Source organism: Halobacillus sp. K22, assembly GCF_052246795.1.
In the GTDB taxonomy this organism is placed as follows: Bacteria; Bacillota; Bacilli; order Bacillales; family Halobacillaceae; genus Halobacillus.
Map to the genome: position 1 here is coordinate 1 of NZ_JBQQCN010000024.1, position 57,671 is coordinate 57,671.

Genomic DNA, 57,671 nt, shown 5'->3' on the forward strand with positions numbered 1-57,671 from the left:
TCAGAGAGGAAATGATTGAAGACAAAACGAGCGCAACCGATTGTCTTAGCGATGAGCAATTCTTGGGTTTTATTTGGATAGATACGAAAGTTATACGCTTTATGCCTCAACCTTTCCACCTCCTAATAAGGAACATACGTTCTTACTTTAAGATATCACGGAAGGGAGAATATTCAAAGGCATTCGCCTTACGGCGACGGCATTCATCTCCCCCTTACCACCGGTCTTCGACACGGCGCTTGAAGAGGGAGTCTTCTGCCGATGAATGATAAAAACCCTGATAAATTCCCTGGCGTGAATTCTTGATCTGACTTTCAGACATCTGCTTGAAAAATATGCCCACTTCTCCGCCTCCTTTTATAAGATCCCGAAATCGAACGTTTCAAGAGCCTCCTGCAAGGAAATCAACCACTCTTTTTAAAAGTCGAATGAATTACTTCTTCATTAAATAAGGCTCTAGAGTCTTTAGATAGGCTTCACTCTCCGCTATATGCTCCTGGTACTTCGTTATTAGAAAGATGACTGCCGCTACATAAATACATAATCCTACTATGCTTAAGACAACGTGCCAGAAGCGATTAATATACGGACGCGATCGCGGGAAAAATCTTTCTCCTATGACCTCATAAGCAATTTGAAATGGTATGAGCGCAATCAGGACCATGCCTGCAAAAGCTTGTTTAAAGCGTTGGGGAAGCACATGCGGTTTAATCGAGTCGTCTAAATGAGAAGAAGCAATTGTGTATTGGCTGGAAACTTCCCCCTTCCAGTCATACTCTTCCACTATCGTTTTCTCGCCCTGTATTTCAAAGCCCGTGCCCAGTGGCACGTGATAATCTCCAACTGATAAATAGAAAAATAACGAGTAGATTCCTATGATGAGAAGGACTTTAGAAATCCGGAACCAGATTTTTTTCATGATCAAACTCCTCTAAGATGATTGTAACCGCCGTTCTATTATAAATATCCGTGGTATTTCATGAGATCTCTAGGTAATTTCAAGGTGGTTTCCCATTTACTATAATGACTTTCCGCCTCTTAAGAGCTATGGTTTAAAAGCCGTTTAACCGCTCTTATCTGCCCGCGGTGATTGATTTCGTCTTCCATCACATGAAACCACAGGTAGTATTGATTATAAGGAACGCCGTGGCTCCATTTTCCTTCTTCCAACAGCCACTGATCATCTTTATCGGCTAACATGGCTAGTGTGTTGGCCCGGGTTTGATTCAATTGTTCTATGTAATAGTCTAAAGGCTGATGGTGGATCGTTTTTCTCGCCTGATCTCCAAGCTCTAAAGGAATTTTCCAGCCAGCATATTCCTGTTCTGTTAAATCTCTTTTTTCAAAAGATACTACTTGATGCACAAATTCGATGGATGTGATGTGCATTAACAGTGCACCAATTGTGTTCGATGACTGATGCGGAAGAGCATCTAAATCTGCCTGGCTCAGATAAGCAATCTCTTGTAAAGTAACCTCCCGGGTGTGCTCCAGCATCGATACAAGCTCCCCTATTTTTTCCGTATAACCGCTTATTGATTTAATTCGATAATCCACCTTCACGATCCCCTCCTATTCATATATTTCCAGATTAGCAGAGTTTAGGAAAAATCCTAGTCTAGTATTTTTCCTCGTTACGTTATATGCTTAAGATGGCATAAAAAGAGGGATGCGAGAAAAAGCAGCCCTCTTTTCTAATCATCATTTTCCTGTTTATTACGGAAATACTCCACCGCTTCCCGCAATCGTTTATTTTCCTGTTTTAAATCCTCTACATCTTCTTCGTGGATCCATTTGCAAAGTAGCAAACCGCTGACTGTTAATAGAGAAATCCACCATCCGATCAAAGAGAACCATTCCGGTTCATGCCGATACTCATAATAAAATTGGCTAACATGAAAGTCGGTAAAGAAAATAAGGGCTGCAAATGGTACATATATCCCTCGCCACCAGGCCCCTTCTTTTTTTCCACTGGTCTTTTTATATTTAATAGACCATGCCCAGTAGCCGATCACCAGAACAATAAACCAGATAAAGACGACCCATGATGTTGAACCAAAGAACATATGATCCTCTCCCGACTCTGTTTTCATAATTATTTTTAATGGTCGAAGTTCTGAACCTTTTCTAAAAACCGTATAGTTCGAATTCACTTTAACATATATATCCAGTCATCTTTAAAGTACATTCTATGCCCGCTCATGGATAACAGCATAATTCATTCGTCATTCCTCCATATCGTATTACGCTGTCTTCTTTCTTACGCTATGACTGACATATATAATGAATACTAAAATGAAGGGATACATAAACACCCCGCCGATAAGGACTAAACCAAGTACTGGAGCTGGATCGTCTGCCGGATGGTTGATGGGAAAGAGGGAAACAAATATGTAGGTCATTAAAATAAAATAAGGAAACCAGAGTACCACTGTGAGGTAATCTGATTTCCGCTTCTCTATCCACCGGCTGATAATCAGGTAACAAACAATAGCTCCCCCCACCACCCAAATTCCGAGAAGGAGCATTGACAGATTGACTACCACGCTTAACTCCATGTTTAACAGCCTGCTGAGCCGATACGTATTAACCATCAGCTCAGCCGCTGCAAAAAAGAGGAAAGCAACTAATATACTGACTGCATTTATTTTCCCAAAGTAAGCCATACATCCACCTCACGCGCTGCCGTCTGTTAGTCGTTCTTAAATTGTTTTGAATGCTGCTTAGCGAAATCGATAATTTTTTTATACGTTTTCGGATCTATTTCTTTTTTGGAAGGTACATAGAGTTTTGCCGTACCTTCGTCCAGTATTTTAATCATCTCTTTACCGCGAACATATAAGATTACATATAAAAAGGGATGGGTCATCTGGCTTTGAAATAGGAATTCCTTAGGGAAATCGGCTGTAATGAGAAGACGGTCTTCCACTTGCTTTAAGGATAGCTTGCTGTAACATTCAAGGTTTTCTATATCTGTAAGATACATATAAACCCCTCCTTTATTTTACTAGTCATTCGACGTCCCGCTACTTTTGAGTGCGAATGATTTAATCCTACTCATTGACTATTTTCTATATTCCCTAAAAACATGAATCCTTTGTAAATTTTCGAAGACATTTTTCTTAAGTTGATAGCTTATCTTATTCAGTGCTAAGTTTGCAACTATTATGTCAGAATTTTTACTAAATTTAATATTAAGTCCCTCTTAAACTTCCGTGTTGAAGTTAAAGTAAAGCTCCCGTTTCTGGAAGACTTGATTTCGAGATATATGTTGAGCGGAAGGTCCTTCGGGGGACGATTTCGCTTTCCGCGGGCATGTGGTGAGCTTCCTCGGGCTTAACAGCCCTGCGGGATCTCACCGATCATGTTCATCCCGCAGGAGTCTGCATCGTCCCCCTCCGGACCTGGCCGAATCAGAAACTCGAAACCACTAAATACACTGGTTGCTTGGTGAGAAAAAAGGATGGGATGAAGAGTGTATTTCATGCTAAAACGATGTGAAAAAGCTTGTCATAGAAGCATTTGGGACCTATTTAGGAGAAGATCATTTCCCTTTTCTGAAAGGGTCCGTTATTCTCCCTTGGCTGGATTGGTGAGGAAATGGCGAGACTCCCATGGGAGAAGGAATCAGGTGAGATCCCGCAGGGAGTGAAACGAGCGAGGAAGCTCACCGTTCCCCCATAGGAAAGCGAGTTATTTCCCCACCAGCCCTCTTCCAAATATAGTAACGGTCCCCATTTATCTCGAAACTGAGTCTTCAACTAACCGGCCCTATTGCTTAAATAAGCCTTTTTGAAAAATCCATAATATACCTAAAAGAACCAATAGATAAAAGACGCTTTTCATTTTGAAAAGCGCCTTCCAGATTAGATATTTATCCTTGTATATCACGGTTACGATAGCCGATAAATCCGCCAGTCATTAAGACTGCAGCTATTATGGTGAGCAGAATAAGCACGAACGTATTTACGTCTTCGATGGGAAGTTCAGGAACATGCCCGAACGGAGTCAAGTTTCCCACCCATTCATCAAATTGAAATACTCCTCCTAAATAAACTACAAAAAAGGAATAGCCAAGATACAACCATGTGATGGCAGTCAGTTTTGGCAGTAAGCCTGTTAAAAGAACCGCAAGCCCAATGAATATCGCAAGCGCCGGCAGGTAAACCATCGCTGCACCATAGATCGTGGCAAGTGAAGGTCCATCTTCAAGCACAGCCCCAGCCGCTGCCCCGAGACCAAGAGCTGCAAGGGATAACATGACAAAACCGACAATTAAGGAAATCAGCATGTAGCTTGCAAGCAGCCGGTTACGTGAAACGGCTCTTGCCAAAAGATGTTCCGTGCGCCCTTTTTTCTCTTCCCCTTTCAGTTTAAAGACCGCCATAAGAGCAGGTATTGTACAGATCATAGCTATAATCGACATCAGCTTCGCAATAAACTGCTCCGTTAGAGAGCCACCTTCCAGCCCACTCAATAAATCTTTCATAATTTCCATATCTTCAAAAAACGTATCCAAATCACCAAAGATTGAGCCATAAGAGGTTCCTATTAACAACACGCCGATAGCCCAGGCGATGATTCCGGTACGCTGCATACGAAGAGCAAGGCCGATCGGACTTTGCAGGGCAGCTGATGCTCTGGTTTTACCAGGTCTTGAAGGTAAAAATCCAGCATCCAGGTCGCGTATCGAATTGATATACAAAGAAGCCATAATGAAAATAAGAGACACACCAACAGTTAGCAGTATTGGCCACCAATAATCATTGACATACACTTCCGTACCTGTAATCCAGCCAAGAGGCGAGAACCAGGAAAGCGTCTCATTACTCACATCTCCAATAGCCCGAATAAAGTAAGCTGCTCCGAGTGTTGCAAACGAAAGTCCAATCGTTCCACGCGAGCTTTCGGACAACTGGGAGAAAAATGCGGTAATGGCTGCGAATATGATTCCTGACGCTCCTAAGGCTGCTCCGTATAAGAGAGACCCTTCTAAATCGATGCTTTCAATTCCTAATGCATACAATCCGGCGGCTGTCAGGAGTGCCAGCAAAATATTGGTTCCGACCACCACAATTAAAGTAGCATTCAGGCTGGCTAAGCGTCCGGCAGGCAGTGATCGAATCAACTCAAGACGTCCATCCTCCTCTTCAGCCCTTGTATGACGAGCTACAAGCAGTATGCTCATAATGGCTACAGTCACCGCAGTGAATAGAAGCATCTGATGGGCAAGCATAGCGCCGAATGTGTAATCCTCAAGTCCATAGCCTTTTCCAATCATTGCTGTCATCGCAGGATTAACCATGGTCTGAGCTATGGTCTGTCTATTTTCTTCAGTAGCGTACAACCCTGTAAAGGCCTGAGCAGTCAGCAAAGTAATTCCGGACAGCGACAGCAGCCAAATAGGAATGCGGAAGCGGTCCTGCCGCAGTAGAAAGCGGCTGAGCACCCCTGTTTTACTCGACATTTGCTTAAACATTACGCTTCACCTCCGTCTCCTGTGCCTCCGGATTCATAATGACGCATAAACAGGTCCTCTAATGTTGGCGGAGCGCTCTCAAGCTTCACAACCTCATAGGAGCTAATATGCTTGATCACCTTGTCAAGCTGTTCGGTATCAACTTGGAACGAAAGCGCACGCTCTTTTTCTTTCACATCGTGCACGCCAGGGAAATCTTCTAAAGAAGGAATTGGCTGCTTTGTTTCAATCAGAAGATGGGTTCTCGTTAAATGACGCAGCTCTTTTAAGGATCCGGTTTCAATCATCTGTCCCTGCCGGATAATACCGATCCGATCACACAGCTTTTCGACCTCCGATAGAATGTGGCTTGATAACAGAATACTTTTTCCTTCCTTCTTAAGCTCCGCTACACTTTCCTGGAACACTCGTTCCATAAGCGGATCAAGACCGGATGTAGGTTCATCGAGAATATAAAGATCCGCCTCGGATGCAAGGGCAGCTATCAGCGCCACTTTCTGACGATTTCCTTTCGAGTAGGTTCCGCATTTTTTCGAAGGATCCAGATCGAATTTTTCAATCAACTGATCTCTCCTATTAGATGGATTTCCGCCCCTCAGTTTTACAAAAAGGTCAATGACTTCTCCGCCTGTTAAATTCGGCCATAAATTCACGTCTCCCGGAACGTACGCTAGACGTTTATGGATCTCAACAGCATCTTTCCAAGCATTCAACCCGAAGATTTCAGCTTCTCCTTCTGTTGCTTTTAACATGCCCAGCAGAACACGAATGGTGGTGGATTTACCCGCTCCATTCGGGCCGATAAAACCATATACCTCTCCTTTATTCACCTCAATGTTCACTCCATCCAGAGCTTTGAAATCCCCGAATTTCTTAGTAAGCTGTTTAGTACGTAATACAGACATGATCCATCCTCCTTTATTGTAAAACCGTATTATTTATAAAAAGAATGCTTGAGAACTTCAATATAGCGATCAAGCTCCTGCAACATTTCTTCGAGATCCATCTCATTGATACTCAAGCCTTTAAATTTGGCCTGCTGTTTGTAAGCAAACCCTTCCATCGACCAGCTGATGATTTCGATGATCTTGGAAACGTCCATATCTTCTCTGAACTTTGACAAGTCTATATCCTGTAGCATTTCACGGTAATTGTGATTAATGAATTTTTCTCTTCGGCTGTCCAGTTCACTTTTAACCTCCCCGGAATTCTCGCTCATAGCCGCATTAAGAAAGTTAAATATATGCTCATACTGATGAAAAAGCTTGATTTTTAAAGCAGCGATCTGCCGGTGCCTGCTGAAAATATCTTTATCTTCCCAATCGACTTTCTGCTGCATTTCCTTTAGAAAAAGTTCAACAAAATAGTCATACAACGTTAAATATAATTCTCTTTTATTCGTAAAGTAATGGAATAAAAGGCCTTTTGAAATTCCGGCTTGTTTAACAATATTATTAGTAGAGGTGTTTTTATATCCATTTTGAGCAAATTCTTTCATAGCCGCATTTAAAATGCGGTCTTGCTTTTCTTGATCTAAAGCAAGGAATTTTGGTTCCATACCTTCCCTCCCACCTGTTGACCAATTTGGTCAACATCATCTTACCCCTATTGACCGGATTGGTCAATATTAATTTTCACTATACATTTTTCCCATAAGAAAACCTCTACTCATCGCTTTAGAGTAGAGGCTTTGGTTCAGGCGAATTGAGCTGCATGCAGGCGGCTGTAAAGGTCATCCAGAATCTGGATGACCTGAGGTGGAATTTTATTCCTTATTCCTCATCTCTTTTCCATCCTCCTACTTCTTTTAGGGAGCTTTGGCCATCGTGAGGTTTGTGCTTAATCACGGAAAACGTTCCATCAGTCTCGAGTACCACTGCTTCCACTTCTTCAACAGATGCCAGACCATCAGCCCTGATCGCCTGTCTGATTTCATCTTTCTTCACGCGCTCCTGCTTAAGGGCCTTCTCCATATAATGCCCTTGATACAAAAGCAGCTGCGGTTCTCCTTTAATCATAGAGGTAAAACCTTCGGACCGAACTTCCAGCCATGTCACCACAAATTGAAGTAAAATCAACATACCAAGACCCGTCAGACCCTCGGCAATCGTCATTTTGTCCGATAATATGATCGAGGCGACGACGGACCCAATCGCTACTGTAATTACCATATCGAACATATTCATTTTCGACAGAGTCCGCTTCCCGGATATCCTCAGCATAAAAATTAACGCAGGATAGACAGTCAGCGCCATAATGATAATTCTGAAAATGCCGCTCCATCCATTAAATAACATGTGATCCCCTCTTTTCTCCTCAAGCAATGTACATTAATTTCCACAAAAAACCAGACGAAAAACTTTCTCTCCATAAAAAAAGCCTCTGCTTGTCACAGAGACTCCTCAATCATTTATTGTTCGGCCATCATTTTATAGTATTTATAGAGTGCCTGTGTTCCATCATTGCTCCCGCCAGCTTTACTGAGCTCGTCATAAAGCGACTTCGCAAGCTTAAGGCCAGGAACCGGCAATTCCATTCGATCGGCTGATTGAATAGCAATTTCCATATCTTTTATAAAATGTTTCACATAAAAGCCAGGGTCAAAGTTATCATCGATCATTCGCGGTCCCAGGTTGGACAGAGACCAGCTTCCGGCCGCACCAAATTCAATCGACTGCAGAACCGTTTTCGGATCTAAACCGGCTTTTTCTGCGTAAGTGATCGCTTCGACCACTCCCATCATATTGGAAGCAATCGCAATTTGGTTGCACATTTTTGTATGCTGTCCTGCACCCGCAGGGCCTTGAAGCACGACGTTCTGCCCCATTATTTCGAATACAGGTACAATCTTTTCAAAATGCTCGGCTTCACCGCCCACCATAATCGTAAGCTTCCCTTGCTTTGCCCCTGTGTCTCCACCGGAAACCGGCGCATCATAAGCGTGAAGCTTCTTCTCTTTAGCTTTTTTATCAATCTCTTGAGCCAGCTGCGGCGAAGATGTTGTCATATCAATGACATACGCTCCTTCGCGCGCATTATGTAAAATTCCACTTTCACCATAATAAACCTCTTCGACATCACTCGGATAACCAACGATTGTAATAATAACCTCAGCATCTTGAGCAAGTTCGGCTACACTGTTCTGCCATTGTGCCCCTTCGTCTAATAAATCTTCTGCTTTTTCCCTGGTACGTGTAAATACATGGACAGGATAGCTTGCCTGCAGTAAGTTGCGAACCATACTTTTCCCCATAACTCCGGTCCCTACAAAGCCTATTACTGGTTTTGTCATATGCTCTCATCCCCTTTTTCATATAATATAGGTTGAGTATATCAACTATGGCTTGCGAAAGACAGAATATGGGATTATTAAAAATCTCTGTTAAACTTGGTTGTTGATTTTTCATATAAACCTCTCTCAAGCTATCGGGCCATTTTCTGTAAGACTCGACTTCAAGATAAATTGGGCCTGTTACGAAATGAGGAGCGGGCTGGTGGGGAAATAACTCGTCTTGTTCCATCACCTAGACACTCGAGACATAAACCGCTCATCAACGAATGGAAAAACCGCCATCCTTTTGATGGTCGGCTTATGCTGGTCGTGTCTAACGGGGCGATTCCACATTTGAACACTTTCCTATGGCCCTACACGACGTAGGGTCGATCGACGCTGACAAAGGACGTGGCGACCTTAGTCGATCCTCCTTTTACCATGAGCTTCCTCGCTCGTTTCACTCCCTGCGGGATCTCACCTAGTTCCTTCTCCCATGGGAGTCTCGCCATTTCCCCACCACCCCAACTTTATTAGGGAGAACGGCCCCATCGGGAAGAGAGTATATTTTCTTCCTTATCCTGACTGAAATGCTTATATAACAGGCTATCCCGCATAGTTCCAGCCTGAAAAAGTATATATACACCCATGTTGTTATTTCTTCTCAAGCGGATGAAGGATAAAACCGTTTCGAGTTTCTGATTCGGCCAGGTCCGGAGGGGAACGGGGAGACTCCTGTGGGATACACATGATCGCTGAGACCCCGGAAAGCTTTAGCTTGAGGAGGCTCAGCACAAGGGATGTTCGACTAAGAACGCCACATCGTGTGGCAACGTCGAACGACCCTGCGTCGTGCAGGGCCGCAAAGCGAGTCGTTCCCCGTAGGACCTAACTCTCTCACTAGATATCTCGAAACTGAGTCTTACATAAACAGGAGCTTTACTGTAAAATCAACCCTGAAATTTAAAAAAGCCTATTAAAAAGGACGACCTCTGCATCAGAGATCGTCCTTTCAGTCACATTATTTAATCAATTTAAGCAGTTCCTCGTTAAAACGCTCTTTCTGGTCATAAATCAAACCGTGACCACTGTTTTCAAAGGAAACGAGCGTCGCTTGTTCAATTCCTTCCTGTAATTGTTCAGAGAATTGATAGTCGCAGATTTCATCATTGGTTCCGTGTAAAAGCAGCGTAGGAACCTTAATGGAGCTCAGCTCATCGCGTAGATCTTCATCACGTAAAGATTCAGCACTTGCAATGGTGCCATAGGAAGAAGCTTCTAGAGCCAGGCCAAGGAACCATTCTTTAAGCGGTTCTGAGATTTGTGAATAATAGAAATTACTTCCGAATTCCGATAAGGCAGCAGGACGGTCATTCTGAATCGCATGGATGAGTCCACTGACCTCTTCTTTTTGCATGCCATAGGAATAACCTTCACGCTGAGTGAAGCTTGGGGCAGCTGCGCCAGCCAGAATTAATTGAGCTAATTGGTCATTCGCATACTTCGTGGCGTAGCGGATGCTGATCGGACCGCCCATGGAGAATCCGAGAAGGAAAAAGTTTTCGAGTTTCAATTCCTCAACCACGACTTTAATATCATGAGCGAATGTATCGTAGTCATAGCCAAAGGCTGGTTTATCAGACTGGCCATAACCTCTGAGATCTATGCCGATGAAACGATATCCTTGTCTTGGCAACTCGTTCATCTGGTATTCAAACATTTTGTGATTCAAGGGCCAGCCGTGGATAAAGACAATCGGCTGTCCTTCGCCTATATCTTCTACAAATACGTTAACTCCCTGCTCTACTTCAATAAATTTACCCATAGTTTCAAAACTCCTTTTCAATGATTGTAACTAAATGTTCCCATTAGCAGAACAAATAAAACGCACACGGGTGCTGACTTCAAAACTTCCTCTTGTATTTTTATAGTTATAGAATCATGCGCATCTACCCATACTAGTACAAATAAATACACTTAAGATGGGATGGAAACTTATGAACGGAAAATACATTATTTATCATCAGGTAAGCGGCGGCGTCATTAAAAAAGCGACGATTTACGCCCCTCATCGCGAAACCGCTAAAAAGACGTATTTAGCTAAAAATCCAAAGGCAAAAATCACTCACGTTTTCACAGTCTAATTTGCTGATAAAACCAATAAAGCTGGATCCCCTCGGGACCCAGCTTTATTGCTATGTGCTTCAACACAGTATATTAAGAATGGAAGTCGAGACCGGACTGCACCTCATCAATGTAGCCGGCCCGAATCACATAATCTCCGAAATGCTCATTCTCCTGCCGTTCTTTCGCGTATTCAAACAGCATCGGCTTGATCGTGCCTAGAATCTCTTCTTCGCCAATGTTTTCCTTGTACAGTTTATTCAGGCGATTTCCCGTGAAACCTCCGCCCAAATACATATTATATTTGCCTGGTCCTTTTCCAATAAAGCCAATCTCACTGAGCGCCGGGCGTGAACAACCGTTAGGGCAGCCGCTCATCCGGATGACAATTTCTTCATCCTGAAGACCCGCTTCATCAATCACGTCATCCATTTTATCAATTAAGGATGGGAGGTAGCGTTCTGATTCTGCCATCGCAAGACCGCATGTTGGAAAAGCGACACATGCCATGGAGTTTCTTCGTAGCGCCGAGTTGTAGCGGCCGTCCGTCAGGCCGTACTGCTCCACAAGCTCCTCAATTTCCTGCTTTTTCTCTTCTTCGACCCGGGCAATAATCACATTCTGGTTCGGAGTGAGACGGAATTCACCATCATGAACTTTCGCAATTTCGCGAAGGCCCGTCATAACCTGGTTGTCCTCGGAGTCCTTGATCCGGCCGTTCTGGATAAATAACGTCAGATGCCACAGACCATCGCCTTCAACCCAGCCGTAGCGGTCGCCGTTATGGTCGAACGTATAAGAACGCTCTTCTTCAAGCTCCCAGCCGAGGCGGTCATGAAGCTCGTTTCTGATCCAGTCGAGACCATGACGGTCCACGGTGTATTTAAACCTGGCATTCTTTCTCTCAGAACGGTTGCCGTAGTCACGCTGAATCGTTAATATTTTCTCTGCCACATCAACGATTTTTTCAGGCTCGCAGAATCCGATCACACGGGACACTTGCGGATACGTGTTGGTGTCGCCGTGGGTCATGCCCATACCGCCGCCAACGGCTACGTTAAAGCCTTTCAGTTCATTGTTTTCCACGATAGCAATAAAGCCAAGATCCTGGGAATAGACGTCAATGTCGTTGGAAGGCGGCACCGCGATCCCGATCTTGAACTTCCGCGGCAGATAAAGCGAGCCATAAATCGGTTCAACTTCGTATTCATCCTTGCTGTCTTCCACTTTTTCGCCATCGAGCCAGATCTCATGATAGGCCTTAGTCCTTGGCAGCAAGTGCTCACTTACCTTTTTCGACCATTCATAAATCTCACCATGAATATCCGACTGATACGGATTGGCATTGCACATCACATTCCGGTTCACGTCCCCGCAGGCGGCAATCGTATCCATCAGAGAATCGTTGATCATTTGAATCTGCTTTTTCATATTCCATTTCAAAACGCCGTGCGTTTGAAACGTCTGCCGGGTCGTCAGCTTCAGCGTATGATTGCCATACGTATTAGCAATCACATCCATCACCAGCCACTGATCCGGAGTCGCAACTCCACCCGGTAAGCGGACACGCGTCATAAATTGATAAGCAGGCTCAAGCTTCTGCTGCTTTCGTTCCTGCCTCACATCGCGGTCGTCCTGCATATAGCTGCCGTGGAACTTCATAAGTTTGGTATCTGAATCGGGAACACTCCCCGTAATCGGATCCTGGAGGCTCTCGACAAGTGAGCCTCGTAAATACCGGCTCTCTTTCTTAATCCCTTCCATTTCACTCGGAGGACCGTGCTGCTGGCTGTCCCTCTGTTTACTCATCCAATCGCTCCTTTCTCTTCCCCTTTAATAAACATCGCGCTGATAGCGTTTTTCTTTTCTCAATTGATCAATATAAGCTTCCGCGTCTTCACGGGATACGTTTCTTTCTTTCTCCACGATCGTGATTAAAGCTTCATGCACGTCTTTTGCCATGTATTTTTCATCGCCGCAGACATAAACATACGTCCCGTCCTGCAGCCATTGATAGACTTCAGCACTCTTTTCAAGCAGGCGGTGCTGCACATAAACTTTTTCTTCGTTATCACGTGAAAAAGCCACATCCATGTTGGTAAGTACGCCTTCGTTCAGCCAGCGCTGCCACTCAACCTGGTACAGAAAGTCTGAGACAAAATGCTGTTCGCCGAAGAATAGCCAGTTCTTGCCGGACGCTTCCGTTTCTTCCCGTTCTTCAAGGAAAGACCGATACGGAGCCACCCCTGTGCCGGCTCCAATCATGAGCACTGGTGCCTCAGGATTTTCCGGCAATTTGAAATTCGGATTTTTCTGGACAAAAACAGACAGCTGGTCTCCATGAGTCGCGCGCTCAGCGCACTGAATCGAGCAGACACCTAAACGCTGCCGACCGTGGGCCTCATATCGCAGAGCACCAATGGTCAGATGAACCTCATCTGGATTAGCGGCCTGGCTGCTTGCAATCGAATATAGACGGACAGGAATTTTTCTAAGGATACCGATGAAGTCATGCACGTTCCCTTTCCAAGGACCGAAATCCTGCACGAAATCAAGCAGATCCCGCCCGTAAATATAGGCTTTCCACTGCTCAGAGTCCTCAAGCAGCTCCGTCAGCTGTTCGTTATCCGTCAGGGTCTGCGCTTTTTCAAGCAATGGCTTCGTTAGACAAGTCGTTTCGTAGGTCGACAAAAGCGCCTCTCTGACGGAACGAATTTCTCCATCTTTATTAATCGGAACGGATTCCTCTGGATTCCATCCCATCTCTTTAATCAGTTGATCGACGAGCGATTCATCATTTTCCGGGAAAATCGCCAGGCTGTCTCCGGGTTCATAGGATAGATTCGATCCCTCGAGATCCAGTTCCAGGTGGCGAGTCTCTTTATTGGATCCACGTCCATTCAAATTAATGTTTTCCAGAATCTCAGCGTGGAATGGATGGGCGCGGGAATAAACCGGTGTGTCGTCTGCCTGTACGGACTGGGCCGCAGCAGATGGTGCTTGACTGCCGCTGCCTGCTTTCTGCTCATTTAATAGTGCGAGTACGCCATCGAACCATTCACCTGCCGGCTCTTCAAAGTCAAGATCACAGTCGACTCTAGGGTAGATGCGCTGTGCGCCAAGATCTTCAAGCTTTTGATCAATATCTTTGCCTGTCTGACAGAAGAATTCATACGAACTATCCCCCAGGGAGAGAACAGAGAATCGCACGCCGTCAAGTTTCGGGGCACGTTTGCTGAATAGAAAATCGTAGAAAGAAATCGCATTATCCGGCGGATCCCCATCTCCATGAGTACTCGTAAGTACCAGCAGGTCTTCCACTTTCTTGAGCGCTTTAGGTTTAAAATCATCCATCGATGAAACTGTAACCTGATAATCCTGTTCTTTTAATTTGCCTGCGTATACATCCGCTAAGGCCTGACAATTGCCAGTATGAGATCCAAATAAAATGGTAATCTCTCTTGTTGCTTCCACTGTTGTTTCTTGTATCTGCCCGCCCGTCTCCGGAACTTCGACGGCCGTTTGGGCTTCTGCTCCGGGACTGGATAAATAACCGCTCAGCCAAATTCTCTGCTTTTCATTTAACGTAGGCAGTAAACGGTTCAATAGATCAGCTTGATCCTGGTTAAACGGGCTGTTCATAACCTCTAATGGCAAAAAATCCACCTCCTGTAAAAAATCGATTAATAACTTTCGCTCAGCTGGGTAAAGTATTGGTTCAAGTTAACCACCATAGCACCCATTTTCTGGTTTTTTGGCTGGAGCACTTCGTTAATCCTTTGATCTGCAAGTTCTTTCGCTGTCACTTTTCCAACTGCAACCGCCAGTACCTGGTCATTAAACTGCCGAGTTAACATTTCCTGGTCTTCGGTATCCTCGAATAAATTCTTCACCTGCGTCTTACTTGTAAATATAACCGCTTCGACAGATTGGTCAAAAATCTCCATTTTTAATTCCTGAAGATTGGCTGCCTTCGGTTTTTCAAATGAATAGGGCTGAGAAAGATAAACATCATACCCCATCTCTTCCAGGGTTGATTTCCATTTCGCATCGTCAAGATTATAAGCTTGCAAAAATACGCTTCCCCGCTCAGGCGACGCCTCCAGTTCATGCATCAGTTCAGCCATCGTCCCATCAGCAGCCAAACGTTCCGGCTCAAGATTGTGCTCTTTCATCCAATCCGTTGTTTTCTTGCCACGAATAGCCAGCCGGCTTCTTTTCAATTTATCAATAAAATCCTCGTGCAACTCGTTCCTGCGAGCCGAGTCTGCAAGTGTTCTTGCGCCAATGCCTGTCGTTAAAATCACCCAATCAAATGAGCCGCTAATTAGATCTTGAACATTCGCTGCACTTGTCGTCTCATCCAGATTCATCTTTCCCTGGATGGAATACACCACTGGTTCTCCGCCAAAGTTCCGAATCAGTGTACCGATCTCCTCGGCTCTTCGATCAGCGGCTACGGCCACTCGTTTCCCTTGCAGTCCACTCATGATGATCTCCTCCTTCCGCTTGTTGCTTCAGCCATTCCAGCATCGGTCTCTGCTTCGTTTCGTCCATATAATCCTCCTCCACGAGCTTTTTGAGGGTTTCTTGCTTTTCTTCACTCGAAAGGCGGGATCGTTTAATGTACTGGCGGCATGTATATAAAAAGTCGACGTAGTCTTCATAGTCATGATTGTACTTCTGTTCCAGTTCCTCTTTCATTCGCGCGGCAAGCTTAGGACTTGCTCCTCCCGTCGAAACAGCGATCGACAGCCTGCCGCGTTTGATATGACCGGGAAACTGGAGATTGCCTCGCTCCGCCTCGCCTGTGACATTTACGAGCGGAACCCTGGAGGAAGACTGCCATACCTGTTCATTCACCAGTTCATTATTGGTCGCAATCACCACTATGTAAGCATCTTTAATATCGTTCGGCTGGAAGAGCTTTTTCTTCCACTCTACCAGGGAGTCCGCTGCCATGACACTCAGTTCAGAAGTTAAGTGAGGACTCACAATGGTGACCTGCGCGCCGCTTTCAATTAATGTGCGGGCTCGTTTACAAGCCACCTTTCCCCCTCCAATAATGACGGCCCTGCGATTTTCCAACTGGACCATTAGCGGTGCGAATGCCATACCCTCAACTCCTTTCATTAGGACAGGACAGGAAACGATTCCTTGTTCTGTAATGCTTCATTCACCCGGTCTGCGAGCGCCTCTATTATCCCAGGGTGATCCTGTAAATAGTGAGTCATTTCAATCGAATGACCTTCAGCCTCGAGCTCATCGATTCTCTGCTGCATGGAACGGATCAACAGCCCCGTAAACCATAAATAGGGCACGACAATCGTCCCTTCCCCTGCGCGGCTTAGAGAAGTCTCCAGCCCTTCTTCAAACGTGGGACCACATGCGGCCAAATAGCAGACGCCGACGTTTAAAGCATTGGTTTTACTTTTCAGTTTGTTTGCAATGGATTCAATATCACGCTTCGTTTCCGGCTTACGGCTGCCTCTGCCCACTAAAAGAAGATTCAAAGGTGTACCTTCATTAGGGGTCACGTTTTCAATACGATCCACCAGTACATCAACCAGCCGGTCCTGGACGCCAAGCGGTTTCCCATACGTAAAGGTGACGGAGGGAAAGCGCTCCTGCATATTCTTGATTTCTTCTGGAAGATCCTTGTAGTAATGACCCGCTGACAGAAGAAGCACAGGAACGACAGCAATCTCAGAAGCTCCGTTTTGAACCAGTTCCTCTACTCCATCCGCGACATTAGGAGAAGCAATCTCCAGGTAACAGATCTTGTATAAGGGAACGTTCACATGGGCCTGCGCTTTCTCGATACAGGCAACCGCTTCGCTTCTTGTTTCTTCGACTCGACTTCCATGACTCACGTATAATACGGCCTGCATATTTCTCCTCCTCTTTAACCCACTACTTGATGAAATGGATTCTCTTCCTGTTGTGGAAGCGATTCAAACCACTGCAGTGAATCCCGAAGCTTCACCACTTCCCCCACGACGATCATGGATGGATTGGCTATATCTTTTGCTTTTTCTACGATTGTGGAAACCGTTCCTGTCACCGTCTGCTGGTGTTCCGTTGTTCCCCATTGTACGAGGGCAATCGGTGTATCAGCCGAACGTCCGTGACGGATCAGCCTTTCACAAATGTCAGGGAGTTTCTTTACGCCCATGTATATACACAAGGTATCCATGCTTTTTACAACGCTCTCCCAGTAGGATTCTTCGTCGATTCCAAGTTTACTGACCCCTGAGATAAAAGCGACAGACGAACTGAAATCACGGTGGGTGACCGGGATGCCTGCATAAGCTGGAGCAGCAATTCCTGAAGTGATACCCGGAACAATTTCGTATGGAATCCCTCGTTTGGATAGGGCCTCCGCCTCTTCTCCACCCCGTCCGAAGACGAAAGGGTCGCCGCCTTTCAGACGAGTGACGGTTTTTCCTTGAAGCGCAAATTTGCATAACAGACCGTTAATGCTCGATTGACTGAGGGAGTGGTTGTTCGGGCTTTTTCCACAATACACAAGCTCGGTTCGCTCTCCCGCTTCATCTAAAAGCTCCTGATTGACAAGACGGTCGTAAAGGATCACGTCTGCCTGCTGAATGGCTTTTAACCCTTTGACGGTAATTAAATCCACATCTCCTGGTCCTGCACCAACGATAAATACTTTGCTCATCCTTTGACCCACCCCTTTTCGATTAAGAAAGCAACAAGCCGGTCCGCACATGCCTGCTCATCCAGACTGCCGGATTCTAATTTGAGCTCAGGGGAAGCGGGTGCTTCATAAGGAGCATCTACACCGGTAAAGCCTTTGATTTCCCCTTTTCTTGCTTTCTTGTACAAGCCTTTTGGATCGCGCTTCTCACACTCTTCTACAGGACAATCCACGTGGACTTCCAGAAATTCGTCTTTGTTAAATAACTTTCTTACCTGATCACGGTCTTCCTGATAAGGAGAGATAAAAGCCGTCAGAACGATCGATCCGCTGTCAGCAAAGAGCTTCGCGACCTCGCCGATCCGGCGGATATTTTCTTTTCGGTCCTCTGCTGAAAAACCAAGATCGCTATTCAGCCCCTGCCGAATGTTATCCCCATCCAGTAAGTACGTTTGCAGACCTTTTTCGAACAACTGCTTATTGACTAAATTCGCAATGGTTGATTTCCCGGATCCAGATAAACCGGTCAGCCAGATCACTCCGCTATGGTGTCCGTTCTTTTTTCGATAATCGTTTACATTTACTGCAGCATCATGCCACGTGAGATTGGATCCCATATCCATCATCCTTTCCGTTATGAGTCAGTGGTTTGTTTATCTCGTAGTCCTTCAATCAACGTTTCAACGACCTCGGGACGGCTGAACGTTTTTGGCGGTTTTTCGCCATTTCTAAGCAGTTCACGTACTTTTGTACCGGAAAGAATGACGTGGTGTTTGGCATCATGCGGGCACGTCTTGTGAGAAGCCATTGCTTCACACGCCTGGCAGTAAAAACTGTGTTCAAAGAACATTGGCGTTATTCCCAGTTCATCCTCTGTGAAATGACTAAAGATTTTCTGAGCGTCGTAGGTACCGTAGTAATCGCCTACTCCAGCGTGGTCACGGCCGACAATGAAGTGGGAGCAGCCGAAGTTCTTACGGACAAGACTGTGAAAAATAGCTTCTCGCGGGCCGGCATAGCGCATAGCCGCACTAAAGACAGCAAGCACTACACGATTCGCCGGATAGTAGTTTTCGAGCAGCACCTGGTAGCTCTTCATCCTTACATCACTCGGAATATCATCGCTTTTCGTTTCACCGACAAGTGGATTTAAGAACAGTCCATCTACCGTTTCCAAGGAAGCTTTCTGAATATATTCGTGAGCGCGGTGAACCGGATTACGGGTTTGGAAGCCGACGACTTTACTCCAGCCCAGCTCCTTAAATAAGTCTCTCGACTGAGCAGGGTCCAGGTAGAATTTTTCGTCATGTTCTTTCTCGGCCCGCTTTGTCAGCTCAATTTCACCGGCAACGTAATAGTCCGGACGGCCGTAAAGTTTATTTACGCCAGGATGCGCGGATTCTTTGGTTAAGTACACATTCTCTGCTTCTTTTTCTTTATCCGAAGAATAGACTTCACTAATTGTGATCGTACCGTAAGTCGTACCGTTTTGAACGAGCGCAGCTTTCTGTCCCGTCTGAAGCTCATTGGCCTGTTCTGTATTTACAGGCAGCGTAATAGGAATGCTCCATGGTGTTCCGTCTTTCAGCCTCATATTCTCAACGACGGAATGATAATCTTCTTGATTCAGAAAACCGGTTAAGGGGCTGTAGGCTCCGTTCCCGATCAGTTCTAAATCACTTAAAGCCATGGCATCCAGTTCAATTTTTGTGGTAAGGGCTGAAGTGTCAGCCCCTTCGTTTATTTGATTGACAAGCGTCCCGCCGTGGGGAGCGATAATTGTAGACATGTGATTTCCTCCTTTATTCACTCTCGTTGTTACCTGTCGTATGAAGACCGCACTCGGTCTTGTTAAAGCCTTTCCATCGTCCGGAGCGGTCGTTGCTATCCGCTGCAAATGTGCAAGGGATACAGCCGATACTTGGATATCCTTGATCATGCAAATCATTGTAATCCAAGTCGTTTACTCGGATATATTGCCATACGTCGTCCCATGTCCAGTAGATAAGGGGACAAACCTTAATTGATTCAAATCGATCATCTTTATTAACAAAATTGGTATGGCTTCGGCTTACCGACTGTTCGCGCCGCAGTCCGGACACCCAGGCTGTGGCCCCGCTCAATGCTTCTTCCAGCGGTTTAATTTTACGGATAAAGCAGCATTTGTCCGGCTCTCGTTTCCATAAGGCTGAGCCATGTTTTTCGGCTTGCTGATCCAGTGTTAATTCCGGTTTTTTCATTTCAATATTCAAGTCAGGGTATTTTTTCTTCACCTTATCGATTAAATCGTATGTTTCCTGAAAATGAATTTCCGTATCAAGAAAAACGATGTGGGCATCTTTTTTAACTTTTGCTATTAAATCTATGAGTACAATTCCTTCAGCACCAAAGCTGCAGGCGTAGGTAATCGAAGAACCATAGGTATCATAAGCCCATTTCAGTACTTCAAGTGCCCCCTTGGTTTCCCCTTCAGGGCCCAGATTTTCAAAAGGATCGCCTGTGAACTCTTCGTAAGTTATGGCTGGATTGGTCATTTTTATCCTCCCTTCCCACAAAACAAATCATTATAAAAATCAAAAACCTCTCTTCCCGAGAAAAAAGAAGAGAGGCGTTCAGCAAAAATAAGCCAGCGTCTCATCTTCTCATCTTTCAAGTAATAGCTTGCTGGAATTGGCACAGCGTCTGTTGACCCGTTGCCGAGGCTTCAAAGGGCCAGTCCCTCCACCTCTCGAGATAAGAAAACGATGATTGAATTTTTTTGAAATGTGATTGTTTTAAATCTTATGCTCCTTTTTATTATATGTCAATGCTTAATTTAAATATTCTGTATTTTTAATAATTGTGCTTGACAGGCCTTGCCTTTCCCCTTTAGATTGAAAAGTATCTTAATTTTAAAAATTGAATAAATCCTTATAGAGAGCCGGGGAAGGAATCTGGTCCGTTGATCCCGCAGCAACCTCTCCTAGTTGGAGAAGGTGCTCATTCCAGCAGACATTGTCTGAGAGATAAGGTTAAGCTATTCAGCTTTTCACCTCTTCCTCAGGGAAGAGGTTTTTTCTTAGCCTTTTTACAGGATTCTCTGTTAATAATTGTAATTTCTGCTCTTATGAACTTCCGTATTGATCTTAAAATTAAGCTCCCTATTGTGGAAGACTCAGTTTCAAGATAACCGGGGTCCGTTACGTTAAATGGAGAAGGGCTGGTGGGGAAATAACTCGCTTTCCTGTGGGGGAACTGGCAAGCCTCCTCAGTCGTTTTCACTCCCTGCGGGGTCTCGCCTAGCTCCTTCTCCCACGGGAGTCTCATCATTTCCCCACCAACCCAACATGATTAAGAAAAACGGACCCTTCCAGAAGAGAATAATTTCCCTGCTTAATCTGGGTTAAATGCTTTTATGACAGGCTATTGGGTGTAGTTACATCCTGAAAATAGGTAGAAAACCACATAGTCTAATTCATCATTATGCAGGTGATGTTGGAAATGGTATTGAGTCTCTGATTTGGCAAGGTCCGGAGGGGGACGATGTAGACTCCTGCGGGATGAACATGATCGGTGAGATCCCGGAAGGCGAAGCCTGAGGAAGCTCACCTCATGCCCGCGGAAAGCGAGTCGTTCCCTGGAGCCCCTTTCTCCACAAAACATTTCGAAACTGAGTCTTCAACTAACCGGCCCTATTGTGTAATAAGCTTTTAATGAAAAAACAACAATAAATTTAACAAAGAAGTGACTTTATTCATTTCAGGTCCATATAGTGTAAGAATTGAGATGGAAACTGCTTAGAAAACAACTCGTTTTTCTTTGCTCTGTAAGCCTGGTCAGGAATACATAACAGCTAGATTTTTTTAAACATAAAACCTAGTAAATCAATCAGAATAATAAATTATAGAAACAGGAGTGTTGAAACGTGAGAAGATTACTTATTTTTTCGTTCGTCGGTTTTTTTGCCCAGCTTATCGACGGTGCGCTGGGGATGGCATTCGGGCTCAGCTCTTCCTCCCTTTTGCTCGCCTACGGGGTGGCTCCCGCGATTGCCTCCTCTTCGATCCATATGTCTGAAATCGCTACAACAGGCGTTTCTGGATTTTCACACTATAAGTTCGGAAACCTGGATAAAAAATTAGCCCTGACCTTAATTGTTCCGGGAGCGGTCAGCGCATTTTTGGGAGCAGCTTTTCTGAGTAATCTCCCAGGAGATATGATTAAGCCTTTTATCTCCTCTTTCTTACTTTTGCTCGGGATTTATATCATCGCTCGTTTTCTTTTTCTGCGTCCGTCAAATGAGAACCAGAAGAGAAAGCCGCTCAAAAAACGCTTTCTGTACCCGCTTGGCTTCCTGGCAGGATTCATGGATTCCATAGGCGGCGGTGGATGGGGGCCTATCAACACTCCAGTTCTCCTATCACAAAAGGGAGCGACACCTAGAAAAGTCATCGGTACAGTAGATACGACCGAGTTTGCCGTGACGACTTCTGCCACCCTCGGTTTTCTTATATTTTTAGGAATCGATCAGTTCAACTGGCTGTGGGTTGCGGCTTTTGTTATTGGGGGAGTACTGGCCGCCCCACTTGCCGCCTGGCTGGTTCGGATCCTTCCAGCTCTGATTCTCGGAGTGCTTGCCGGTGGTTTCATTATCCTAGTGAATCTGCGCACTGTACTGCAGTCCGTTTCCATCAGCGGTGATGCGCTGACACTTATTTATACCATCCTCATTGCAGGCTGGGGAGCATGCGTCCTTTTCTCCATTAAACGAAACATTCAATTTAACCGTCAGGGGAACTCTCCGTTAAAAGAAACGTCGTAGCACTGCCTAAATATGCATGCCGCCAATCAGACGGCTCTTCGGGCGGTGACATCCAACAGGAATCTGGAGGAGAGTAGTCTGATCGCTTGCTTTCAAATCATAGAGGGAATCACAATGGTTCACATCGAATCCAAGCAGTGGGTGACCGTTCATACCAAGCGCACTTGCCGAGAGCAATAGACGCTGCAGCAGCATACCCGCTTCCATGTGCTCGATTCTGTACCCTCTGTGCCCCAGCTCGTTTTTATAAAAAGACCGATCTCCTGCAATATGAAGACAGATAGGAATCTGATGAAAATTAACATAATCCATGTTCATTCCTGCCTGCAGCTCCGGGCGAAAGTCGCCCTCTTTTAGTTTGATTAACGAATGAGAGGGACTGTCGTACCGGTAAGCTCCATCTGCGATCCCTTCCACCTGATAGAAACATCCGTACAGGGATAGGCGAGAAGCCGGATCCTCCCCTCTATCGAGGTCCGTGGGGCTCGTAAATGGAGCGCATGCATGCTGAAGCAGTGCCGCAAGCTTCGCTAACTCTATCTTTTCAGGTATAAAATCCATCTCCGGGGAGTGGCGGTTCCGGAATACCTCGAGTGCATCTTCGTTCAGCTTTTCTCCAGCAGGCAAAGCAATTTTCGACCTGAACTCCGTATTCTCTTTTCCTTTGTTCAGCCGGCGGAATAATTCCGATGATTCTATCATTGAGCTCTGATTGACCTGAATGATTTGAGAGAATTCCTTCACGGTTAGGGATCTTTGAAAATAGCTGGTTTCAAGCTTTGGAAGTTCAGTACATAACTCATCCGCGCTTTGTTTTGTTCTCCTGTTTATCTGAAGACACGGTTGTTTCGATGTGGACAGAGGGATTACCGCATATACACTTTCTTCCTTGTCATCGAGACCGAGCAGATGATTAACCGCACGATCCATAAATTGAAAATGAACCCGGGCATGAAAACGAAAGGATTGGCCCGTCTCAAGCAGCTGGCCGATTAGCGCGCCGGCATCAAGTCCCTGCAGGCGATAGGAAAAGTTGTGGTATTTGAAGAAATTCTTCCAGAACATCGAAGTAATAATCACTGCCCCGAAACCACCGGCAAGGTCGGCGTTATGGCCGAGAGCTGCATTCAAATAAGAGTCAAAGTTCCCTTCCCTGAGTAAGAGAAGGCGATGGTGAGCAGCATCATAATGATAAACACCCTGCGGCAGGTCCTCCACTTTTAGATACATATACAATTCGTTTGGATAAAGCCCGCCTCCGGAGGGAGCGAAGCGGCGCAAGGACTGAATCGTCTCCACGCCTCCTCCACCTGCCGGCAGTGCTGTATGGCTAAACTGGGTCAATCCATAGGTGTACCATAGAAAATAACCAATGGCAGAAAGTGCCGTGTTCGATACCGCCCCTTCTTTTCTAGGATAAAGCGGAATATCTTGAGGCAGCGGAAACTCCGGCAGCCCCCGGTAAATCTTGAAAGGTAGCGGAGCGTCTTCCCAATCAACTACCCATTCACGCGGATTCACAAAGTCGCTTTGAAAATGCAGCTGTTGTAAGAACAAATCGAGATCCATCACTAGCCTCCTTGGCCTCTTTTAAGGAAATGGATGCGGATAAGGGTTAAGATCCTCTAACGTGAGAGACCGACTAACATAGCCGAGTTGCTTTGGCACATGTAACACTCTCTCAAGCCCTGTGATGCGAGTGAGGTGGTGACCAAACGTCATCGGCAGCATCCCGGGAATTAATACTTTTACACAATGAAGATCATTCCGGCGTATTTCTGAAGTGGTTTGATCGACTACAATCACGTCGAGATCCAGTCTACGGAACACATGCAGAAGATCTCTCACATCATCTGTAAGATCCGGGTGGCTCCGCTTCCAGTCAAATGCCTCGGCAAATGTCTGCTGCGGCTGCTCATTTTTCAGTAAAAAGTCCAGCCGTTCTTCTGCTTCGGGAAGTCCATATAACATTCCGTGGTCATCCATTTTCTGAACAAGCGATGAATCATTCAGCATAGCAGTATATTTGTCTTTATTCTTTTCGAATTCCTTATTCAATGGTTTAACCATGCCAATACTTTCCGCAATCGCACTTTTTACCGCTTTGACCGGATCCAGGTGGGCACCCGCTGCACAAATAAGATTCATTCCCGCTTGATTGGGATCAATTTTTTTAATAATCGTGAATATACAAGGAATGCCGTGTTCGAGGGTGGCATTGTACAAGTAGAGATCGTAGCCTGCTTCTTCCCGCATGCGATCGATCATTAAATTCAGCTCTTTATCTTCCGAAGAATACGGATCAATCCATGGGAGCGGCAGTCTGGCGTACCACGTCATGAGAAAAGAGTCCCGTTCCAGCACCTCAAGCATCCCGTGAAAAATGGCTTCCTCCCGGCTTCCGCCGAGGGCACATCCATTCGAAGTCTCAAAAACGAACCCATTTCCACAGCCCATGCTGTAATAAGCCAGCCGCTCTGGAACCAACACAGGGGCTTTTTGCAGGAGGGAGTGGCCCCACACCCAGTTCATTTTTTTATCTGGATGGAAAACGGTAAAAGGAAAATGAGGCTGAACGTATTGGTCGTTCGTATGAACCCCTACCTGAAGCGGATGGAGAGCGGAATCGAGATTGCTGTAGCTCTCGTTAACGATGGTTCGTTTCCCCCTCGGATCCATCCCACAGGATCGTTCGAGCCCTTCAAGTATGGCGGTCATTTCACTTTCGGCGTAAGAATTGGTTCTCCCTGCAGTTCCTTCATCTCCGCCAAGGATAGGAAGATTGACAATGACATCGGCAAACGGGGTTTCAAAATCCTGCAGTTTATTGTTTAACAATCCAGTCCGCGGGTCGAGATAATCTTTCGAAAGGACGCCGCTTAACTCTTCCTTTGACCGGCAGCGATAGCTGTTTTCATTCATCTTTATACATGGCTCAAGCGTTATTTCAGCAGCGGAAGCTGAATCAATGGGCGTATTACTGCAAACTCCGCATGTAGAATCCGGTAAAATGACATGACGTGAACTCTCCAGACTGCGAAGATCGATCCTGTAAATCGATTCTTCGAGTGAAGACGGCCTTCCTTTCAACACTTGCTCTACTTCCCTTTTGATTAGAAAAGCCATTTGCTTGAAGGCTGTTTCAGACCCCCATTCATCCTGTCGGGCGTCCTGAGTTTCAATGAGAGCCTGATGAACCTTCCACAGATCCTGACGATCGACAGCGGCCATCAGCCGCCGGGACTCCGCACATTGTGAACAGCCGGGACGTCCGGGTCGTACAAGCGGGCCGACCACACCGACACCAAAACTCGCGAAGGCCGGCAGCCATACCACATCGCACGCCCTGGCCGCCGCTTCCGCTTGCAGATAGATCGATGGATCCCAGGCATCGTGCAGCACCAGCATCAGTCTCGTATCCTCGGGTATCGGGGTGTTAAAATCAGGATGCCGAACAAGCTCATATTGTGCGCTTAGTTCCTCTGCCGTAAGCTCAAGCAGCTTTCCTTTTCCGATCATTGCAATGATTGGACTCACCCTGACTCCTCCTCTCTTACAACCACGCCAAAGAGATCAATGATGCCATCATCTTTAAAAGGATCCATGGTTACTTTTATAAAGGACAGATCTTTATGGTGGCGTTCTAACCGTTGGATGACAGACTGAAGCACCTCCGGGTCATCTGACTCACAGGAGGGAACATCGACGAGTTGGACCAATCCTTTTTTAAAAGCATTAATTGAAACTGCGGAAGCTCCAGGGAAGGTAGTATTATTCTGAGCCTCTACCAGGGTCCGCCGTAACGCTTCGCGTAAAGCGAGGGTGCGAGTAAATCCGACGGTTCCATACCATTGATTGTTACGGGTTTTTATCCACACCACAGGAAAGCCATAAGCATCTTCTCCGATACCTAATTCCGGTTCTTTGTTCATGGTCGTTAACGCTTGATAATAGAAGCGGCAGCGTTCATCTTCCACCTTACGTAACTCCAGCCTGGCGGGTGTTCCTTTCTCCTCGTTCACTTGCGTTTTCCAATTTTCTTCAAGCATATTGGTCAGGGTACGGCTGATCGCTGTTCTTGTACCTGATTCCCCCGCTCCTAAATACAGTCTGGATTCCCGGTCCTTTGCAGCTTCTAAAGCATTCAAAATATCTTGCTTTAAAGGCGCTAGATACTGTTCAACCCCAGTAAGTCCTGCTTCCCGCCTCGCTTCTTCATGGGTCATCGCTGCACAGATGATACCTGGATGCGGCTCCACGGATTGAATATCAATCGCTTGCACCTCGCATTGAGATAAAGGCAGCTGGGGCAGATCTCCCTCTTCATAACGACGTAAGATTCCTAAAGGTCCGGACGCCATCTCACTAAAGTAATACAACCAATCCTGATTCTCTTCTTTTTTATTCGTTTCCTTCAGTACGTTTTCCACTCGTTCGACCGCTATGCTTCCTGTTACAAGCGGATGCGGTTTGAACGGATGCCATTTCCCTTCCAGGGTTTCATTCGTGAGGACAAACATATGGCTGGAAGGATGAACATCCGGCACTCCGGTCACCTTTTTAAACCATTCGAACACAGCCACATTTGTAAGCATCGCTGCTGCTGGTGAGGAGATAGAACCGCCCGGCTCCTCATCCTGCTTCTGAAGACTGCGCCATGCGGATTCAAAACAATGATCCGAACCAGGTCGTTCCATAGGACCCGCAAATCCTTCTGTTCCGCTGCATAGAATGGGAATAAACCACTTTTGCTTTTTATGGCACGCTTTTAGGACAGCCTCTCTCTCCTCATGTTGGTCTTTGTGTGAAGCATAAAAAACCGCCTCATATGGTTCGATTTCATTAGTCCAGGAAAAAGGATTTTCCAATGCCAGGCTGACAGCAGCCTCAGGATCCGATTCCCTCGCCCAGGCTTCAAGCTCCCTCACGCGACGACGACCGCTTTCGTTCTCATCGGTTATGATCACATGAATCGTTGCCATCCCGGAGGTAAGCAAAGCGGACACTACACCGATCACCATGTCTCCTTCACCAACGACGATTACTTTTTTATGCCGGTATTGCTGGAACCGGAAGCAGGGAGAATCGCCGAAGCTTTCCAGAAATTCGATCTGGGAAGCGAATTTCGCCGCTACCTCTGGATGTAATTCGTGATGACGATCTTCACTTACATCTCGTAGAAACCCATTCGTATAGAGAACTTCCGCCATTTCGTAGACACGCGTACGGTAGGGCATTGATAATCCTTCGGTTAAATCAGCCATTGAGTGTTCTCCATTAAGCATGGGAACCAGCTTCTCCACCCATTGTTGAATGGCCTTTCCTTCCATCCGAAACGAACCTGCATTATTTCTAAAATAAACATTTCCATTCGGTTCTGGCATAAAAAAAGTACCTTTTTTGACCTTCAAACGCATCGAAGGCTTTACATTCACCATGACACTCCTCCTTACCAGCTGAGCTGACTTCCTCCTACGATTCTATGTACGTCCCTTTGTCTCATATGTCTTTCCTTATAAGAAGTACCCCTGCAGCCAGTTTCTGCAGGGGTAAGGAAAAACTATATATAAATGTAAAATGCTTAACGTCCGCAGCGACCGCAGCCTGCACAGCGTGCACATCTCGCACAGCCCCCGCAGCCTCCGCAACCTGCACAACGCGCACAACCGCCGCAGCCTCCGCAACCGCCACATCCAGCACAGCGGAAACAGCCAAAGCAGCCAAAACACACAAATCCAAACCCTACTAATCGCGAATCTTGGCCATAATTATGAGCCTGCTCACTCGGTACTAACTGCTGGGCATGAAATTCTCCAACGTCCAAATGCTGAAGTTCATTTTGAAACTGATTCATATGGGTAACCTCCATCAATATTCAGATTTACTCTGGTCCGGAAACCATTCGAATTCTCATTCATTAATAAAGACACTTTCCCAATCAAGGTATGACGAAGGCCTGGGCAGTGTTACTCGGAGGTGTTTGGAAGTTGTTTACTCAGCAGTCAGTAATACGAGGGAAGTTTTAGAGGATAAGAGGTTTTAGTTTCTGGCTGCCATCAGAAGCTGGCGAGTTTAGGAGGTGCTGCGGCTGATTAAGCTTTACTTGGGCGAATTGAGTTGTGCTCTACCCCGATTGAGCCGTGACCACCCTTAATTGCGCTATGCTGCTAACGGAGTGGACTGCCCAAGACTCCTTATTAAAGCTAGTAGAAAAAAAGCTGGTATTCCTCTACCTTTAAAAAGAGCGCTATTAATTATGCGGTCTAGCAGGACTAAAGGATTCCAACTCTATTGTTCTCTTTTTTCAATAGCTTCACGGCCGCTGTTGCCGAGAAAATCTATGTCGAAAACTTTTCATCTTCGTCGGTGGAATAAACGAAAAATATCAACAATACTATAGTTATTGTTTGGCGAATTTAACTTCAGGAGGTAAAAGGATGAATGTTGTTGGAAGTAAGTCAAGGTTTTGGGTGTATGCTGCGGTCATTTTTTCATTAGTTATTGCTTTTGTTTTCACCCCTTTTTCAAAAGCAGAAGCCACAATCAATTATGGTGAGGAAGTGGCTGCCGTAGCGGAGAGGTATGCGGGAACCCCGTTTAAGTGGGGAGGCACGACGCCTAAAGGCTTTGATGCAAGTGGATTTACTCAATACATCTATGCATATTCAGCTGCTAAAAAGAAAATCGCCCGCACCAGTGCCGACCAATACAAGCAAGGAGTAGTGGTTAAGAAGCAATCCGATCTAAAATTTGGGGATCTTGTATTCTTTGATACAGCTGGCAAAGGCAAGGTCTCATTTGTTGGTATATACACAGGGTCCGGTGAGTTCATTGCCGCTACCTCCCGCGGAGTCCGAACACAAAAGCTCTCCAGTTCCTATTGGAAAACAAAATATATAGGTGCAAAGCGTCACTTTTAACTAAAAAAGCAGGGACCTCCTCAAAGGAAGTCCCTGCTTACATAATTGTTATTTTAGTCCCGCCCCTCTATTTCAATTGCCTCTTTTAAGCGTGCATGTTGATCTTCCACAAAAGTTCCCATTTGTGGAAGACTCAGTGTCAAGATAATTGGGCCCATTACGTTAAATTGAGAAGGGCTGGTGGGGAAATAACTCGCTTTCCTATGGGGGAACGGTGAGCTTCCTCGCTCGTTATCACTCGCTGCGGGATCTCACCTAGTTCCTTCTCCCATGGGAGTCTCGCCATTTCCCCACCAACCCCACACGATTAAGAAAAACGGACCCTTCTTTAGAAGTGCAGGTATTGGACTTGAAGCTTTCAGCGGTAGCAGGCCTTTTCTAATAAAATCTAGAGAGAATAGAACCTAATATCAAGATTTTTATATTTCCTATCCAAGTGATTTTTGCCAAAGTTTCTAGCCTCTCATTTCAGTAAGGTCCGGAGGGGGACGGTGAGACTCCTGCGGGATAAACATGATCGGTGAGACCCCGGAAAGCTTTAGCTTGAGGAGGCTCAGCACATGCCCGCGGAAAGCGAATCGTCCCCCGCAGGACCTGCACTTCAAACCAATATCTCTAAAGTAAGTCTTCCAAAATCCTGCCCTTTTGTGTAACAATTCTTATATCAAAACCCTTTAACATAGCTTTCTCATGAAAAACATATCAGCTGTAGTTTAGTTTAAGGTAAAATCTCCTGAGCTCGTTTCCACCAGGATTTGATACTTCTGCTCTCCTTTGTAGCCTATCACCTCATGCTCCGCTCTTCTTTCATAATGAATACCATCCAGTTGAATGCGTTCTTCTCCTGAACTTGATTGATAGTTCAGCAAAAATGATTGAGGTTCTTCTTCAAACGAAAATGTGACATCACCGCTTGATGTATGGGCAGTTAGATTTCCCGCCAGACTCTCATGCGATACATCCACATTTCCAGAGGAAGATTCAGCTTCCATTTCATGAAATAACAGCCCTTTTCCTTCTATATCTCCGCTGCTTGTTTTCAGTTCCACCTCAGCGTCTGCCCCTTTGATGTTCGTCATCATTACACTTCCACTGGAAGAATGGAAGTTCAACTGTTCGTCAACTTCCAGGCTAGATACTTCAATATCCCCTGAGCTTGTGGCAGCGATCAGCTGGCTTGCTTGTATGTCACTAAGTGTTACCTCAGATGAGGAGGTGTTTATTTTTACTAAATTCAGTTGGTGCTCGGGTATTTTGACGAGCAACTTTAAATCATCTCCTCGGATAAAACCAAAAGAAAGTCCTAGACCATTATTTTTTTCAAGCTTTATGTTTAACTCGCCGTTTGTCTCTTCCACTTGATACGAATACTGATTCCATTTTCGAGCATATCCGCTGAGACTCAACTGAATTTGATCGCTTTCCCCTTCCAAGAACTGTACATCAACGGATGAAAGATTTACATGGATGTCTTGAATTCCACTCGCAGTAAAGGTTTCTTCCTTATGTACATTCATCTTTTCATTTTCTAACGATTTCGTAGTCTGAAAGGAGAACAATGCTCCTATCCCTCCTAGAACTAAAGCAAACACTACAATCCATCTTGCTTTTTGCATATGCTCTTCTCCTCTCACGATAAAAAATTAAGAAACTGCCGCGGATGAGAAAAAATTTTGTCCATTATACTGTGCAAGTTTTAATTTTTAGAAACCATTCAATTATTTTATAATATACTAAAAATATACCGTACTATTCTTTGTGAAGATAGATAACTAAAGTGAATTTTCAAAATAATTCATAATCCAAAGCCTGCACAAAAAACAGCCTCCTCCCGCTCGAGAAGACTGTCTACCTATTAGAAGTTTACTTTAATTTTCACTAAATCCTGAATACTGCCATCTTTAGCACTTCGACTATAGACCCATAACTCTCCAGAAGCTGTTGTAGGCTGTCGGTCAAAAGGAACGGTACTACTGAAAAAACCATAAGCTGGAGCACCTTGATCGGTCATAGCAAAACGTTCATTAGACACGACTACTCCATTACTGTCCCTCAGTTGATAATTAACGACCGCCTCAAATACTCTCGCGTAACCTTCTACCTTATTCCCGCTGTTAAAGGTGGAATCAGGCAGGGGACGAGTCACAAAAATATTCCTGGAAGTCGGGATCGGAATAATCAGGTGATAATCCGGCCAGATCACATCTTTTTGGAAACCGGGCCGATCAGCATTCGCTTCTTCAATGTCAGCCATACTTACCCCAAATCGACTCGCAATGGAATACAGCGAATCACCACTGACAATCCTATAAGTGAACGCTGGAACAAGCAGGTTCTGCCCTACATTAATTACGTTGGGATTTGAAATATTGTTCACTCCCGCAAGAAGATCAACGTGAGTGTCAAACGTTTGGGCGATAGCTGCTAGTGTATCCCCGTTCGTTACGATATGGGACATGATCGGATTAGAAGTTGAAGTAGGGATGACTAAAACATCATCCGGGTAAATTAATCCCCGGTCTGTCACAGGTGGATATAGGTGGTTAGCATTTTCGATCGCAGCTACAGTGCTGCCAGCACGACTGGCAATTGAAAATAGAGTGTCACCAGATTTGACCGTATAGATCAGCCCTTTTGTTGAAATAACAGGCATTCTTACACCTCCTCTCTCTATATAATCTATGGAAAATAATAGAATTGAGAACGGCATTTATCATACAAGCTATCCAATTAAACAAAAATGTATGATCATCTCTATTCCATATGGATGATTCCCGCGCCCATTAAAAATTCGTTTTTTTGCCTTACGTGGAGCGCTTACAATCCATCTGGCTGCAGAAAAATTTGTTACACTATAGAAAATGGCAATGGAGGGATAAACGATGAAGAAATGGGCATTTGTTTCAGATTTTGATGGCACGATTTCCAATAAGGATTTTTACTGGGTAGTGATTGAAAAATACTATCCGGAAGGCAGAGACCTTTTTAAGAAGTGGAAAGCAGGTCAGATGAAGGACATCGAATTCCTGCGCACAGTTTTCTCCTCCATCCATCAGCATGAGGAGCAGATTATCGAAGATATTCTGGAAATCCCTATTGATGAGTACGTTCCGGCTTTTATTGAGCACGTACAGAACAATGGGGGTGACTTTTATATTTTAAGTGCGGGAACCGATTACTACATACATCACATTTTAAAAGAATACAATATTCAGGATGTGACCGTTTATTCTAATGAAGGGTATTACGAAGACCACAATGTTCATTTGAACATTGATTCTTCCCACCGGCATCATTCGGAGCGGTACGGCATCGATAAATCAAAAGTAATCCAGGAGCTGAAACAGGAGTACGAAACCGTTCACTTTGCCGGGGACAGCGAGCCCGACTCCCATCCAGCCGTCTATGCTGATACCACTTTTGCCAAAGATGCTTTACAGGAGATTCTAAGCGAGAAAAATATCGCCTTTACTCCCGTAAAAACCTTTAAAGACATACAGACCGAGTTAGAGAAAAAAGGATTTTTAAATCATGACTAATCCAATTACAAATATCCCGATTCCAGCTATTCTGGAAATTAAGAGCGGCATCATTTACAATCTTCAGGAGATTTTTGACCGCCATGGATTTGAAAATATCCTTATGCTATTTGATCCATTTATGATGGAACATTGGGAGGCAAAAATTAAAGATTCCCTTTCAACAACGAAACTGGATACGGCTTTAATGCAGCCCCATGCCGAAATCCATGATCTGATTAAACAGGCTTTTTCCATAAAGATGTATGGTGCAATCGTTGCGGTAGGCGGAGGTTCTGTTATTGATTGCGGAAAGTATATGGCCTTTTCTCGCCAGACTCCATTTATTAGTATTCCAACGTCGGCTTCCAACGATGGATTTGCGAGCAGTAACTGCTCATTAATGATTGAAGGAAAGAAAACGACGGTACCTGCCAAAGTGCCTTATGGAATCATTGCCGACCTTGACATTATTCAAAACGCCCCTTCCCCTTTTATTTTGGCTGGCGTTGGGGACTTAATGTCCAATATTACAGCCCTTTACGACTGGGAATTCGAAGATCGTCACGGAAAAAGCCGGGTAAATGCTTTTGCGTCGATGCTCAGTAAGAAAGCCGTCAACAGCTTTGTGCGTACCCCGATGAAAGATCTCAAGGATCCTACTTTTTTAAAGGAGCTGGTGAGTTCGCTAACCATGGGCGGAGTGGCTACCATAATCAGTGGAAACAGCTCCCCCATCAGCGGCTCGGAACATCTGATTTCCCATGCGCTCGATAAATACGCTGAACAGACCCACATGCACGGAATTCAGGTGGGGATAGCCACCTATATTATGGCGAATGTGCAGGAACATCGTGCCGAACGGATGCATAAAGTTTTCACCCGGACGGGATTTTTTGACTATGTAAAAACGCTGAATATAAAAAAGGCGGAGCTTAAGCTCGCCATTGAAAAAGGCCCAGAAATAAAGCCGCACCGCTATACGTATTTACATGAAAATAAATATCAGAGTAAAGCATTGGATTTTCTGGATCAGGACCCGGTTCTTCAGGAAATAGTACGGTAACTTTCGCAGGAAAACTCCTCTTTATAGAATAGCTCTGACGTTTGATGCAAACATTAGAGATATAAAAAAGGAGGATGCTGCTTATGAATAAAGAACGGGCTAAAGAAATTTTTCACTCCCCTGAAATGATCGCGGTTACCCATGAGGACCGGCCGATTTACATTGAAGAGGTTATTGAGAGAAGTGAAACGGCAAGAATACATCCCGTGGACCAGCCCAATGTATTCCAGGAAGTTCCGTTGTACGAACTGAAGGAAACGGAAGTACAGCATTAAAAACAAGCCGCACCTAAGACCTGAGTCATAGGTGCGGCTTTTATTATGTAACCTGTTTAGTGGATTTATAAATAATGATACTTTTCTTCATGTAAACGTGTCTTAATCCTCGAATGACGCACCCGTAAAATGAAACGATATAATCCATACATCCCTAGGAATAATCCAAAACAGAAGAGCTCTAAATTCACGTAGTACCATACCCCTTCTCCAAGCGCATCAAGCGGCGTACTTACATCAGGCGTGCCTGCCAGAAACAAGTAATTCGTCCCGATTTGCCGGTTAAGAAAAAATATAAATACAGCATAAAGATTTAAATAACCGAACATCATAAGCAGCGATCGGAAGGTAATCCGTGCAGAGCTGACCAGAATTAAAAATATGCCGGTCCAGGCTAAAGCCATATGGTGCAGAAAAAATTTAAAAAATCTAAAGTGTGGAAAAGAGTAAAACACCTCTGGCGTTAACAACGTTACGATCGGCGGAATAATGCCAATGAAATAAAGAATCTGTACGACGTTGTGACGATAAAAAAGCAGAGCCACTAGCCCAAGTATGGAAGCAATTCCGCATAAGTGAAGCAGAGCATGATCTTCCATATTCCAGTTATTGTTTGCAAGTCCCCATAACGTCTGGCCAATTTCGCCACCAAGCAGCAGAACGAATAATGTCCATCTGATGAATTGCTGAAGCCTGTCATTCTTTTGAAGAGTCTGGTGAAAAATCAGCAATAAAGTGATTCCTGAAAAAAGAATGGCGAGCATGATCAGGTGACTCGATGATAAAAATTCGAACCTGTCTTGTATTTGAATATTAAACCACTCTGGCATCCTATCCTCCTTCCTAACTTCTATTAGGAAATACGTTACCTAACCTTTGTACGATTATCTACTTATATGGTTTCGGATAATTTACCATGGCAACATTTTTTGACGGTTCTCCCCCGCTCTATTAAAATAGGAAAGAACACAAGGAAAGGGGCGTCCCTATGCCGGAGTTAACCATTGAAGATAGAAAGATCCATTATGATTTACATACCAAACCAACGATTTATTACGTAAAAATTTATATGGATGAATTGAATGGAGCTCAAGTTACCGCTCCCGAGAAAAGAAAACCTGAATTAATCGAAGCTTTTCTTCAAAAGAAAGCCGCCTGGATGAGAGAAACATGGGAAAGCCATCATACCGAGCTGTACTATGTCGATCGTCTTTCATTGGAAAAAGGACAGAAAATCAACTATTTAGGCCGCGCTTATCAATTAATCCTGGAGGAAGGAAATGAGTTTAATTTTTCCTTCAGCAAAGGAAAATTCCTTTTTACCTATCCCGAGGATGAAAAAGAGAACCAGGCTAATGAACAGCTGATCACACTTGCGAAAGAGTGGTTAAGGGAAAAATCCGAGAAAAAATTCTCCGATCTTCATTCCAGGACGATTTCATCTGAAGAAGATGCCGCCCGCTTAGGGGAAAAAGGCGAGGATGAGATCGTATTGAATTGGCGGTTGATTCAACAGCCTAAAGAATCCATTCAAGATAAAATCCAGAAACTAATCGAGGAAGAAACGTGTTAGATTATTGATCAACAGTATATTTTCCTGCTTGTAGAGAGAGCCGACTTTCTTTACAAGCTTTTTTTAATCACGCCAATATTCTAATTCATGAAAAGAAAACGTAAGAGAGAGTCCTATTGTTCGGTAAAGCCTGCCCCCTTAATTTAAAGATCCTTTTCGCATGTAACCTACAACAATACAATTTCCTTGTTAGTTCTTCATCCACACCTGCTCAATTATTTGTTGAGGCTCTCTATTCTGATACGCCTCATACACTGGATGCTTGAGGGGGACGTTGAAAGCGACTGACCGGTAACCTGAAAAATGATGCTCGACACTCGAGAGCAATGAGTCATATGAAGCTTCTTCATCCACCGCTTGAAGTTGAAACAAAGTCAGAAATTTATTCAGCTGTTGAGACAGAACCAAATAACCACGAGTTTTACCATTATCTTTGATCGAATAAATTTCCTGATGATCTACGAACGGAATTTTGTTTTGCCAAGGGACAGGCTCTTCCGGAACATCGAGTTCCTTCCATTCACTCAAGGTAATTAACTCAACGGTATAAGAAGCGTCTTCCCTTTCTTCAAACATCATTCTCATCGTCGATAATCGGTCATGTATGGAATACCCGTACTTCTCATATAAACGAATTGCCCCTGTATTATCAGAAATGGCCTCAAGAGTGGATACCTCTACCTGTTTCTCCTTGAAAAGATCCACTGAATGCTGAACAAGTTCACGCCCCACACCTTTCCCTCTATAATCAGGATGAACAGCAGTTCCACCATTATAAGACATTCGCTTCCCATCTACTTGCTGAATACCGTTTAAAATGATTCCGACCGGCGTTTCACCATCATAGGCAACAAACGAATACTCAGGCGATAGTTTCTTCGATGCCATAGTCTGTATAAACTCATCGACCGTCATCTGTATGTCAATGGAATAATCCTGAAACCCTTCATTCATGGCAGTTAGAGCATCATGAATAGAGCAATGCAGCATTGATTTAATGTTCATAATAGTTCCTCCTTCAGGCTTTGCATCAATCTTTCATCAGAAACAAGAGGAGATCTTTATTGCAAGAAACCCCAATTAACCCCATTTTACAATAAATTGTGTAACAAAGATAAGAACAAGAAATCTATTATAAATTTATTAAGGATATCTTGAATACAAGTCTTCCACACCCTCATTCCCAAGGCCTTAAGCATAAAAAAATAGAGAGGCTTCCCTCTCTATTTTTGTCTTAACAATCTCATACTGTTTAGAATAACGATCAAAGCAGCTCCTGTATCACTTAATACCGCCATCCATAAGGTCAAAAACCCTGGGAAAATTAACAGCAGCGCTGCGAACTTCGTAATTAAGGAGAACCATACGTTCTGTTTAATAATCTTTAATGATCTTCGGCTTAACTGAATAGTGTAAGGCAATTTTTCTAAATTATCAGCCATTAATACAATATCGGCCGTTTCCATAGCTGTATCTGTCCCTGCGCCCCCCATGGCAATGCCGAGGTCAGCTGTCGCAAGCGCCGGGGCATCGTTTATTCCATCTCCGACCATCGCCACACTTTTCCCTTCAGCCTGTAGCTTTTTAACAGCCGTTACTTTTTCTTCAGGCATCAGTTCTGAAATGTAGCGGTCCACTCCTGCTGCTTCGGCAACCTTTTTAGCTGTCCCTTCATTATCCCCTGTCAGCATAACCATTTCCTTCAGACCTGTTCTTTTCAGTTTCTGAATGGAGGCGAGTGTAATTTCCCGAATCGTGTCCGCTACTCCTATCACACCTATAATCTCTGTGCGAGTACCGACGATGACGATCGATCCGCCCTCATGCTGGATGGAATGAATATGGTCACTAATTTTATCCAGTGGAATCTCCATCTCTTCGAAAAGTTTAGGGTTTCCGGCAAAGTAGTCGACGCCGTCAATAGTGGCTTTCGCGCCTTTTCCTGCAATGGCCTGGTAATTCAAGCCGTCTTTTACACTGATTTCTCTTTCTTCTGCATAAGCGGTAATCGCTTTAGCAATAGGATGAGTCGAGTGAGCTTCGATGGTATGAGCTATACGGAGCAGCTCGTCAGTCTGGTCGTTCAATGCAAATACTTGAGAAACTCTCGGCTTACCTTCTGTTAATGTCCCGGTTTTGTCAAAAGCAATCGCCTGAACCACACCCGCTTTCTCAAGGAAGGTTCCTCCCTTAATTAACACCCCGTTCTTAGCTGCATTTCCAATCGCAGAAACAATCGCTACGGGCGTAGATATGACAAGAGCACATGGACAGGCAACTACCAGCAGAGCCAGACCTTTATACACCCATTCGCCAAAGCTTCCGAAGCCGGCAAGAGGCGGCAGCACCATCACTAGCAGCGCCAGGCTGAAAACGATTGGTGTATAAACTCTGGCGAAACGATCAACGAAAGCTTGAGTGGGAGCTTTTTTCTCCTGAGCTTCTTCGACAAGGTGAATAATCCCGGCAATCGTCGTATCTTCCACAAGTTTGGTTACGCGGATTTCAAGAGAACCGTGCTCATTAACCGTTCCTGCATAAACCGTGTCGCCCTCCTGTTTATCAACTGGAAGAGACTCTCCCGTAATCGGAGCCTGATTTATGCTGGAAGAACCTGCAACGACCTCCCCATCCAGAGGAAGCTTCTCTCCTGGTTTGACGAGAATCCGATCCTGAACGTCAACACTTTCGACGGGTTTTCTTACCCATTCGTTACCAACCTTCACTGTAGCTTCAGATGGAGCCAGATTAATGAGGCTTCGAATGGAATCCCTTGTTCGCTCAATGGATCTGTTTTGGAGAGTGTTCCCCAGCGCAAACAACCAGACAACCATGGCTCCTTCAAACCATTCACCAATAAGGGCAGCACCTATAGCGGCAGATGCCATGAGGACATTCATATCCAATGACCGGCTTTTTATGGAGTAAAACGCACTTCGAGTCGGCTTATAGCCTCCGATTACGATGGAACCCGCATAAAGCAGTGTGATCAGCAAAGCAGGAAGATTCGTAAAGGACCCTATAAAACCTAAAGCCAGTAAAACCCCGGAAACGGTAGTTCTTATATCCTTTGGTTTCTTCTTTATTTCATTATCTTCGGTTTTTCTTGAGGTTTCCAGAGAAGCTGTAAAACCTGATTTCCCTACTTCCTGAATGATTTCTTCTGATGAAGTATTATGATCAATCTGCATCTTACCGGTAGAAAAGTTCACAGATACTTCATTCACCCGCGGCTGACTGCCCAGATGCTTTTCAATGGTTTTTGCGCAGGAACCACAATCCATTCCTTCAATAAGATAGGTTTGAGTATTCTTCTTATCCTGGACCCTTTCAGCATGGAAGCCTAGTTTTCGTACAAGGCTGGGAACTTCCTGTAATGCTTTCTCATCTTTTGCCTCAATCTTCAGCTTCCCTGTTCCATAGTGGACTTCCACAGTTTGAAAATCAGCCTGCTGCCCCAGACTTTTTTCAATGGTGGCGGCGCAGGAAGGACAGTCCATCCCAGAGACGTTAAAAACGGTTACCCCGGAAGAACTCGAAAGAGATGACTTTGCTGTATGTGTTTCCTGTCTCTCGTCGTTAGAGGTACTATTGCTGCAGCAGCTGGACGTTTCAGATGCTGCTTCTTCAATAGCTGCTCCATTTTCTTTACTGCAGCACGAGGGTGGTTCCTTTAATTGAACGGTTCTATCATCTTCTTTGCTACAGCACGTAGAGGTTTCCGTTGCTTTAACAACTGTTCCGCTTTCCCCGTTTATAGGCGAAGTGTTCTTATTTGAACAGCAGCTGCTTTCTTGCTGTTTTTCTATCTGACTCATATAGCTGCCTCCATTCTCCTTCATTCGTTTCTTTCTTTATTTTTCATGGGCATGGGCCATCGCAATGTTTACTAGCTGATGCACATGTTCATCGGCTAATGAATAAAAGACCAACTTTCCTTCTTTTCGATATTTCGCTAACCCCATGTTTCGTAGTAAGCGTAAATGGTGCGAAGCGGTAGCATTTGTTGCACGAATAATATTGGCTACATCGCAGACACACAATTCTTCTTCTAGCGTTAACGCATAAGCGATCTTTAACCGGGTTGAATCGGATAAAGCTTTGAATATAAGTTCGACTCCCAGTACATCATCCATTTTAGGCTGGACGCGTTCTACCAGCTCTTCATCGTAACAAAACGTATCACATGTATCTTTTTCAACTTTTTTTACTATCTTTTCACTCAAGAATTTCACCTTCATTCAAATAATTGTTTGATTGTTTGTTTATAGTGTATGCTCCATACATCAAAAGAGTCAACCTTTTCATTCAAATAATTGTTTGAATGTCTTCGCATAAGGCTCTGTTAAAGTTTATTGTAAGAGGCTTATTACACAATAGGGCCGTTTACTTTAAGACTCAGTTTCGAGATAAATCGGGGTCCGTTACGATATGAGGAGCGGGCTGGTGGGGAAATAACTCGTCTTGTTCCATCACCCAGACACTCGAGACATAAGCCGTTCACCAACGGCTGGAAAAAACACCATCCTTTTGATGCTCGGCTTATGCTGTTCGTGTCTTTCGGGGTGATTCCACATTTGAACACTTTCCTATGGCCCTACACGACGTAGGGTCGATCGACGTTGCCACAGGACGTGGCGACCTTAGTCGATCCTCCTTTTACCATCAGCTTCCTCGCTCGCTTCACTCCCTGCGGGATCTCACCTAGTCCCTTCTCCCATGGGAGTCTCCTCATTTCCCCATCAACCCAGCCATATCTGATGAACGGACTCTTTTATATGAGAATGGAGCTGACAGTATCAGCCATAAATGCTTTTATAGCAAGTTTCAAATACCTGTACTTGCTAGAAATCTAGCCGTGCTTAAGGTTTATCTTTCCTTATAAAGCTAGGCCAACCGCAGAGGATTGAATAATTTCAACTTTCGCAAGGTTCGAGGGGTTAAGCGTGCCTTCACTATCTGGTGATAGGTAAAAAATCACTCATTTTTTGATAAGCCGCCGTTGATTCCACGATGAGCGTTCGGTGGTGACGCCTGCGGGAACAGCGCGAGCCGAAGATCCACTTGGTCAAGTGTTCTTCTTGACCAAGTTAGCTGAGGCCGTGCCCGCTGCAAGCATCCACCGACAAGCGACTCGTGAGAATCAACACCAATCGTTAACAGCTCTTTTAGATGGAAATGGGGTTAAAGCGAGTCGCTCCCCGCAGGCCCAAACTCTCTCACTAGATATCTCGAAACTGAGTCTTCCAAAAACGGGAGCTTTACTTTTAAATTAACTCGGAAGTTCAACAGAGTCTTACATAAAAAAGCTCAGAGTATCGACTCTGAGCTTCTTCAAATTCGTATATTTTTAAGACTACCTTCCTTTAAACCTTCTTATCCGGTCAACTATGTTGAATAGAGCTGGCAGTGATTAACAATGTATTAAACAAAATTCTCTGCGTCCTCCTTAGACCGCAACACATCCGCTCCCTCCATAAAGCTATGCCCGTAGGCTTCAGCCACTACTTTATACGTTACATAACCATCCTTCTTATCTAAAGCTGATGAAGTGCATCGACTAAAGTGTTTAACAACAATTGTAAATCTTCCTCCTCGATTGTGAGCGGAGGCGACAGGGTGAGAACGTTATTATACCCTGCGACCGTCATCCCGTTCTTTCCTATTAAAATGCCTTGATCCTTGCAATAGCCAATCACCTGACTGACTTTGCTCACTTCGAGCGGCTCCTTCGTCTCTTTATCCTCGACGAGTTCAATTCCTATCAACAAACCCTTCCCGCGGATATCTCCCACATATTTATGGGACTGGAGGCGGTTACTGAGTTCATTTCTCGCGGCTTCTCCAAGCGCCCTGGATCGTTCAAACAGATTTTCTTTTTCCATAATCTCAATATTCTTAAGCGCAACGGCGCAAGCTGCCGGATGACCGCCGAACGTATTGATGTGACGGAAAAAGTCATACGGTTCGCTGCCGCAAAAAGCTTCATAAACCTCTCTCTTCACAGCTGTAGCCGAAAGAGGCAGGTAGGCGCTGGTAATCCCTTTGGCCATTGTAATAATATCCGGCTTGACCCCATAATTCATAAATCCAAATGGCTTGCCTGTGCGGCCGAACCCACAGATGACTTCATCCACGATCATAAGGGCGCCGTGCCGTTCACATACAGCTTTTGCTTCTTTCATATATTGCTCTGGCGGAACGATGACGCCTCCCCCCGTAATGATCGGCTCCATAATGACACCGGCGATCGATTCACTATGTTCCCACGTCATGACTCGATCCATATCCTGTGCTCCCCACTGGTCCTTTTCGCTATGATCATTTCGATATTCATCAGGCGGAGCTACATGCAGGAACCCGGGACCCAGAGGCTCATATTTGTACTTGCGCTGAGCCTGACCCGTTGCGGCTAGAGAACTCGTAGAATTTCCATGATACGCCCGGTATCGCGATATAAATTTAGTCCGGTAATAATCTCCTTTTTGCTGATGGTACTGCCGGACCATTTTAAAAGCTGCTTCATTTGCTTCCGACCCGCTGTTAGAAAAGAAAATCACATAGTCATCGCCTAACAGCTGATTAATCTTCTCTCCTAACTGAATCGCTGACTCATGGCTCTGCGTCATAGGCATATAGGATAACTCTTTCATCTGGTCAAAAGCAGCCTGAGCCAATTCTTCTCTTCCGTATCCAATATTGACACACCACAGGCCAGACATAGCGTCGAGATAACGGTTCCCTTCCACATCCGTAATCCAGGAGCCTTTCGCACTTTTCGCCACCATCGTGTCCTCTGGTTTATAAGGTTTCATCGAATGCCATACATACTTCTCGTCTTTTGCGAGCAGATCGTTCTTCACATCAGCTTTTGTCAACGGAGGAACCCCCTTGAATTAGAAATATAAGGTAATATTTTGAATTATCTTAATTATCTAACATATCCAAAAGACTTTCATTAGACATTGTGTCAAATGCTTAAAAGGTTGCTTTCACACAATGACTACACAACAGCCTGAACCGAGTTTCTTCTATTATATAGCTTCTTAATCCCCGTTCACTCCAGACCGATACCATAAAAAAACACTTATTCTATAGAAGAATAAGTGAACACACGCCTATAAGGGTGGATTAGCTAAAAAGAGTCAGCTGGAAATGGTCTTCTGATACTCATTCGCAAGCAGCGCAAATTCAAGCACCTGTCTTTTTTCCGATTCCATAAAATCGGCACCTAACAGTTTTTCCAGTTTTTCAAGCCGGTGGTATAAGGTTTGCCGCACGACAAAAACTCTGTCCGCCGTTTCTTTTTTGGAGCCGTTGCATGATAAATAAACCCTTAAAGTTTCTAACAAGTTCGCATTGTGCTTCTGATCATATTGAATGATCGGCTCTAAATACTCCTCCACCAGCCCGTTTAAGTTACTATGTTTATGTACGAGAGAGATCAGCCGATACATGTGCATATCTTCATAAAAATATTTAAAATGGCCCGCCGGCATTTTGTTCTGAATCGACAAGGTTTCCTGAGCCGTTTGGAAGCTTTCGTGCAGAAGGTTTAGTTCCCTGACAAACTTACCAACGGCTATTTGGAACGAATCAATGCTTGAATCGTTGAGCAGACTGATTTTCTTCAACCGCTCAATCCCTCGTTTGATTCTAATTTTCCAATCTTCTTCCCCTTTTTTATTAAGCAGAATAAAGGTTAATAAATGACGCTTTTCGACGGCAAAGACGAAGTATCCATTTTGATCGAAGATGTTATGAATCAGCATATTTAAGTACGCCAGGTCCAAATTGTTGTCACGACCCTCGGCCAATTTTAATTTTACAGTAAGGACGACCGCTCCTGAGACCGGTTGATGGATTTTGTAAAAGGATAAGTGGTCTTTAATCTCTTCAGGACTATGCTCACCTTGCAGCCATTCCAGCAGCCATTCGGTTTCCTTCGCTTTCCTCTTCTCCTCCGTGTACAATTCCCGTAATAAATACTGAGCTAAAGCCGTTGCGGTACGGTCCAGGAGAAGGGATTCAAATTCAGTGAATTCCCGGCAGCTGGAGATTAAATAGATGGTGGCAAATTCCCGTTCAAACACTTGTACCGCCTGTTTGACCAGTTGCTTTGATGAGGAATCCTGGATACTGGCAAGCATGGCTTCCCTCTCTTTTTCTCTAAGAGCAGGAATTGTGACGACCCTGTGATCTTTTGCAATATAAATTAACTGGCAATCTACATACTGCTGTAAGTTTTTTAGAATTTCGAAATAGTTATCAATTTTTAACAGGCGTTTATTTAATCGTTGAGAGTAATCTTCTAAGTTCGTAATTAATTCATATTGCTGATTAATTAAGTGCGCATGAATATCCTGAGTAATTTCGACGAATGAAACTTCTTCTTCAAAAACTATAATCGGAAAATCGTGCTCGTCAGCAAGCTGAATCGCTTCATCCGATATGTGATTTATGAAGCTGCCCAGCTCTATGCAGATGCCAGCCACGTTTCGCTGAATCATTTGTTCTAATAAATGCAGAAACAAACGTTCATCGTCTTTCCAGCCAAAACCTGTTGCTAAGACTAATTCGCCGCCCTTCAAATTCTTCCGGACTTCAATCGTTTCAAAAACGTGAACCCACTTCACTTGCCGGTCCATCCCCTTTTGACCAGCCACAACTTTCGCAGAAGCAAAAAGCTTTCGACCCAAAATATTCTCTAACGAAATGCGATACTTCATAGAAATACCCCTCTTCAAACGTACTACAAAGTATTAGAAAAATCTAACTAATTGTGAGAAAATTTTACAAACATAAGAGGATGAGCCTATGCCCATCCTCTTCCTGTCCATCTATTGAACTTCTTTTTGCCGTTGCTGCTGCACTAAAATAGTAGAAAAATATTTACGAGAATCCGGATGAAGAATATGCAGCCGTTCTTTTTTACTTTTTTCCGGGTCGCTCCCCTGATACTCAAACTCTAAAAAGGCTCCGCTCAAATTCTCTGTTACACCTTTAATGGTATAACCCTGCTCTAGTAAAAAATCCATTTTTTCACGTTCGGCTTCAAACTCCTGATAAGTGGACATTGGTCTCCTCCTCGTTAGGCATCGGCTTTAGCTGTAGCTGCTTCTGTTCCAGTTTTCCTGCCTATTTTCTCTTCTGCAAATCCTCCCCCGACATCCCAGTCCCGTCCGACCGTTATGCCCAGGTACTCTTCATCACTGGGATTTTCAATTTCAGCCTGCGGGTGTTTTTTGAAATACCAGTGTTTAGCAAGCAAATAATAAAGAAGGGCCCCGACGCCAAACCCTATAAAGAAGGAATAGGTACTGAAGGTGTACGCAGCGACACTGCCTATTGCCCAGGAAATGACACCCGCCCAGTTGATCCCGCCATCGTAGCGGTACTGGCCCGCGCTCTTATATAGATCATGGACATTCATTCTTCGTTTTCTAAGAAGATAATAATCGGCAAAAATGATCCCGACAATCACGGATAAAATAGCAGCCGCAATAAGTAAAACAGGAATCAGCAGATTGAAGACACTCCACGGCTGAATAACCGTTCCAATCAGACCTGCGATAAATACACCTGCCCAGAACGGAAGCTTAGGTCCGCCGACATTCGAAAAGATAGTAGCTGCCGGAACGATATTAGCCGATACGTTGGTGGACCACTGCGCCAGCACAATCATTAATAGTAGAATACCTAAAACTAATCCGCTCGCCGATTCCTGAAGGGCGACAACCGGGTCAAAGTTCGAGACGGCAATATACGATACCGCGCCAAGGACGACAATGAAGGTCTGCGTCAGTGGCAGACCGACCAGGCTTCCAACCAGAGCCCCTTTGTTTCGTTTCACCCAGTTTCTTTCATGCTTGGGCGCTTTAATAAAACGGGAAATGGAAGAAATATCGGCCGCAAGTGTTGCCCAGTATCCCATGTTACTCACAACGACTACAACAAAAGCCGTGAAGGCTGCTCCTCCAGTAACAGGGCTCTCTACCCACGCCCAAATATCTTTATTTTGGGCTGAAGCTTCCCCTGCCAGATTAAAATACATCCAGACACCGATCAGAATAATGATCGGAGCTGCCAAATCGGCGAATTTCTCGACGGCTTTAATTCCCAGCGCTGTATTGAATAATTGGAATAAGGCAAAAAGGATGTAGCAGACAAACCAGTTGTCAAAGCCGGTCAATATATTTAAGATTCCATTGATTGCTGTAGACCCAAAAAACGTGTTGATTCCAAACCACATGGATGCAGCCAGCCCTCTGACTACAGAGGGGAAATGAGTTCCGAGGGTGCCAAATGGTGCCCTCATATAAACGGGAAACGAAATGCCGTGTTCAATACCGATATCTGCGGTTAGTGTAATGGCAAAACCAATTAACAGCGTTCCAAGCAGTGTTCCAAGCACCACCCAAATGAGTGATATGGATTGTACGCCCGCTCCGCCGATCGCAAAGGCGGCGAGTACAACAGCCATTCCGATCCACATAAATGTAAATCCGAGGGTGCCGATTTTCTTTTCGTGGTGAGGAATAGGCATGAGATCGGGGGACTTTAAATGATTATCTTTTTTATCCATAGATATGGAATCCTCCTATAATGATACCTGTGAATTTTAAATCAGCCGCCCGGCTTTTCATAGTTAACTCTATTAAACTTGATAGTTGATTTTTCAGAAGCATATGAAACAATCGAGCCGTAATGCTGTAAGAATCGAGTTCGAGATAAGTCGGGTCCGATGTCATAGAAGAATCAGGGTTGGGGGGAAATAACTCGCTTTCCTATGGGGGAACGGTGAGCTTCCTCGCTCGTTTCACTCCCTGTGGGATCTCACCTAGTTCCTTCTCCCATGGGAGTCTCGCCATTCCCCCCCCAACCCAACCACAGGAGAATATCGGCCCATTTCAGAATAGAAAATACTTTCCACCTTAACGGGTCGTAAGTGCTTCTAGGACAGGCTATTTTCACATCGTTATAGCATGAAAATAGTCTTACAATCACTGCTTTTTTTCACATCAAGCAGACGATACCTGAAGTGGTTTCGAGTTTCTGATTCGACAAGGTCCGAAGGGGGACGATGAAGACTCCTGTGGGATGAACATGATCGGTGAGACCCCGGAAAGCTTTAGCTTGAGGAGGCTCAGCACATGCCCACGGAAAGCGAATCGTCCCCCGGAGGACCTTCCTCTTAAACCAATACCTCGAAAGCAAGTCTGACGCAATGGGAGCTTTGTTGTAAAATCAACCTTGAGGTTTAACTGAATCTAATGGTTTAAAAGCCGGGCTGCTTTATTCTTGTTATCCGTAAGGCAGGACTAGTTTTGATAAAGTTCTTCCTGAGACTGTTTGAGTTCACCAAATCGGGCACGCTTCAGGTAGTTACCGGATCCAATTTTACCGACAAATTCCTTGTCACGAATGACGAACTCGCCCCGGGACAGCACGCTAACCGGCTGACCGGTTACTTTGATCCCTTCAAAAGGATTGTAATCAGCAGCCATATGACTGGTTTCAACCGATATCGTCCGTTCAATATTCGGATCAAAGATCACCAGGTCAGCATCCGCTCCAACACTGATCGTACCTTTCTGAGGAAAGATTCCAAACGTCTTCGCAATTCGAGTGGAAGTAATGTCCACAAACTGGTTTAAACTAATTCTTCCTTTCTTCACTCCTTCAGAAAATAGCAGGCTTACCCGGTCTTCAATAATTGGACCGCCGTTTGGAATTTTCGTAAAATCGCCTTTTCCTAAATCCTTCTGCCCTTTAAAATCAAAGGAACACTGGTCAGAACCTAATGTTTGCAGTTCTCCTGTTTTCAAAGCATTCCAGAGCACCTCCTGGTTCTTCTTCTCCCGCAGCGGAGGAGACCATACGTATTTCGCCCCTTCAAAATTCGGTTTTTCTAAGTAACTTTGGTCAAGCACTAAGTACTGTGGACACGTTTCCCCTATTACCTGGTAACCTTTCTTCCTCGCTTTCGAAATTTCTTCGACCGCGTTTTCACACGATACGTGCACCACGTAAAGCTGTGAATCCGCAAGGCCGGTTAATTGAGCAGCTCGGCCAGTAGCCTCTCCTTCCGCTTCAGGGGGACGAGTTAACGCATGATAGATCGGATCGGTCTGTCCTTTATCCAGTGCTTTTTTAACTAAGTGATCGATGACATCCCCGTTCTCGGCATGCACCATAACGAGAGCGCCGAGTCTTTTTGCTTCTTCCAGTGTGCGGAATAAGGTTTCGTCATCAGCCTGAAAGACATTTTTGTAAGCCATAAATACTTTAAAAGAGGTAATTCCTTCATCCTCAATGACACTTGGCAGCTGCTCCAGTACGCTGTCATTCATTTCACTGATCATCAAGTGGAAACTGTAATCGATGACGGATTTATCGCGTGATTTTGCGTGCCATTGATCGATTGAATCCTGAAGCGGCTTGCCCTTATTCGTCAGGCAAAAATCGATCACGGTCGTCGTTCCGCCATGGGCTGCAGCAATCGTTCCTGTTTCAAAATCATCCTTACTGACCGTGCCGCCAAACGGCATTTCTAAATGAGTGTGAGGATCAATCCCTCCTGGAAAGACGTAGTGCCCCTTTGCATCGATGACTTCAGCAGAAGAATCAGATAGGTCCTGTCCAATCAGGACAATTTTTTCATTTTCCACCATAATGTCAGCTTTATACGTATCGGATGCTGTAACAATAATTCCATTCTTAATGATTTTCTTCATCATAACCCTCCATGGCATTTATTTTATTTAATCAAGTCCACTTCACAAGATGAGGCTGCACCAATCGCTGTCTGCCTTTCATTCCAAGTCATTGGCGGTTTGCCATTCGCATAGTCCACCATATCGATCGCACCATCAACCGGACAGACGATGGAACACAAATTACAGCCGACGCAGTCTTCCTCACGCACCCTCAGGATATCTTTGCCATTCTCATCTTTCAGCATGTCGATACACTGGTGAGAAGTATCTTCACAGGCAATATGACACTTATTACAGTTGATGCACACATCATTATTGATTTTGGCAACGATCTGGTGATTCAAATCCAAGTTGCCCCAGTCCGAGTACTTTTCTACGGATTTACCTACAAGCTCCATCACCGAATCGATACCTTTTTCATCAAGATAGTTGTTTAACCCATCTTTCATATCCTCGACGATACTAAACCCGTGGTGCATTGCGGCTGTGCAAACCTGCACACCTGTAGCGCCCATAAGCATAAACTCGACGGCTTCCCGCCAGCTTGAAACCCCGCCCATACCCGAAATCGGAACGTTGATTTTCGGATGGCGCGCGCACTCCGCTACCATATTAAGCGCAATTGGTTTTACGGCCGGACCACAGTAGCCGCCATGTGCGCCTTTCCCAGCTACGTTTGGAATCGTATCCCACGTATCAATATCCACTCCGGCCAGACTGTTAATGGTATTAATCATACTTACGGCATCAGCTCCACCATTTACGGCCGCCTGTGCCGTAAAGGTAATATCCGTAATATTTGGAGTGAGCTTGACGATGACCGGTGTTTCCGCTACTTCTTTCGCCCACATCGTTTGTTTTTCCACGAGCTCCGGAACCTGGCCGGACGCCGCGCCCATACCCCGCTCAGCCATTCCGTGCGGACATCCGAAGTTCAGCTCCAGGCCATCCACACCCACTTCTTCGACGCGTTTCACGATTTCATGCCACTTTTCCTGGGTTGGTTCGACCATTAAAGAAGCAATGATCGCATGGTTCGGAAACCTTTTTTTAGTTTCGTAGATTTCTTTTAAATTCACTTCAAGCGGTCGATCGGTGATCAATTCGATATTGTTGAAGCCAGCTACTTTTTGCCCGTTAAAACCAACGGCGGCGAATCGCGAGGTAACGTTCAGAATCGGTTCTCCTAACGTTTTCCAAACGGCTCCGCCCCACCCGGCTTCGAATGCACGCTGGACCTGGTACCCTGAGTTGGTCGGCGGTGCCGATGCCAGCCAAAAAGGGTTCGGAGATTTTATTCCTGCAAGATTTAAACTCAAATCAGCCATATCATTATGCCTCCTGAATAGTAGATTTACATTGCGGCTGTTGGTGCTGGAGCTAACTGTTTGTGGATCGCCATGGCCACTTGTTTCCCCTGCTGGGCGGCTGTCACCACCATCGCTTCCCCCTGGCCTTTAGCGAAGATCACATCTCCTGCAGCAAAAACCTTTGGATTTGATGTTTGCAGGGATTCGGGATCAACTTTGACAACACCGCCTTCGTGCTCCAGGCCGAAGGTTTCAATTAAATCTGAATAGCGCGTCTGACCGATCGCTTTAATGACAGCATCTGTTTCGATGACAAATTCAGAACCTTCCACCGGTGCCGGCCTTCTGCGTCCATCCGCATCCGGCTCTCCTAAAGCCATCTCCACACATTTTAAGTGCGTCACATGACCCGCTTCATTCCCGATAATTTCGATTGGCTGCGTGAGCCAATTGAATTCCACGTTATCCTGTTTGGCAAAATCATACTCAAAATCATAAGCGGTCATTTCTTTTACGGTACGACGGTAGACAATTTTCACATCTGCCGCTCCTTTGCGTGCCGCACAGGTTGCCGCATCAATCGCCGTGTTCCCCGCGCCGACAACCACTACGTTTTTACCCAGCAGATCCTCAGTGAGAGGTCCTGATTTCGTACTCTTAACAAACTCAATGGCATCATGCACACCCTGCAGTTCTTCCCCTTCAATCCCAAGCATCGGGACGTTCCCCATTCCAATGGTCATTACGATCGAATCATACTGCTCGGATAATTCTTGAAAAGTGATGTCGGTTCCGACTCTTGTGTTTGTCCGGATTTCAACGTCCATTTGTCTGACCTGATCGACTTCCCAGCGGGAAATGTCCTGCGGCAGCCGGAACGACACGATGCCGTATGTATCCAGCCCTCCAGCCTCTGCCTCCGCTTCAAAAATCGTCACCTCATAGCCGAACCGGGCAAGTTCCCGGGCTGCTGATAAACCGGCAGGGCCTCCTCCAACAACAGCCACCTTCATGCCGTTCTTTTCCCCCGGCTTGAATAACAGCTGTTCGTTTTTAATGGCCCAATCTGTAGCAAACCGCTGCAGATCACCAATCAGAATCGGCTGCGTGGAGTGGTTTAATACACACGCTCCTTCACAAAGCTCTTCGGTTGGACATACTCGAGCACACGTAGCACCCACTGGATTCGAAGACATGATCGTCGTTGCCGAACCCTTGAGATTACCGGAAGCAATCTTTTTGATAAACTTCGGGATATCAATGCTTGTGGGACATGCCTTAATACAAGGAGCATCATAGCAGTACAAGCAGCGATTGGCTTCTTCCATCGCTTCCTGATTGTTAAGCCCTTCGTGTACTTCCTCGAAGTTGACTTTCAAGTTCTCTAGAGATATTCCTTTGCTTTTTAACTGAGTCAATGCAATGAACCTCCTTTAATAGATACTTGCCAAACGATTCAGATGGATGGCTATACAAAAGAAGTTCTACATAGGGAAAAGAGATCTATTTTCCTTTTTTCTATGCAGAACTTCTACTTGGTTTCTGGATTTTACTGTTATGGCAGAAGCTCGCCCATCTTCTCGTATGTCTCCGGACGGCGATCGCGGTAGAACTGCCACGTATCACGAACTTCACGAATAAACTTCTTATTCATTTCACCGATAATGACTTCATCCTGATCACGACTGCCGGTAGCGACAAACCCTCCTCTAGGATCCACGAGGTAGGACTGGCCATAAAATTCACCCATATTCCAGGGACCTTCATAACCTACACGATTAATGGCCCCTAAATAATAGCCATTGGCTACCGCATGAGCGGGCTGCTCAAGTTTCCATAAGTATTCAGACAAACCTGCTACGGTCGCTGACGGATTAAATACGACTTCTGCACCGTTTAATCCAAGCACTCGTGCCCCTTCAGGGAAATGACGATCGTAGCAAATATACACGCCGACTTTAGCAAACGCTGTATCAAACACGGGATACCCCAGGTTTCCAGGCTTGAAGTAATACTTCTCCCAGAATCCATAACCCTTGTCCCCTACACCCACCTGCGGAATATGATGTTTACGGTATTTTCCTAGGTAAGAGCCGTCTGCATCAATGACAGCCGCTGTATTATAATACGTAGCAATTCCTTCTCTTTCATAGATAGGAAGGACAATGACGACACCTAATTCCTTGGCAAGTTCCTGAAACCGGAGGGTCGTCGGACCATTTGGAATTTCTTCTGCTGCATCGTACCACTTTGAGTTTTGTTCCGAGCAAAAATAGGGGCCATAGAAAATTTCCTGCAAACATATGATTTGCGCCCCTTTTTCGGCTGCCTCACGGACCAGTTTTATATGCTTTTCTATGGATTCCTGTTTGTGTACTTCGACAGGTTCATTTCCATCAACATCGTGAGAAGCTTGTATTAACCCAATTTGGACTTTATCGGACACATAAATTCCTCCTTATGTAATCGGATCCCTGATTTATTTTTTAAGAATGGCTTACAGCCGTGTTAGGATTTCATCGTAACGATCCCTCGAAGATTCACCCCCTCATAATTATTTCGAATTTTCTTTATTTGCTGAATATTTTGTAAGTTACATATACTTTACCTTAATTCTATAATTTTGCCATTATACATTTTGTAAAATGTTATTTGAGAACAACGTTGCGTTTTGTAAAAATAATGGAAGAGGAAGGAGAAATCCGCCCCCTAATGTAGAAAAAGCGGAAGTCTAAAAACTTCCGCTTTTTCCATCTATTAAAACCAGCGCTGGGTCAGCATTTTGCGTTTTGTATAAAAATTCAGGCCATCTTTTCCGTTGGCGTGAAGATCTCCGTAGAAGGATTTTTTATTACCGGAGAACGGGAAGAAAGCCATCGGCGCAGGAACGTTTACATTTACGCCGAGCATGCCCGCATCCATCTCTTCTCTGAACTGCTGCACTGCCTTGCCGCTTGAGGTATAGATTACAGCGCCATTAGCAAATTCGGACTTATTGGCGGTCTCGATAGCTTCATCTAAGGTTTCGGCGCGTACAATGCTTAGAACTGGTGCGAAGATTTCGTCTTTCCAAATTTTCATATCTTCGGTCACGTAATCAAAAATCGTCGCCCCTAAGAAATAACCCGACTCATTTTCACGAAGTTCTACCCGTCCATCACGCACGAGCTTCGCGTTATCTTCTTCTCCAGCTTCAATATAACTAAGTACACGTTCTCTATGGGACTCACGGATTAATGGGCCTAAGTTTGTTTCTTCCGCTAAACCATCCCCTACATTCAACTGATCAGCTGCTTCTTTCAGTTTGGCAACCAGCGGATCAGCGACTTCGCCCACGGCGACAACTACGGAACAAGCCATACAGCGTTCCCCGGCACTGCCGAATGCTGCATTAATAATTCCTTCGACGGACTTATCAAGGTTGCAATCAGGAAGTACGATGGAGTGATTCTTGGCACCGGCAAGCGCCTGCACACGTTTTCCATGGTTCGCCGCGGTTTTATATACATATTCCGCTACGGGCTGGGATCCAACGAAAGATATAGCATCGATCTCTTCATGTTCAAGCAGCCCATTCACTACATCATGAGCACCGTTCACCAGGTTCAGTACTCCTTTTGGCAATCCAGCTTCATGCATGAGCTCCACTAACATTTTGGCAAGAATCGGTGTCCGCTCGGACGGCTTCAGAACAAAGGTATTGCCGCACACAAGCGCCAGTGGAAACATCCATAAAGGAACCATCATCGGAAAGTTAAAAGGAGTGATGCCTCCGACTACACCGACTGGATAACGGTACATTCCGGAATCTATACCTTCAGCGATGTCCGGCAGCACATCCCCCATCATTAAACTCGGCGCCCCGGCAGCGAATTCTACACACTCGATCCCGCGCTGGACTTCACCCGTCGCATCTTTTTTCGTTTTTCCATTCTCCTGGGTTAACACTTTGGCTAATTCATCACGGTTTTCTGTAAGGAGCTGCTGGTATTTGAACATAATACGAGCTCGTTTAGGAACAGGAGTCTTTTTCCAGCTGTTAAATGCCTGCCTTGCTGATTGTACGGCTTTATCTACATCCTCTTTTGATGAAATGGGAACACTTGCGATGATTTCTCCTGTAGCTGGATTAGGTACATTTTCCACTTGCCCACTTTCAGACGAAACCCATTCTCCATTAATAAAATTCTGAATGACCACCTGATTCGACTTCGAGAAAGTTGTCTCCATCTTTTCACCTCAATTGGTAGATTCTGTTCTTTTTTGCTCAGATTTATTATAAATTCAGAATATTTCAACATCAATGGACGAAGTGTCAAATCAATATCTCGTCAAATTGACACTATGCCGGTCTTCGGGGCAGCGTATGAAGAGAAAAGCAAGTATTGAAAAGGAGTTAGCTTCCCTTAAAGAGAGCATGCAAAAAACCGTTCAATCAAATTTTGATCGGACGGTTTTTTTATAGTTAATGTTGATTCTTGCAGGTAAGCTTTTCGGAAGTCTCCGTTTTATGATTGATAGCTGGGAAAGCGAATCTTATTCCATGCCTTGAACACTACCAATTAAATCCGTTGGATACCTCAATTGCGCCGTCAGACACCTCGATTGCGCCGTTAGATTCGATTGCGCCGTCAAACTCCGTTCTTAGCTTTAGCCACAACGTTAAGTAGTTCCGTCGTTATTTCATTTAAATAAACAACAACAAACTTAAGGCCATGACTGCCATACCGGCTACTACTCCATAGATGGATAAATGAGCTTCGCCATAACGGCGCGAGGCTGGCAGCAGTTCATCCAGTGATATGAAGACCATGATGCCGGCGACTCCGGCGAATAAAACCCCGAACATGACATCATTCAAGAACGGCATCAGGACTAAGTAAGCAAGCAAGGCGCCGACCGGCTCGGAAAGTCCACTAAGGAAAGAAAGCTTGAAGGCCTTTTTCTTATCTCCTGTTGCAAAATAGACTGGCACTGAAACAGCGATGCCCTCTGGTATGTTATGAATCGCAATCGCGGCTGCAATCGCGATACCAAGACTGGGATCATTTAATGCTGCGGTGAAGGTGGCGATCCCTTCTGGAAAGTTGTGAATTGCAATGGCGAGTGCCGTGAACGTTCCCATTTTTAGTAGATGAGATTGATCTACTTCTGGCGCAGAAGCCGACATATCTTCCACTTTTTTCACTTCATGTGGATTCCCTGATTTTGGAATCAATCGATCGATAACAGCAATGACCAGCATTCCACCGAAGAAACCGGCAACCGTTATCCACTTACCAGGTACTTCCCCCCATGGCATTCACAAGAGAGTCTTGTGCTTTGAAAAAGATTTCCACCATTGATACGTAAATCATTACACCTGCTGAGAAACCAAGCGCCAATGAAAGGAATCTAGTATTTGTCGTCTTTGTAAAGAAAGCTAGTACACTTCCAATACCAGTGGCTAACCCGGCAAGCAGAGTTAAACCAAAGGCTAATAATAAATTTTCCATTTGTCTCTCCCTTTCTTCTCTGTCTAATCTAGAATCATTGTAAATCAAGTTTTTCCTTAATGCAACTTTTTTAGTTGTAGTTATATTTTATGAGCCTATTAAAAAAATGATACTGAAAATATTAATCTTCTGTTGTACCATATTCGCCTAGTCAGAACTGGTTCCATGAAATGAAAAAGAAGCACAGCCCCCTCGGACTGTGCTTTTCTTTCATTTACGTTTTTTCCGGGTTCGAATTTGTGATGAAGAAGGACAGAATGGCTCCGACGAATGCCATAATGGTCGCGGCCCAGAAGGCTGTATTTACACCTTCGATCTGTCCGCTGGTAGAACTTGAAACTGCGGCATTGGTCATCACAGTGACAAGGATGGCCGTTCCAATGGAACCGGCAATCTGTCTCATCGTGCTCCCCATGGCCGTTCCGTGCGGAATCATTTTTATACTGAGCTGGTTTAAGCCGGCGGTTTGCACAGGCATCATGACCATCGATACCCCGAACATTCGAATTCCATAAACCACGGCTAGGAAAGTGAAGGACGTTGCCGTGGACAGCTGGGTAAAGAATACTGTAGTAATCGTTACAATTGAAAGCCCAATGACGGACAGCCAGCGGGCGCCGACTTTATCAAAAATCCGGCCGGTAATCGGAGACATAATACCCATGATTGCCGCTCCTGGCAGCAGCACGAGACCGGATTCAAGTGCACTGAAGCCTAACATGTTCTGCATGTATAATGGAAGAATCGTCTCGGCCCCGATCATAGCTGCAAATACGAGCATCGCTATAATAGTAGAAAGCGCAAAAATCTTTGATTTGAACACCCGGAACTCTAAGATCGGTTGTTTTAACCGGAACTGCCGCAGAATGAACAGGGTCAGGGTAACAATTCCTACCAATATAGATCCTAGAACTTCAAGGCTTCCCCATCCCCCTGTTCCAGCTACACTAAACCCGTACAGTAAGCCTCCAAAACCGAAGGAGGAAAGGATAATCGAAGGGACGTCCACTTTCGGGAAGGTCCGATCCGTTACGTTTTTAAGTAAGAAATACGCAATAATCATATCGATCAGGGCGATGGGCAGAACGACGAAAAACAGAGATCTCCAGGGAAACTGACCGATTAAATAGCCGGATAAAGTCGGTCCGATTGCAGGTGCGAAGGAAATCACCAGCCCGACCATTCCCATTATTGAACCCCTTTTCTCAACGGGAAAGATGACTAGAAAGACTGTCTGCATCAGTGGCATCATAATACCGGCTCCACCTGCCTGGATCACTCGTCCAGCCATGAGGACCGGGAAGTTGGGAGCCAGTCCTGCCGTCAATGTGCCTATAATAAATATCCCCATAGCCCCTAAAAACAGCCGTCTAGTGGTAAAGGTTTCTATTAAGAATGCAGTAATTGGAATCATAATTCCATTAACAAGCATAAATACGGTGGTCAGCCACTGCACCGTGTTGGCTGTTAAATTTAAATCGGCCATAATATGAGGCAAGGCTGTAGCCAAAAGTGTCTGGTTTAATATAGCTACGAAAGCACCGACAATTAATATCGCTACAATAGAGGTGCGATTTATCGGTTTTCCGTCTTGATCGTGGGAGGTCATCATCTGGCTCCTTTCCTTATAGATTCGTGATCATTAGTCTTTCTAGCGTTTCAGCTTTTGCCGCAATGCTTTGTTCTTCCTTTAATACAGGTAATAGGGCGTTTACGACCGGTTTTCTGACATGCGTCCTTGTGCATTCCTCTTCAACGGCCTCCAGAATATGAAGCGAATCCGCTTTCTGACTTCGCCCCGCAGCCTGCAGTCTCATTTTCATTTCTCGAAGCAGGCGTTCAATTCTTTCTTCCCTGGTTAGCGTTGCCACCGTATCCTCCGTGCTCCCCTCAGTGACCCAGTCTTCAGGTAGTACATGGGTGAGCTTTTCATTATTTTCTACAGCAATTTGCAGGACTTGGGTAATGTAAGCAGCAATGGAAGGAAGTGAAAGTGCTTCGTTTTTTTCCGAAAGGATGAACAAGTATTCTTTCATCAAACCCTGGAACAATAGTACGAGATCATTCATTTTGGTTTCATCGGTTATTGCAAAAGCGTCCCTTAAACTCTGTTTATGCCACAAGAACATCCGCCGATATCCCCGGTCCATCAGCTGCCGGACCTGTGCACCTTCCTTTTCAGGCATCGACCGGAAAAGCAGCTGGATAAAATAATGGTTTTCCCTGAACTCTTCCAGCAGGATCATCACTTTTTGCCGTAACGCTTCAAGGGCTCCCAGAGAATCATCCTCTTTTAACTCTTCCGTACGCTGAGACATTCGCTGGTGGTTATATTCAATCACCTCAATGAGTAGAGTCTGTTTGGATGAAAAGTATTTGTACAGGGTTGCTTTCGACATGCCGCAAACTTCCGCCACATCTTGAACAGAGGTAGCTTCATAGCCTTTTTTGGAAAATAA

Annotated in this window: 51 protein-coding genes, 1 pseudogene and 2 riboswitches (1 of these 54 running past the window's edge); of the genes and pseudogenes, 8 read left to right on the forward strand and 44 right to left on the reverse strand. The window is 44.9% G+C overall.

The features are described from left to right. The 13 genes from ACTWPM_RS15725 to ACTWPM_RS15785 all read right to left on the reverse strand — a co-directional run. The coding region (locus ACTWPM_RS15725) for a helix-turn-helix domain-containing protein (protein ID WP_443134035.1) at nucleotides 1–119 on the reverse strand (119 nt) is incomplete at its 3' end. A 95-nt stretch (nucleotides 120–214) separates the two neighbouring features. Further along, a complete protein-coding gene (locus tag ACTWPM_RS15730) occupies nucleotides 215–343 on the reverse strand; it encodes a hypothetical protein (RefSeq protein ID WP_443133972.1) in 129 nt (42 codons plus the stop codon). A gap of 90 nt (nucleotides 344–433) precedes the next feature. Beyond that, complete coding sequence (locus ACTWPM_RS15735; RefSeq protein ID WP_443133973.1) at nucleotides 434–919, reverse strand: hypothetical protein; 486 nt, start codon at nucleotides 917–919, stop codon at nucleotides 434–436. 119 nt (nucleotides 920–1,038) lie between these two features. Next, complete coding sequence (locus ACTWPM_RS15740) at nucleotides 1,039–1,563, reverse strand: DinB family protein (protein ID WP_443133974.1); 525 nt, start codon at nucleotides 1,561–1,563, stop codon at nucleotides 1,039–1,041. A 131-nt stretch (nucleotides 1,564–1,694) separates the two neighbouring features. Continuing rightward, nucleotides 1,695–2,066: a hypothetical protein gene (locus ACTWPM_RS15745; protein ID WP_443133975.1), complete on the reverse strand. Its 372-nt coding sequence runs from the start codon at nucleotides 2,064–2,066 to the stop codon at nucleotides 1,695–1,697. A 177-nt stretch (nucleotides 2,067–2,243) separates the two neighbouring features. Then, complete coding sequence (locus ACTWPM_RS15750; RefSeq protein WP_443133976.1) at nucleotides 2,244–2,666, reverse strand: hypothetical protein; 423 nt, start codon at nucleotides 2,664–2,666, stop codon at nucleotides 2,244–2,246. A gap of 26 nt (nucleotides 2,667–2,692) precedes the next feature. Then, a complete protein-coding gene (locus tag ACTWPM_RS15755) occupies nucleotides 2,693–2,986 on the reverse strand; it encodes a hypothetical protein (RefSeq protein WP_443133977.1) in 294 nt (97 codons plus the stop codon). 888 nt (nucleotides 2,987–3,874) lie between these two features. After that, nucleotides 3,875–5,479, reverse strand: a complete 1,605-nt coding sequence (locus ACTWPM_RS15760) for an ABC transporter permease (RefSeq protein WP_443133978.1) — start codon at nucleotides 5,477–5,479, stop codon at nucleotides 3,875–3,877. Next, nucleotides 5,479–6,384, reverse strand: a complete 906-nt coding sequence (locus ACTWPM_RS15765; RefSeq protein ID WP_443133979.1) for an ABC transporter ATP-binding protein — start codon at nucleotides 6,382–6,384, stop codon at nucleotides 5,479–5,481. The genes ACTWPM_RS15760 and ACTWPM_RS15765 overlap by 1 nt, the downstream gene beginning before the upstream one ends. Nucleotides 6,385–6,413: 29 nt before the next feature. Beyond that, nucleotides 6,414–7,037, reverse strand: a complete 624-nt coding sequence (locus ACTWPM_RS15770; protein WP_443133980.1) for a TetR/AcrR family transcriptional regulator — start codon at nucleotides 7,035–7,037, stop codon at nucleotides 6,414–6,416. Nucleotides 7,038–7,251: 214 nt separating this feature from the next. Beyond that, nucleotides 7,252–7,776 carry a DUF421 domain-containing protein gene (locus ACTWPM_RS15775; RefSeq protein WP_443133981.1) on the reverse strand — a complete coding sequence of 175 codons (525 nt, stop codon included), beginning with the start codon at nucleotides 7,774–7,776 and terminating at the stop codon, nucleotides 7,252–7,254. 113 nt (nucleotides 7,777–7,889) lie between these two features. Next, nucleotides 7,890–8,771, reverse strand: coding sequence for an NAD(P)-dependent oxidoreductase (locus tag ACTWPM_RS15780; RefSeq protein ID WP_443133982.1), 882 nt, complete (start codon nucleotides 8,769–8,771; stop codon nucleotides 7,890–7,892). A 1,000-nt stretch (nucleotides 8,772–9,771) separates the two neighbouring features. Continuing rightward, nucleotides 9,772–10,575 (reverse strand): alpha/beta fold hydrolase, encoded by an 804-nt coding sequence (locus tag ACTWPM_RS15785; RefSeq protein WP_443133983.1) that lies wholly within the window; start codon nucleotides 10,573–10,575, stop codon nucleotides 9,772–9,774. A gap of 172 nt (nucleotides 10,576–10,747) precedes the next feature. Here ACTWPM_RS15785 and ACTWPM_RS15790 point away from each other — a divergent pair, with 172 nt between their 5' ends. Continuing rightward, nucleotides 10,748–10,894, forward strand: coding sequence for a hypothetical protein (locus ACTWPM_RS15790; protein ID WP_443133984.1), 147 nt, complete (start codon nucleotides 10,748–10,750; stop codon nucleotides 10,892–10,894). 73 nt (nucleotides 10,895–10,967) lie between these two features. On the opposite strand, the gene cysI is transcribed toward ACTWPM_RS15790, so the two are convergent. The 9 genes from cysI to ACTWPM_RS15835 are packed head-to-tail and all read right to left on the reverse strand — an operon-like array spanning nucleotide 10,968 to nucleotide 20,069. Next, the gene (cysI, locus tag ACTWPM_RS15795) at nucleotides 10,968–12,683 is read right to left on the reverse strand and encodes an assimilatory sulfite reductase (NADPH) hemoprotein subunit (RefSeq protein WP_443133985.1); all 1,716 of its coding nucleotides are present in this window, start codon (nucleotides 12,681–12,683) and stop codon (nucleotides 10,968–10,970) included. Nucleotides 12,684–12,707: 24 nt separating this feature from the next. After that, a complete protein-coding gene (locus ACTWPM_RS15800) occupies nucleotides 12,708–14,531 on the reverse strand; it encodes an assimilatory sulfite reductase (NADPH) flavoprotein subunit (protein WP_443133986.1) in 1,824 nt (607 codons plus the stop codon). Between the two features lie 26 nt (nucleotides 14,532–14,557). Further along, nucleotides 14,558–15,364, reverse strand: coding sequence for a uroporphyrinogen-III synthase (locus tag ACTWPM_RS15805; protein WP_443133987.1), 807 nt, complete (start codon nucleotides 15,362–15,364; stop codon nucleotides 14,558–14,560). Further along, the gene (locus tag ACTWPM_RS15810) at nucleotides 15,324–15,989 is read right to left on the reverse strand and encodes an NAD(P)-binding protein (RefSeq protein WP_443133988.1); all 666 of its coding nucleotides are present in this window, start codon (nucleotides 15,987–15,989) and stop codon (nucleotides 15,324–15,326) included. Before ACTWPM_RS15810 ends, ACTWPM_RS15805 begins: the two co-directional genes overlap by 41 nt. A 17-nt stretch (nucleotides 15,990–16,006) precedes the next feature. Then, entirely contained in the window at nucleotides 16,007–16,828 is an 822-nt protein-coding gene (locus tag ACTWPM_RS15815) for a sirohydrochlorin chelatase (RefSeq protein ID WP_443134036.1), read from the reverse strand. Then, nucleotides 16,780–17,556 carry a uroporphyrinogen-III C-methyltransferase gene (cobA, locus tag ACTWPM_RS15820; RefSeq protein ID WP_443133989.1) on the reverse strand — a complete coding sequence of 259 codons (777 nt, stop codon included), beginning with the start codon at nucleotides 17,554–17,556 and terminating at the stop codon, nucleotides 16,780–16,782. Before cobA ends, ACTWPM_RS15815 begins: the two co-directional genes overlap by 49 nt. After that, entirely contained in the window at nucleotides 17,553–18,152 is a 600-nt protein-coding gene (gene cysC / locus ACTWPM_RS15825) for an adenylyl-sulfate kinase (protein ID WP_443133990.1), read from the reverse strand. The genes cobA and cysC overlap by 4 nt, the downstream gene beginning before the upstream one ends. Before the next feature lie 17 nt (nucleotides 18,153–18,169). Further along, nucleotides 18,170–19,324, reverse strand: a complete 1,155-nt coding sequence (gene sat / locus ACTWPM_RS15830) for a sulfate adenylyltransferase (protein ID WP_443133991.1) — start codon at nucleotides 19,322–19,324, stop codon at nucleotides 18,170–18,172. Nucleotides 19,325–19,337: 13 nt separating this feature from the next. Next, on the reverse strand, nucleotides 19,338–20,069 hold the full coding sequence (locus ACTWPM_RS15835) for a phosphoadenylyl-sulfate reductase (protein ID WP_443133992.1): 732 nt from the start codon (nucleotides 20,067–20,069) through the stop codon (nucleotides 19,338–19,340). A 105-nt stretch (nucleotides 20,070–20,174) separates the two neighbouring features. Beyond that, nucleotides 20,175–20,275, reverse strand: a riboswitch (SAM riboswitch). 167 nt (nucleotides 20,276–20,442) lie between these two features. Then, a riboswitch (SAM riboswitch) is annotated at nucleotides 20,443–20,547 on the forward strand. An 892-nt stretch (nucleotides 20,548–21,439) separates the two neighbouring features. Between ACTWPM_RS15835 and ACTWPM_RS15840 the strand changes: the two genes are divergently transcribed. Then, complete coding sequence (locus tag ACTWPM_RS15840) at nucleotides 21,440–22,336, forward strand: sulfite exporter TauE/SafE family protein (protein ID WP_443133993.1); 897 nt, start codon at nucleotides 21,440–21,442, stop codon at nucleotides 22,334–22,336. A gap of 6 nt (nucleotides 22,337–22,342) precedes the next feature. Here the strand turns inward: ACTWPM_RS15840 and ACTWPM_RS15845 are convergent, their stop codons facing one another. The 4 genes from ACTWPM_RS15845 to ACTWPM_RS15860 all read right to left on the reverse strand — a co-directional run bounded on the left by ACTWPM_RS15845 (nucleotide 22,343) and on the right by ACTWPM_RS15860 (nucleotide 28,190). Further along, a complete protein-coding gene (locus tag ACTWPM_RS15845; RefSeq protein WP_443133994.1) occupies nucleotides 22,343–23,905 on the reverse strand; it encodes a SagB/ThcOx family dehydrogenase in 1,563 nt (520 codons plus the stop codon). Between the two features lie 21 nt (nucleotides 23,906–23,926). Continuing rightward, nucleotides 23,927–25,873 (reverse strand): TOMM precursor leader peptide-binding protein, encoded by a 1,947-nt coding sequence (locus ACTWPM_RS15850; RefSeq protein ID WP_443133995.1) that lies wholly within the window; start codon nucleotides 25,871–25,873, stop codon nucleotides 23,927–23,929. Next, nucleotides 25,870–27,774 (reverse strand): bacteriocin maturation protein, encoded by a 1,905-nt coding sequence (locus ACTWPM_RS15855; protein WP_443133996.1) that lies wholly within the window; start codon nucleotides 27,772–27,774, stop codon nucleotides 25,870–25,872. The genes ACTWPM_RS15850 and ACTWPM_RS15855 overlap by 4 nt, the downstream gene beginning before the upstream one ends. 143 nt (nucleotides 27,775–27,917) lie before the next feature. After that, on the reverse strand, nucleotides 27,918–28,190 hold the full coding sequence (locus tag ACTWPM_RS15860) for a hypothetical protein (RefSeq protein ID WP_443133997.1): 273 nt from the start codon (nucleotides 28,188–28,190) through the stop codon (nucleotides 27,918–27,920). Nucleotides 28,191–28,773: 583 nt separating this feature from the next. Here ACTWPM_RS15860 and ACTWPM_RS15865 point away from each other — a divergent pair. Further along, the gene (locus tag ACTWPM_RS15865; RefSeq protein ID WP_443133998.1) at nucleotides 28,774–29,256 is read left to right on the forward strand and encodes a C40 family peptidase; all 483 of its coding nucleotides are present in this window, start codon (nucleotides 28,774–28,776) and stop codon (nucleotides 29,254–29,256) included. 713 nt (nucleotides 29,257–29,969) lie between these two features. Here the strand turns inward: ACTWPM_RS15865 and ACTWPM_RS15870 are convergent. Then, nucleotides 29,970–30,872 carry a DUF4097 family beta strand repeat-containing protein gene (locus ACTWPM_RS15870; protein WP_443133999.1) on the reverse strand — a complete coding sequence of 301 codons (903 nt, stop codon included), beginning with the start codon at nucleotides 30,870–30,872 and terminating at the stop codon, nucleotides 29,970–29,972. Between the two features lie 239 nt (nucleotides 30,873–31,111). Next, a complete protein-coding gene (locus ACTWPM_RS15875) occupies nucleotides 31,112–31,909 on the reverse strand; it encodes a LysM peptidoglycan-binding domain-containing protein (protein WP_443134000.1) in 798 nt (265 codons plus the stop codon). Between the two features lie 229 nt (nucleotides 31,910–32,138). Here ACTWPM_RS15875 and ACTWPM_RS15880 point away from each other — a divergent pair, with 229 nt between their 5' ends. The 3 genes from ACTWPM_RS15880 (at nucleotide 32,139) to ACTWPM_RS15890 (ending at nucleotide 34,115) form a co-directional block, all read left to right on the forward strand. Continuing rightward, the gene (locus ACTWPM_RS15880) at nucleotides 32,139–32,795 is read left to right on the forward strand and encodes an MtnX-like HAD-IB family phosphatase (RefSeq protein ID WP_443134001.1); all 657 of its coding nucleotides are present in this window, start codon (nucleotides 32,139–32,141) and stop codon (nucleotides 32,793–32,795) included. Then, the gene (locus tag ACTWPM_RS15885) at nucleotides 32,788–33,840 is read left to right on the forward strand and encodes an iron-containing alcohol dehydrogenase family protein (protein ID WP_443134002.1); all 1,053 of its coding nucleotides are present in this window, start codon (nucleotides 32,788–32,790) and stop codon (nucleotides 33,838–33,840) included. The genes ACTWPM_RS15880 and ACTWPM_RS15885 overlap by 8 nt, the downstream gene beginning before the upstream one ends. A gap of 83 nt (nucleotides 33,841–33,923) precedes the next feature. Then, a complete protein-coding gene (locus ACTWPM_RS15890; protein WP_041601289.1) occupies nucleotides 33,924–34,115 on the forward strand; it encodes an H-type small acid-soluble spore protein in 192 nt (63 codons plus the stop codon). Between the two features lie 65 nt (nucleotides 34,116–34,180). Here the strand turns inward: ACTWPM_RS15890 and ACTWPM_RS15895 are convergent, their stop codons facing one another. Next, on the reverse strand, nucleotides 34,181–34,945 hold the full coding sequence (locus ACTWPM_RS15895; RefSeq protein ID WP_443134003.1) for a YwaF family protein: 765 nt from the start codon (nucleotides 34,943–34,945) through the stop codon (nucleotides 34,181–34,183). Between the two features lie 158 nt (nucleotides 34,946–35,103). Here ACTWPM_RS15895 and ACTWPM_RS15900 point away from each other — a divergent pair, with 158 nt between their 5' ends. Further along, nucleotides 35,104–35,688, forward strand: a complete 585-nt coding sequence (locus ACTWPM_RS15900) for a YgjP-like metallopeptidase domain-containing protein (protein ID WP_443134004.1) — start codon at nucleotides 35,104–35,106, stop codon at nucleotides 35,686–35,688. A 189-nt stretch (nucleotides 35,689–35,877) separates the two neighbouring features. Here ACTWPM_RS15900 and ACTWPM_RS15905 read toward each other — a convergent pair whose 3' ends face one another. From ACTWPM_RS15905 to ACTWPM_RS15915, 3 genes are all read right to left on the reverse strand, one after another. Then, nucleotides 35,878–36,693 (reverse strand): GNAT family N-acetyltransferase, encoded by an 816-nt coding sequence (locus tag ACTWPM_RS15905; RefSeq protein WP_443134005.1) that lies wholly within the window; start codon nucleotides 36,691–36,693, stop codon nucleotides 35,878–35,880. A gap of 218 nt (nucleotides 36,694–36,911) precedes the next feature. Then, entirely contained in the window at nucleotides 36,912–39,506 is a 2,595-nt protein-coding gene (locus ACTWPM_RS15910; protein ID WP_443134006.1) for a heavy metal translocating P-type ATPase, read from the reverse strand. Between the two features lie 36 nt (nucleotides 39,507–39,542). Continuing rightward, nucleotides 39,543–39,914 (reverse strand): ArsR/SmtB family transcription factor, encoded by a 372-nt coding sequence (locus ACTWPM_RS15915; RefSeq protein ID WP_443134007.1) that lies wholly within the window; start codon nucleotides 39,912–39,914, stop codon nucleotides 39,543–39,545. Between the two features lie 798 nt (nucleotides 39,915–40,712). Between ACTWPM_RS15915 and ACTWPM_RS15920 the strand changes: the two genes are divergently transcribed. Then, on the forward strand, nucleotides 40,713–40,964 hold the full coding sequence (locus tag ACTWPM_RS15920; RefSeq protein WP_443134008.1) for a hypothetical protein: 252 nt from the start codon (nucleotides 40,713–40,715) through the stop codon (nucleotides 40,962–40,964). 261 nt (nucleotides 40,965–41,225) lie between these two features. Here the strand turns inward: ACTWPM_RS15920 and ACTWPM_RS15925 are convergent, their stop codons facing one another. The 12 genes and pseudogenes from ACTWPM_RS15925 to ACTWPM_RS15980 form a co-directional block, all read right to left on the reverse strand. After that, nucleotides 41,226–42,566: an aspartate aminotransferase family protein gene (locus tag ACTWPM_RS15925; RefSeq protein WP_443134009.1), complete on the reverse strand. Its 1,341-nt coding sequence runs from the start codon at nucleotides 42,564–42,566 to the stop codon at nucleotides 41,226–41,228. A gap of 267 nt (nucleotides 42,567–42,833) precedes the next feature. After that, nucleotides 42,834–44,417 carry a PucR family transcriptional regulator gene (locus ACTWPM_RS15930; RefSeq protein WP_443134010.1) on the reverse strand — a complete coding sequence of 528 codons (1,584 nt, stop codon included), beginning with the start codon at nucleotides 44,415–44,417 and terminating at the stop codon, nucleotides 42,834–42,836. Between the two features lie 111 nt (nucleotides 44,418–44,528). Next, nucleotides 44,529–44,765 (reverse strand): hypothetical protein, encoded by a 237-nt coding sequence (locus ACTWPM_RS15935; protein ID WP_443134011.1) that lies wholly within the window; start codon nucleotides 44,763–44,765, stop codon nucleotides 44,529–44,531. A gap of 14 nt (nucleotides 44,766–44,779) precedes the next feature. Beyond that, on the reverse strand, nucleotides 44,780–46,273 hold the full coding sequence (locus tag ACTWPM_RS15940; RefSeq protein WP_443134012.1) for an NCS1 family transporter: 1,494 nt from the start codon (nucleotides 46,271–46,273) through the stop codon (nucleotides 44,780–44,782). 736 nt (nucleotides 46,274–47,009) lie between these two features. Continuing rightward, nucleotides 47,010–48,425 carry a dihydropyrimidinase gene (gene hydA / locus ACTWPM_RS15945; protein WP_443134013.1) on the reverse strand — a complete coding sequence of 472 codons (1,416 nt, stop codon included), beginning with the start codon at nucleotides 48,423–48,425 and terminating at the stop codon, nucleotides 47,010–47,012. 23 nt (nucleotides 48,426–48,448) lie between these two features. Next, a complete protein-coding gene (gene preA, locus ACTWPM_RS15950) occupies nucleotides 48,449–49,735 on the reverse strand; it encodes an NAD-dependent dihydropyrimidine dehydrogenase subunit PreA (RefSeq protein WP_443134014.1) in 1,287 nt (428 codons plus the stop codon). Between the two features lie 26 nt (nucleotides 49,736–49,761). Continuing rightward, nucleotides 49,762–51,135, reverse strand: coding sequence for an NAD(P)-dependent oxidoreductase (locus ACTWPM_RS15955; protein WP_443134015.1), 1,374 nt, complete (start codon nucleotides 51,133–51,135; stop codon nucleotides 49,762–49,764). A gap of 137 nt (nucleotides 51,136–51,272) precedes the next feature. Then, nucleotides 51,273–52,163: a nitrilase-related carbon-nitrogen hydrolase gene (locus tag ACTWPM_RS15960; RefSeq protein ID WP_443134016.1), complete on the reverse strand. Its 891-nt coding sequence runs from the start codon at nucleotides 52,161–52,163 to the stop codon at nucleotides 51,273–51,275. A gap of 311 nt (nucleotides 52,164–52,474) precedes the next feature. Continuing rightward, nucleotides 52,475–53,947, reverse strand: a complete 1,473-nt coding sequence (locus ACTWPM_RS15965; RefSeq protein ID WP_443134017.1) for a CoA-acylating methylmalonate-semialdehyde dehydrogenase — start codon at nucleotides 53,945–53,947, stop codon at nucleotides 52,475–52,477. Nucleotides 53,948–54,404: 457 nt separating this feature from the next. After that, nucleotides 54,405–55,212 (reverse strand): annotated as a pseudogene (gene zupT / locus ACTWPM_RS15970) (zinc transporter ZupT). A gap of 214 nt (nucleotides 55,213–55,426) precedes the next feature. Further along, nucleotides 55,427–56,824, reverse strand: a complete 1,398-nt coding sequence (locus ACTWPM_RS15975; protein ID WP_443134018.1) for an MDR family MFS transporter — start codon at nucleotides 56,822–56,824, stop codon at nucleotides 55,427–55,429. A 13-nt stretch (nucleotides 56,825–56,837) separates the two neighbouring features. Further along, nucleotides 56,838–57,671: the 3' portion of a TetR/AcrR family transcriptional regulator gene (locus tag ACTWPM_RS15980; protein ID WP_443134019.1), read on the reverse strand. The gene runs 42 nt beyond the window's last position; the window shows 834 of its 876 coding nt (coding positions 43–876); its start codon lies off the right edge, out of view; the stop codon is at nucleotides 56,838–56,840.

Bases quoted from the DNA above. Each gene is read 5' to 3' on its own strand.
- ACTWPM_RS15735 (WP_443133973.1), bottom strand. From the start codon at position 919: ATGAAAAAAATCTGGTTCCGGATTTCTAAAGTCCTTCTCATCATAGGA.
- ACTWPM_RS15745 (WP_443133975.1), bottom strand. From the start codon at position 2,066: ATGTTCTTTGGTTCAACATCATGGGTCGTCTTTATCTGGTTTATTGTT.
- ACTWPM_RS15750 (WP_443133976.1), bottom strand. From the start codon at position 2,666: ATGGCTTACTTTGGGAAAATAAATGCAGTCAGTATATTAGTTGCTTTC.
- ACTWPM_RS15755 (WP_443133977.1), bottom strand. From the start codon at position 2,986: ATGTATCTTACAGATATAGAAAACCTTGAATGTTACAGCAAGCTATCC.
- ACTWPM_RS15760 (WP_443133978.1), bottom strand. From the start codon at position 5,479: ATGTTTAAGCAAATGTCGAGTAAAACAGGGGTGCTCAGCCGCTTTCTA.
- ACTWPM_RS15765 (WP_443133979.1), bottom strand. From the start codon at position 6,384: ATGTCTGTATTACGTACTAAACAGCTTACTAAGAAATTCGGGGATTTC.
- ACTWPM_RS15770 (WP_443133980.1), bottom strand. From the start codon at position 7,037: ATGGAACCAAAATTCCTTGCTTTAGATCAAGAAAAGCAAGACCGCATT.
- ACTWPM_RS15775 (WP_443133981.1), bottom strand. From the start codon at position 7,776: ATGTTATTTAATGGATGGAGCGGCATTTTCAGAATTATCATTATGGCG.
- ACTWPM_RS15780 (WP_443133982.1), bottom strand. From the start codon at position 8,771: ATGACAAAACCAGTAATAGGCTTTGTAGGGACCGGAGTTATGGGGAAA.
- ACTWPM_RS15785 (WP_443133983.1), bottom strand. From the start codon at position 10,575: ATGGGTAAATTTATTGAAGTAGAGCAGGGAGTTAACGTATTTGTAGAA.
- ACTWPM_RS15790 (WP_443133984.1), top strand. From the start codon at position 10,748: ATGAACGGAAAATACATTATTTATCATCAGGTAAGCGGCGGCGTCATT.
- cysI (WP_443133985.1), bottom strand. From the start codon at position 12,683: ATGAGTAAACAGAGGGACAGCCAGCAGCACGGTCCTCCGAGTGAAATG.
- ACTWPM_RS15805 (WP_443133987.1), bottom strand. From the start codon at position 15,364: ATGAGTGGACTGCAAGGGAAACGAGTGGCCGTAGCCGCTGATCGAAGA.
- ACTWPM_RS15810 (WP_443133988.1), bottom strand. From the start codon at position 15,989: ATGGCATTCGCACCGCTAATGGTCCAGTTGGAAAATCGCAGGGCCGTC.
- cobA (WP_443133989.1), bottom strand. From the start codon at position 17,556: ATGAGCAAAGTATTTATCGTTGGTGCAGGACCAGGAGATGTGGATTTA.
- cysC (WP_443133990.1), bottom strand. From the start codon at position 18,152: ATGGGATCCAATCTCACGTGGCATGATGCTGCAGTAAATGTAAACGAT.
- sat (WP_443133991.1), bottom strand. From the start codon at position 19,324: ATGTCTACAATTATCGCTCCCCACGGCGGGACGCTTGTCAATCAAATA.
- ACTWPM_RS15835 (WP_443133992.1), bottom strand. From the start codon at position 20,069: ATGACCAATCCAGCCATAACTTACGAAGAGTTCACAGGCGATCCTTTT.
- ACTWPM_RS15845 (WP_443133994.1), bottom strand. From the start codon at position 23,905: ATGGATCTCGATTTGTTCTTACAACAGCTGCATTTTCAAAGCGACTTT.
- ACTWPM_RS15855 (WP_443133996.1), bottom strand. From the start codon at position 27,774: ATGGTGAATGTAAAGCCTTCGATGCGTTTGAAGGTCAAAAAAGGTACT.
- ACTWPM_RS15860 (WP_443133997.1), bottom strand. From the start codon at position 28,190: ATGAATCAGTTTCAAAATGAACTTCAGCATTTGGACGTTGGAGAATTT.
- ACTWPM_RS15865 (WP_443133998.1), top strand. From the start codon at position 28,774: ATGAATGTTGTTGGAAGTAAGTCAAGGTTTTGGGTGTATGCTGCGGTC.
- ACTWPM_RS15870 (WP_443133999.1), bottom strand. From the start codon at position 30,872: ATGCAAAAAGCAAGATGGATTGTAGTGTTTGCTTTAGTTCTAGGAGGG.
- ACTWPM_RS15875 (WP_443134000.1), bottom strand. From the start codon at position 31,909: ATGCCTGTTATTTCAACAAAAGGGCTGATCTATACGGTCAAATCTGGT.
- ACTWPM_RS15880 (WP_443134001.1), top strand. From the start codon at position 32,139: ATGAAGAAATGGGCATTTGTTTCAGATTTTGATGGCACGATTTCCAAT.
- ACTWPM_RS15885 (WP_443134002.1), top strand. From the start codon at position 32,788: ATGACTAATCCAATTACAAATATCCCGATTCCAGCTATTCTGGAAATT.
- ACTWPM_RS15890 (WP_041601289.1), top strand. From the start codon at position 33,924: ATGAATAAAGAACGGGCTAAAGAAATTTTTCACTCCCCTGAAATGATC.
- ACTWPM_RS15895 (WP_443134003.1), bottom strand. From the start codon at position 34,945: ATGCCAGAGTGGTTTAATATTCAAATACAAGACAGGTTCGAATTTTTA.
- ACTWPM_RS15900 (WP_443134004.1), top strand. From the start codon at position 35,104: ATGCCGGAGTTAACCATTGAAGATAGAAAGATCCATTATGATTTACAT.
- ACTWPM_RS15905 (WP_443134005.1), bottom strand. From the start codon at position 36,693: ATGAACATTAAATCAATGCTGCATTGCTCTATTCATGATGCTCTAACT.
- ACTWPM_RS15910 (WP_443134006.1), bottom strand. From the start codon at position 39,506: ATGAGTCAGATAGAAAAACAGCAAGAAAGCAGCTGCTGTTCAAATAAG.
- ACTWPM_RS15930 (WP_443134010.1), bottom strand. From the start codon at position 44,417: ATGAAGTATCGCATTTCGTTAGAGAATATTTTGGGTCGAAAGCTTTTT.
- ACTWPM_RS15935 (WP_443134011.1), bottom strand. From the start codon at position 44,765: ATGTCCACTTATCAGGAGTTTGAAGCCGAACGTGAAAAAATGGATTTT.
- ACTWPM_RS15940 (WP_443134012.1), bottom strand. From the start codon at position 46,273: ATGGATAAAAAAGATAATCATTTAAAGTCCCCCGATCTCATGCCTATT.
- hydA (WP_443134013.1), bottom strand. From the start codon at position 48,425: ATGAAGAAAATCATTAAGAATGGAATTATTGTTACAGCATCCGATACG.
- preA (WP_443134014.1), bottom strand. From the start codon at position 49,735: ATGGCTGATTTGAGTTTAAATCTTGCAGGAATAAAATCTCCGAACCCT.
- ACTWPM_RS15965 (WP_443134017.1), bottom strand. From the start codon at position 53,947: ATGGAGACAACTTTCTCGAAGTCGAATCAGGTGGTCATTCAGAATTTT.
- ACTWPM_RS15975 (WP_443134018.1), bottom strand. From the start codon at position 56,824: ATGATGACCTCCCACGATCAAGACGGAAAACCGATAAATCGCACCTCT.